Annotated in this window: 53 protein-coding genes and 2 tRNA genes (2 of these 55 cut by a window edge); 31 read left to right on the top strand and 24 right to left on the bottom strand. The window is 35.7% G+C overall.

What is annotated here, in order from left to right; translation table 11 throughout:
* The 12 genes in view from rsmH to ftsZ are tightly spaced (at most 37 nt apart) and all read left to right on the top strand, a layout consistent with a single transcriptional unit that may run on beyond the window.
* On the top strand, window positions 1–533 hold the 3' portion of the coding sequence (gene rsmH, locus PBT89_RS13915; protein ID WP_270060302.1) for a 16S rRNA (cytosine(1402)-N(4))-methyltransferase RsmH. The gene continues 364 nt to the left of window position 1, outside the view; only the last 533 of its 897 coding nucleotides appear in the window; the start codon falls outside the window, past its left edge; it ends in the stop codon at window positions 531–533.
* Between the two features lie 15 nt (window positions 534–548).
* On the top strand, window positions 549–866 hold the full coding sequence (locus PBT89_RS13910; protein ID WP_270061415.1) for an FtsL-like putative cell division protein: 318 nt from the start codon (window positions 549–551) through the stop codon (window positions 864–866).
* A gap of 4 nt (window positions 867–870) precedes the next feature.
* Window positions 871–2,862: a penicillin-binding protein gene (locus tag PBT89_RS13905; RefSeq protein ID WP_270060303.1), complete on the top strand. Its 1,992-nt coding sequence runs from the start codon at window positions 871–873 to the stop codon at window positions 2,860–2,862.
* Entirely contained in the window at window positions 2,859–4,325 is a 1,467-nt protein-coding gene (locus PBT89_RS13900) for a UDP-N-acetylmuramoyl-L-alanyl-D-glutamate--2,6-diaminopimelate ligase (protein WP_270062408.1), read from the top strand. Before PBT89_RS13905 ends, PBT89_RS13900 begins: the two co-directional genes overlap by 4 nt.
* Before the next feature lie 25 nt (window positions 4,326–4,350).
* Complete coding sequence (gene mraY / locus PBT89_RS13895; protein ID WP_270060305.1) at window positions 4,351–5,589, top strand: phospho-N-acetylmuramoyl-pentapeptide-transferase; 1,239 nt, start codon at window positions 4,351–4,353, stop codon at window positions 5,587–5,589.
* Window positions 5,590–5,591: 2 nt separating this feature from the next.
* Window positions 5,592–6,929 (top strand): UDP-N-acetylmuramoyl-L-alanine--D-glutamate ligase, encoded by a 1,338-nt coding sequence (gene murD, locus PBT89_RS13890; protein WP_270062407.1) that lies wholly within the window; start codon window positions 5,592–5,594, stop codon window positions 6,927–6,929.
* A gap of 30 nt (window positions 6,930–6,959) precedes the next feature.
* Window positions 6,960–8,168: an FtsW/RodA/SpoVE family cell cycle protein gene (locus PBT89_RS13885; RefSeq protein ID WP_270060307.1), complete on the top strand. Its 1,209-nt coding sequence runs from the start codon at window positions 6,960–6,962 to the stop codon at window positions 8,166–8,168.
* Complete coding sequence (gene murG, locus PBT89_RS13880; RefSeq protein ID WP_270062406.1) at window positions 8,165–9,259, top strand: undecaprenyldiphospho-muramoylpentapeptide beta-N-acetylglucosaminyltransferase; 1,095 nt, start codon at window positions 8,165–8,167, stop codon at window positions 9,257–9,259. The genes PBT89_RS13885 and murG overlap by 4 nt, the downstream gene beginning before the upstream one ends.
* Window positions 9,260–9,266: 7 nt before the next feature.
* On the top strand, window positions 9,267–10,622 hold the full coding sequence (gene murC / locus PBT89_RS13875; protein ID WP_270062405.1) for a UDP-N-acetylmuramate--L-alanine ligase: 1,356 nt from the start codon (window positions 9,267–9,269) through the stop codon (window positions 10,620–10,622).
* A complete protein-coding gene (locus tag PBT89_RS13870; RefSeq protein WP_270062404.1) occupies window positions 10,612–11,328 on the top strand; it encodes a cell division protein FtsQ/DivIB in 717 nt (238 codons plus the stop codon). The genes murC and PBT89_RS13870 overlap by 11 nt, the downstream gene beginning before the upstream one ends.
* Before the next feature lie 3 nt (window positions 11,329–11,331).
* Window positions 11,332–12,678: a cell division protein FtsA gene (ftsA, locus tag PBT89_RS13865; RefSeq protein WP_270062403.1), complete on the top strand. Its 1,347-nt coding sequence runs from the start codon at window positions 11,332–11,334 to the stop codon at window positions 12,676–12,678.
* Window positions 12,679–12,715: 37 nt separating this feature from the next.
* A complete protein-coding gene (ftsZ, locus tag PBT89_RS13860; RefSeq protein WP_270062402.1) occupies window positions 12,716–14,812 on the top strand; it encodes a cell division protein FtsZ in 2,097 nt (698 codons plus the stop codon).
* 77 nt (window positions 14,813–14,889) lie between these two features.
* On the opposite strand, the gene PBT89_RS13855 is transcribed toward ftsZ, so the two are convergent.
* From PBT89_RS13855 to PBT89_RS13840, 4 genes are all read right to left on the bottom strand, one after another.
* Window positions 14,890–15,447, bottom strand: a complete 558-nt coding sequence (locus PBT89_RS13855; protein ID WP_270062401.1) for an inorganic diphosphatase — start codon at window positions 15,445–15,447, stop codon at window positions 14,890–14,892.
* Window positions 15,448–15,493: 46 nt separating this feature from the next.
* Entirely contained in the window at window positions 15,494–16,054 is a 561-nt protein-coding gene (locus PBT89_RS13850) for a hypothetical protein (RefSeq protein WP_270062400.1), read from the bottom strand.
* A 177-nt stretch (window positions 16,055–16,231) separates the two neighbouring features.
* The gene (locus tag PBT89_RS13845) at window positions 16,232–17,287 is read right to left on the bottom strand and encodes a S66 peptidase family protein (RefSeq protein ID WP_270062399.1); all 1,056 of its coding nucleotides are present in this window, start codon (window positions 17,285–17,287) and stop codon (window positions 16,232–16,234) included.
* Between the two features lie 15 nt (window positions 17,288–17,302).
* On the bottom strand, window positions 17,303–18,616 hold the full coding sequence (locus tag PBT89_RS13840) for a D-alanyl-D-alanine carboxypeptidase/D-alanyl-D-alanine-endopeptidase (protein WP_270062398.1): 1,314 nt from the start codon (window positions 18,614–18,616) through the stop codon (window positions 17,303–17,305).
* An 88-nt stretch (window positions 18,617–18,704) separates the two neighbouring features.
* Here PBT89_RS13840 and PBT89_RS13835 point away from each other — a divergent pair, with 88 nt between their 5' ends.
* A complete protein-coding gene (locus tag PBT89_RS13835) occupies window positions 18,705–19,337 on the top strand; it encodes a 7-carboxy-7-deazaguanine synthase QueE (protein WP_270062397.1) in 633 nt (210 codons plus the stop codon).
* A 50-nt stretch (window positions 19,338–19,387) separates the two neighbouring features.
* Here PBT89_RS13835 and PBT89_RS13830 read toward each other — a convergent pair whose 3' ends face one another.
* The gene (locus PBT89_RS13830) at window positions 19,388–19,948 is read right to left on the bottom strand and encodes a DUF2911 domain-containing protein (protein WP_270060318.1); all 561 of its coding nucleotides are present in this window, start codon (window positions 19,946–19,948) and stop codon (window positions 19,388–19,390) included.
* 427 nt (window positions 19,949–20,375) lie between these two features.
* Here PBT89_RS13830 and gyrB point away from each other — a divergent pair, with 427 nt between their 5' ends.
* From gyrB to secDF, 3 genes are all read left to right on the top strand, one after another.
* Window positions 20,376–22,316 carry a DNA topoisomerase (ATP-hydrolyzing) subunit B gene (gene gyrB, locus PBT89_RS13825; protein WP_270060319.1) on the top strand — a complete coding sequence of 647 codons (1,941 nt, stop codon included), beginning with the start codon at window positions 20,376–20,378 and terminating at the stop codon, window positions 22,314–22,316.
* A gap of 220 nt (window positions 22,317–22,536) precedes the next feature.
* Entirely contained in the window at window positions 22,537–23,463 is a 927-nt protein-coding gene (mdh, locus tag PBT89_RS13820; RefSeq protein ID WP_270060320.1) for a malate dehydrogenase, read from the top strand.
* A 161-nt stretch (window positions 23,464–23,624) separates the two neighbouring features.
* Window positions 23,625–26,612 carry a protein translocase subunit SecDF gene (secDF, locus tag PBT89_RS13815; protein ID WP_270062396.1) on the top strand — a complete coding sequence of 996 codons (2,988 nt, stop codon included), beginning with the start codon at window positions 23,625–23,627 and terminating at the stop codon, window positions 26,610–26,612.
* Window positions 26,613–26,969: 357 nt separating this feature from the next.
* Here the strand turns inward: secDF and PBT89_RS13810 are convergent, their stop codons facing one another.
* The 5 genes from PBT89_RS13810 to folE form a co-directional block, all read right to left on the bottom strand.
* Window positions 26,970–27,455, bottom strand: a complete 486-nt coding sequence (locus tag PBT89_RS13810) for a DUF192 domain-containing protein (RefSeq protein ID WP_333474136.1) — start codon at window positions 27,453–27,455, stop codon at window positions 26,970–26,972.
* A gap of 2 nt (window positions 27,456–27,457) precedes the next feature.
* Entirely contained in the window at window positions 27,458–28,282 is an 825-nt protein-coding gene (lgt, locus tag PBT89_RS13805; protein ID WP_270060322.1) for a prolipoprotein diacylglyceryl transferase, read from the bottom strand.
* A 94-nt stretch (window positions 28,283–28,376) separates the two neighbouring features.
* The gene (gene yidD / locus PBT89_RS13800) at window positions 28,377–28,601 is read right to left on the bottom strand and encodes a membrane protein insertion efficiency factor YidD (RefSeq protein WP_270062395.1); all 225 of its coding nucleotides are present in this window, start codon (window positions 28,599–28,601) and stop codon (window positions 28,377–28,379) included.
* Between the two features lie 24 nt (window positions 28,602–28,625).
* Complete coding sequence (cysS, locus tag PBT89_RS13795) at window positions 28,626–30,110, bottom strand: cysteine--tRNA ligase (RefSeq protein WP_270062394.1); 1,485 nt, start codon at window positions 30,108–30,110, stop codon at window positions 28,626–28,628.
* A gap of 31 nt (window positions 30,111–30,141) precedes the next feature.
* Window positions 30,142–30,819: a GTP cyclohydrolase I FolE gene (folE, locus tag PBT89_RS13790; RefSeq protein WP_270062393.1), complete on the bottom strand. Its 678-nt coding sequence runs from the start codon at window positions 30,817–30,819 to the stop codon at window positions 30,142–30,144.
* A gap of 125 nt (window positions 30,820–30,944) precedes the next feature.
* On the opposite strand from folE, the gene PBT89_RS13785 reads away from it, so the two are divergent.
* Window positions 30,945–32,786, top strand: coding sequence for a T9SS type B sorting domain-containing protein (locus PBT89_RS13785; RefSeq protein WP_270062392.1), 1,842 nt, complete (start codon window positions 30,945–30,947; stop codon window positions 32,784–32,786).
* A gap of 89 nt (window positions 32,787–32,875) precedes the next feature.
* Here PBT89_RS13785 and PBT89_RS13780 read toward each other — a convergent pair whose 3' ends face one another.
* Together PBT89_RS13780 and PBT89_RS13775 are read right to left on the bottom strand one after the other, a co-directional pair.
* Window positions 32,876–34,390: an OmpP1/FadL family transporter gene (locus PBT89_RS13780; protein WP_270062391.1), complete on the bottom strand. Its 1,515-nt coding sequence runs from the start codon at window positions 34,388–34,390 to the stop codon at window positions 32,876–32,878.
* 84 nt (window positions 34,391–34,474) lie between these two features.
* The gene (locus PBT89_RS13775; protein ID WP_270062390.1) at window positions 34,475–35,665 is read right to left on the bottom strand and encodes a hypothetical protein; all 1,191 of its coding nucleotides are present in this window, start codon (window positions 35,663–35,665) and stop codon (window positions 34,475–34,477) included.
* Between the two features lie 108 nt (window positions 35,666–35,773).
* On the opposite strand from PBT89_RS13775, the gene proS reads away from it, so the two are divergent.
* From proS to rpsT, 4 genes are all read left to right on the top strand, one after another.
* Complete coding sequence (gene proS, locus PBT89_RS13770; RefSeq protein ID WP_270062389.1) at window positions 35,774–37,252, top strand: proline--tRNA ligase; 1,479 nt, start codon at window positions 35,774–35,776, stop codon at window positions 37,250–37,252.
* An 84-nt stretch (window positions 37,253–37,336) separates the two neighbouring features.
* Window positions 37,337–37,408: transfer RNA gene (locus tag PBT89_RS13765), tRNA-Glu, on the top strand.
* A gap of 64 nt (window positions 37,409–37,472) precedes the next feature.
* Window positions 37,473–37,544 (top strand) — tRNA-Glu (locus PBT89_RS13760).
* 29 nt (window positions 37,545–37,573) lie between these two features.
* Complete coding sequence (gene rpsT / locus PBT89_RS13755) at window positions 37,574–37,825, top strand: 30S ribosomal protein S20 (protein ID WP_270060330.1); 252 nt, start codon at window positions 37,574–37,576, stop codon at window positions 37,823–37,825.
* Window positions 37,826–37,967: 142 nt separating this feature from the next.
* Here rpsT and PBT89_RS13750 read toward each other — a convergent pair whose 3' ends face one another.
* Together PBT89_RS13750 and pepE are read right to left on the bottom strand one after the other, a co-directional pair.
* The gene (locus PBT89_RS13750; protein ID WP_270061417.1) at window positions 37,968–38,882 is read right to left on the bottom strand and encodes a glutaminase; all 915 of its coding nucleotides are present in this window, start codon (window positions 38,880–38,882) and stop codon (window positions 37,968–37,970) included.
* 2 nt (window positions 38,883–38,884) lie between these two features.
* A complete protein-coding gene (gene pepE / locus PBT89_RS13745) occupies window positions 38,885–39,592 on the bottom strand; it encodes a dipeptidase PepE (protein WP_270062388.1) in 708 nt (235 codons plus the stop codon).
* 112 nt (window positions 39,593–39,704) lie between these two features.
* Between pepE and PBT89_RS13740 the strand changes: the two genes are divergently transcribed.
* The 8 genes from PBT89_RS13740 to PBT89_RS13705 all read left to right on the top strand — a co-directional run bounded on the left by PBT89_RS13740 (window position 39,705) and on the right by PBT89_RS13705 (window position 46,901).
* Window positions 39,705–40,514 (top strand): hypothetical protein, encoded by an 810-nt coding sequence (locus PBT89_RS13740; protein WP_270062387.1) that lies wholly within the window; start codon window positions 39,705–39,707, stop codon window positions 40,512–40,514.
* A gap of 125 nt (window positions 40,515–40,639) precedes the next feature.
* Window positions 40,640–41,455, top strand: coding sequence for a hypothetical protein (locus tag PBT89_RS13735; RefSeq protein WP_270062386.1), 816 nt, complete (start codon window positions 40,640–40,642; stop codon window positions 41,453–41,455).
* Between the two features lie 15 nt (window positions 41,456–41,470).
* Window positions 41,471–42,220, top strand: a complete 750-nt coding sequence (locus tag PBT89_RS13730) for a hypothetical protein (RefSeq protein WP_270062385.1) — start codon at window positions 41,471–41,473, stop codon at window positions 42,218–42,220.
* A complete protein-coding gene (locus PBT89_RS13725; protein WP_270062384.1) occupies window positions 42,210–43,001 on the top strand; it encodes a hypothetical protein in 792 nt (263 codons plus the stop codon). Before PBT89_RS13730 ends, PBT89_RS13725 begins: the two co-directional genes overlap by 11 nt.
* 88 nt (window positions 43,002–43,089) lie before the next feature.
* A complete protein-coding gene (locus tag PBT89_RS13720; RefSeq protein WP_270062383.1) occupies window positions 43,090–43,596 on the top strand; it encodes a DUF6702 family protein in 507 nt (168 codons plus the stop codon).
* A 57-nt stretch (window positions 43,597–43,653) separates the two neighbouring features.
* A complete protein-coding gene (locus tag PBT89_RS13715) occupies window positions 43,654–45,957 on the top strand; it encodes a M1 family metallopeptidase (RefSeq protein ID WP_270062382.1) in 2,304 nt (767 codons plus the stop codon).
* 88 nt (window positions 45,958–46,045) lie between these two features.
* Window positions 46,046–46,330 (top strand): Sec-independent protein translocase subunit TatA/TatB, encoded by a 285-nt coding sequence (locus tag PBT89_RS13710; protein ID WP_270061418.1) that lies wholly within the window; start codon window positions 46,046–46,048, stop codon window positions 46,328–46,330.
* Window positions 46,331–46,343: 13 nt separating this feature from the next.
* Window positions 46,344–46,901 (top strand): phosphatase PAP2 family protein, encoded by a 558-nt coding sequence (locus PBT89_RS13705; protein ID WP_270062381.1) that lies wholly within the window; start codon window positions 46,344–46,346, stop codon window positions 46,899–46,901.
* Here the strand turns inward: PBT89_RS13705 and PBT89_RS13700 are convergent.
* A complete protein-coding gene (locus tag PBT89_RS13700) occupies window positions 46,898–47,542 on the bottom strand; it encodes an O-methyltransferase (protein ID WP_270062380.1) in 645 nt (214 codons plus the stop codon). The genes PBT89_RS13705 and PBT89_RS13700 overlap by 4 nt on opposite strands.
* A 140-nt stretch (window positions 47,543–47,682) precedes the next feature.
* Here PBT89_RS13700 and kynU point away from each other — a divergent pair, with 140 nt between their 5' ends.
* Complete coding sequence (kynU, locus tag PBT89_RS13695; protein ID WP_270062379.1) at window positions 47,683–48,960, top strand: kynureninase; 1,278 nt, start codon at window positions 47,683–47,685, stop codon at window positions 48,958–48,960.
* A 10-nt stretch (window positions 48,961–48,970) separates the two neighbouring features.
* Here the strand turns inward: kynU and PBT89_RS13690 are convergent, their stop codons facing one another.
* The 8 genes from PBT89_RS13690 to PBT89_RS13655 all read right to left on the bottom strand — a co-directional run bounded on the left by PBT89_RS13690 (window position 48,971) and on the right by PBT89_RS13655 (window position 54,875).
* Window positions 48,971–49,513 (bottom strand): hypothetical protein, encoded by a 543-nt coding sequence (locus PBT89_RS13690; RefSeq protein ID WP_270062378.1) that lies wholly within the window; start codon window positions 49,511–49,513, stop codon window positions 48,971–48,973.
* Window positions 49,514–49,750: 237 nt separating this feature from the next.
* On the bottom strand, window positions 49,751–50,452 hold the full coding sequence (locus PBT89_RS13685) for a hypothetical protein (protein ID WP_270062377.1): 702 nt from the start codon (window positions 50,450–50,452) through the stop codon (window positions 49,751–49,753).
* A 126-nt stretch (window positions 50,453–50,578) separates the two neighbouring features.
* A complete protein-coding gene (locus PBT89_RS13680; protein WP_270060343.1) occupies window positions 50,579–50,734 on the bottom strand; it encodes a lmo0937 family membrane protein in 156 nt (51 codons plus the stop codon).
* 163 nt (window positions 50,735–50,897) lie between these two features.
* Window positions 50,898–52,445, bottom strand: a complete 1,548-nt coding sequence (locus PBT89_RS13675; RefSeq protein WP_270062376.1) for a cryptochrome/photolyase family protein — start codon at window positions 52,443–52,445, stop codon at window positions 50,898–50,900.
* On the bottom strand, window positions 52,430–53,719 hold the full coding sequence (locus PBT89_RS13670) for a DASH family cryptochrome (RefSeq protein WP_270062375.1): 1,290 nt from the start codon (window positions 53,717–53,719) through the stop codon (window positions 52,430–52,432). Before PBT89_RS13670 ends, PBT89_RS13675 begins: the two co-directional genes overlap by 16 nt.
* Before the next feature lies 1 nt (window position 53,720).
* Window positions 53,721–53,864, bottom strand: a complete 144-nt coding sequence (locus tag PBT89_RS13665; protein ID WP_270062374.1) for a DUF2256 domain-containing protein — start codon at window positions 53,862–53,864, stop codon at window positions 53,721–53,723.
* Entirely contained in the window at window positions 53,861–54,517 is a 657-nt protein-coding gene (locus tag PBT89_RS13660) for a flavin reductase family protein (RefSeq protein ID WP_270062373.1), read from the bottom strand. The genes PBT89_RS13665 and PBT89_RS13660 overlap by 4 nt, the downstream gene beginning before the upstream one ends.
* A gap of 112 nt (window positions 54,518–54,629) precedes the next feature.
* Window positions 54,630–54,875, bottom strand: a complete 246-nt coding sequence (locus PBT89_RS13655) for a hypothetical protein (protein ID WP_270060348.1) — start codon at window positions 54,873–54,875, stop codon at window positions 54,630–54,632.
* Window positions 54,876–55,129: 254 nt separating this feature from the next.
* Between PBT89_RS13655 and PBT89_RS13650 the strand changes: the two genes are divergently transcribed.
* Window positions 55,130–56,485 carry an FAD-dependent oxidoreductase gene (locus tag PBT89_RS13650; RefSeq protein ID WP_270062372.1) on the top strand — a complete coding sequence of 452 codons (1,356 nt, stop codon included), beginning with the start codon at window positions 55,130–55,132 and terminating at the stop codon, window positions 56,483–56,485.
* A 10-nt stretch (window positions 56,486–56,495) separates the two neighbouring features.
* Here PBT89_RS13650 and PBT89_RS13645 read toward each other — a convergent pair whose 3' ends face one another.
* Window positions 56,496–57,671: the 3' portion of a potassium/proton antiporter gene (locus PBT89_RS13645; protein WP_270062371.1), read on the bottom strand. The gene runs 309 nt beyond the window's last position; 1,176 of the gene's 1,485 nt are visible here — the last part of the coding sequence; its start codon lies off the right edge, out of view; it ends in the stop codon at window positions 56,496–56,498.

Here is a 57,671-nt window from a genome sequence, read left to right as displayed (position 1 = left end):
TGGATCAAAAAAGCGCTCTAAGTGCCTATCAAGTAATAAATGAATATGAAGAGGAGCAGCTTAAAAGCTTGTTTTATCAATATGCCGATTTAAAGAATGCGCCAAAGCTGGCAAGGATTATTGCTGAAGAGCGTAAAAATGGCCCTATAGAAAATAGCGAGAACTTAAATGAACTCTTAAAACCTCATTTATTTAAAGGGAAAGAAAATAAAATTCTAGCACAAATTTACCAGGCAATTCGCATAGAGGTAAACCAAGAATTAGAAGTTTTAAAAGAATTTTTGCTTCAAACAGAAGATATGTTAGAGAAGAATGGGAGAATTAGTTTAATCTCTTATCACTCTCTAGAAGATCGTTTGGTGAAACGATATATACGAAGCGGACTTTTTGAAGGCGAGCCTGAAAAAGATTTCTACGGAAATATTTCAGTGCCTTTTAAAAAGGTAGGGCGTCTTATAGTGCCCACACAAAAAGAAATAAGTGAAAACAATAGGGCTAGAAGCGCAAAATTACGAATAGCGAAGAAGCTTTAAAAGCGGTGTTTGGAGATGAAGAAGGGTTTTTACAACATTCTTAAGGCAAATTTTCTAATTAACGATGATGCTTTTAAAAACTGGCGTTTTATCGTGTTTTGTACTGTTTTGGCTATCATCATGATTGCAAGTTCGCACAGTGCAGAGCGTAAAGTGCACGAGATAGCACGCTTGCATGAAGACGTATTAGAATTAAGAAGTGAATTTTTAGAAGGACGTTCTAATTTGATGAAAATCAAAATGGAATCTACCGTAACCAACGAAATGAAGAAAATTGGTGTGGGGCCTTCTGATAATCCTCCATATAAATTAAAAGTGAAAATTAGCGAGTAGTTGTATGGCAACCACTGATAAAGGCATATTAAACAGGTTATATTTTATTGCAGGGTGCATGTTCATCTTTGCAGTGGCTGTTGGTGTGAAGCTAATGGATATTCAATTTGTAGAAGGAGAACATTATAAGCAACTTTCTGAAGAACGAGTTTATCGCAATTTCAAAATCCCGGCAAACCGGGGGAACCTTTACGATTCTAATGGAAGCCTTTTAGCAGCTTCGGTACCAAAATATGATATTAGGTTTGATGCAGTAACTGTTTCAGATGAAGTTTTTGAAAGTAATGTATTAAATCTCTCCAAAGAGCTTTCTAAAATGTTAGGGAATACGCCTTCCTATTATGTTCATAAACTAAGAACTGCTCGTGCCCACAATCAACGTTACGTTTTGATAACTCGAGGCCTTGGATATTCAGAATATATGAAAATTAAAAGCTTTCCGATTTTTAATTTGGGAGCTTATAAAGGTGGCCTTATTGTAGAGCAACGCACGGTAAGAGAGCATCCACTAGGTAAAATGGCAGAGCGTACGGTTGGTTACGAGCGTAAGGATGATGAAGGGTATTTTACCAGAGTTGGATTAGAAGGAGCATTTGGTCCTTATTTAAGAGGAACCGACGGGCATCGATTAAAACAAAAAATTGCCAAGGGACAATGGAAACCTATTAGTGACAATAATGAAGTTGAACCTAAAGATGGTTATGATGTAATTTCTACGATCGATGTAAATATTCAGGATATAGCGCATCACGCCTTACTGAAGCAACTCGAAGATTTTGAAGCTGAACATGGGACGGTGATCGTGATGGAAACCGAAACTGGCGAGATTAAAGCAATGTCTAACCTTGGTCGAACCGATCAGGGAACTTATTTCGAAAAGCGAAATTATGCGGTTTACGAGGCGCATGAACCTGGTTCAACTTTTAAGTTAATGGCAATGGTTGCCGGTTTAGAAGACGGAGTGATAGATACAAGCCAGGTGGTAGATACAGAGAATGGTGTTGTGCGTTTTTACGGAAGGGCAGTTCGTGATTCTCATCACGGCGGCTATGGAAAAATTACCGCAGCAAGAGCTTTTGAGCTTTCTTCGAACACCGCTTTCACAAAAATGATCACTCAGGGCTACAAAAGCAATCCGGGAAAGTTTGTGGATAGACTTGATGATATGGGAATATCTCGAAAAATCGGATTAGAAATTAAAGGAGAAGGAAGTCCTAAAATACCACACCCAGATGATAAAGGATGGAATGGTTTAAGTCTTCCCTGGATGGCGTTTGGTTATGGGGTTTCAATCACTCCTTTACAAACACTAAATTTTTATAATGCTATCGCGAACGATGGCAAAATGGTAAAACCACGGTTTATTAAGGAAGTAAAAGAGTGGGATAAGACCATCGTAAAAATGGAAAAAGAAGTAATTAATCCATCTATCTGTTCTCCCGAAACTGCGAAAAAAGTCCGGGAAATGATGAAAAATACCGTGAAACGTGGTACGGCAGCAAATATATATACGCCTAATTTTTCAATGGCCGGTAAAACAGGAACCTGTCAAACCGAATATTGGATAGAGCCGGGAAGATATATAGCTTCTTTTGCCGGATATTTTCCTGCAGATAATCCTAAATATTCCTGCATCGTGGTTGTTCATAAACCAAAAAGGAGCAAAGGGTATTATGGTAATATTGTAGCCGCTCCGGTTTTTAAAAGAATAGCACAAAAAATTTATACCGATACACCAATAATGGATACACTTCCATCTTTGGATGTCGAAAACGAAATTATAGAAAAAGATTTTGAAAAATATTATTCTGAAGTTGGAAATCAAAAATTAGTTATGCCCAATGTAAAAGGCATGCCGGCTATGGATGCTATTCCGATTTTGGAGAATCTAGGATTAAAAGTTCAGGTAAATGGTGATGGGATTGTAAAAAGTCAGTCGATTATTGCCGGACAGAAAATAAAAACTAATCAAAAAGTAAATCTGAAGTTAAGTTGAAAATACTTAAGGACATATTATATAAAGTAAGCATGGAATCTGTAGTAGGGAATACTGCAGTAGCTATAAATAATATTCATTTCGATTCTAGAAAAGTTGAAATGAATGATGTTTTTGTAGCCATTACCGGCACGGTTTCCAACGGTCATGATTTTATAGAAAAAGCGATTAATCAAGGCGCTTTGGTGATTATCTGTGAAGAACTCCCAACAAATATTGTAAACGGAGTGACTTATGTGCAGGTAGCAAACTCTAAAGAGGCATTGGCTTTTATGGCTTCAAATTTCTACGGAAATCCTTCAGACAAATTAAAACTGGTGGGGGTTACCGGTACCAATGGTAAAACCACTATTGCTACTTTATTGTATGATCTATTTACCAAAGCCGGCTTTAAGGTTGGTTTACTTTCAACAGTAAAAGTAATGGTTGGCGATACACTTTATGAGGCAGTTCGCACAACTCCAGATTCGCTAACAATCAATCATTATTTGGCGGAAATGAACGAAGAAGGTGTAGAATATTGCTTTATGGAAGTGAGTTCTCACGGGATCGATCAACACCGTACAACGGGATTAGAATTTGCAGGCGGAATTTTCACCAATCTTAGTCATGATCATTTAGATTACCATTCTAGTTTCGCAGAATATAGAGATGTGAAAAAACGCTTTTTTGATGAATTGCCGGCTTCAGCTTTTGCATTAACCAACGTTGATGATAAGAATGGAGAGGTAATGCTTCAAAATACCAATGCGAAACAATATACGTACGGTTTAAAAAATTACGCTGATTATAAAGCACAAATTCTGGAAAATCAATTCACAGGATTATTGCTGAAAATAAATGATCAGGAAGTTTGGTCGCGCTTAATCGGAAACTTCAACGCTTATAATATTCTTGCTATTTATTCCGCTGCGGAATTATTAGGCTTAGAACCTTTAGAAAACCTGAAGTTTATAAGTGAACTCCATTCAGTAAATGGGCGTTTTCAATACGTGATTTCTTCCGAAGAAAAAATTACTGCGATTGTCGATTATGCGCACACGCCAGATGCTTTAAAAAATGTGCTGGAAACCATCAATGCGATTCGTACTAAAAATGAGGAATTAATCACAGTTGTTGGTTGCGGTGGTGATAGAGATCGAACTAAAAGACCAAAAATGGGACATATTGCTTCAGCATTAAGTTCTAAAGTGATCTTTACTAGTGATAATCCAAGAACGGAAGATCCCGATGCTATTATCGAAGAAATAGAAAAAGGGGTAGAGCCTCAAAATTTCAATAAAACACTTTCAGTAACCAATAGAAAACAAGCCATTAAAACCGCTTGTCAGATGGCCAAAGCCAACGATATTATTTTGATCGCTGGAAAGGGGCATGAGACCTATCAAGAAATACATGGCGAAAAGCATGATTTTGATGATCTCAAAATTGTAAATGAGTTTTTAAAACAGCTAAAAAAGTAAACGCCAAAAGGCAGAAAATTAGAATATGCTTTATTATTTATTTCAATTTTTAGAAGAGCAATATCAGTTTCCGGGAGCTCAGCTGTTTGAATATATTTCATTCCGGTCTGCTATGGCTATTCTTTTGTCGTTGTTGATTTCTACAATTTACGGGAAGCGAATTATCATTTACTTACAGACCAAGCAAATTGGTGAAAGTGTACGCGAGCTTGGTTTGCAAGGACAAACTGAAAAAGCCGGCACGCCAACAATGGGAGGCTTAATTATTATTATTGCTACGCTAATCCCGGTATTGCTTTTGGCCAAATTGGAGAATATTTATGTGATTTTACTAATCATCACCACCATCTGGATGGGAGCTATCGGCTTTTTGGATGATTATATTAAAACATTTAAAAAAGATAAAGAGGGATTGCCCGGTAAGTTTAAAATCTTAGGGCAGGTAGGTCTTGGTTTGATCGTAGGTTGCGTAATGTATTTTCACGACGGAATTACGGTAAAGGAAAAAACAAATTCTGAAGATGTTATCACTCAGGAAATGATGCTTGGTGATAAAAAGTTACCAGAAATGGGGCCTAGCCAAAAAAATCTTACTACGACGATTCCTTTTGTAAAAAATAATGAGTTCGATTACTCCAAAATAATCTCATGGATTAACCCAGATTTGGCAAAATACGCCTGGATTATTTTTATACCAATTGTAATTATTATCGTTACAGCAGTATCTAATGGAGCAAATCTTACCGATGGCGTAGATGGTCTTGCTGCAGGTTCTTCAGCAATTATAGTGTTAACACTAGGCATTTTCGCGTGGGTTTCGGGGAACATTATTTTCTCAGATTACCTAAATATCATGTATATCCCAGATTCTGGTGAAATGACTATTTATATCACTGCTTTTACTGGTGCCTTGGTAGGATTTTTATGGTATAACACATTTCCCGCTCAGGTGTTTATGGGGGATACAGGTAGTTTAACCATTGGCGGAATCATTGCTGTTTTGGCAATAGCATCCAGAAAAGAACTATTGATACCTATTTTATGCGGAATTTTTCTTGTTGAAAATCTTTCTGTAATACTACAGGTTTCATGGTTTAAATACACTAAGAAAAGATTTGGCGAAGGAAGAAGGATATTTTTAATGTCGCCATTACATCACCACTATCAAAAGAAGGGGCATCATGAAAGTAAAATTGTTGTTCGTTTTTGGATTGTGGGAATATTTTTGGCCATTCTAACTGTGGTGACACTTAAACTTCGATAAAATTGAATAAAAAGATCGTCATACTTGGTGGAGGAGAAAGTGGTATAGGAACAGCAATTTTGGCTAAAAAAGAAGGCTATAAAATATGGCTTTCAGACAAAGGAAAAATAAAAGAAAAATATAAAAAAGTTCTTGAACATCTTGATATAGATTGGGAGGAAGAAATGCATACGGAAGCTCAAATTTTTGATGCTGATGTGGTGATGAAAAGTCCCGGTATTCCAGATACAGTGCCGATGATTAAAGCACTTCGGGAAAAAGGAATTCCTGTGATTTCTGAAATAGAATTTGCTGCGGAATATACCAATGCGATTATAATAGGAATCACCGGAAGTAACGGTAAAACCACTACTACAAAATTTGCAAATCATCTTTTAAAAGATGGCGGTTTAAAAGTAGGAATGGCTGGTAATGTTGGGGATAGTTTTGCGAAACAAGTGGCTGAAACCAATCCCGATTATTATGTTTTGGAGCTTAGTAGTTTTCAGTTAGATGGAATCGAAAATTTTAGACCGCATATTGCGATTTTGACCAATATAACACCCGATCATTTAGATCGATATGATTATAAGTTTGAGAATTATATCAATTCTAAATTCAGGATCACAAAGAACCAAACAGAGGAAGATTATTTTATTTATGACGCAGATGACGAGGTAATTACAAACTGGCTAAAAAACAACAAAGTTAACGCACAGTTACTGCCATTTTCGCTGGAGAAAAAGCTGGAGAATGGTGCTTATATAGAAAAAGACAAAATTATCATAAAGACACAAAATACAGAGTTTACTATGAGTACTTCAGATTTAACATTAGAGGGTAAACATAATGCAAAGAATGCAATGGCAGCGGCTACGGTAGCAAAGCTTCTTAAAATAAGAAAGAATACGATTCGTGAGAGTATGGAGAGTTTTCAGGGAGTAGAGCATCGTTTGGAAAAAGTACTTAAAATTAATAACGTTCAATATATCAACGATTCTAAGGCAACAAACGTAAATGCAACATACTACGCTTTAGAAAGTATGGAAGGCCAGACGGTTTGGATCTTAGGTGGCGTTGATAAAGGCAATGTTTACGATGAACTTTTACCACTGGTAAATGAAAAAGTAAAAGCGATTATATGCCTTGGTGTAGATAATACCAAGATCATTAATTCTTTCGGGAATTGTGTCGAGACTTTGGTAGAAACTGAAAGTATGAGTGAAGCTGTGAAAATGGCTTACCGACTTACTGAAAAAGGTGATACCGTATTGCTTTCACCAGCTTGTGCAAGTTTCGATTTGTTTGAGAATTACGAGGATCGCGGTAGACAGTTTAAAGAAGCGGTTAGAAATTTATAGAAGATCATTCAGTTTAACTGAAACAGCGAAATGGGAAACATTTTTGCAAATATTAAAGGAGATAAGGTAATCTGGGCTACGGCTGGTTTGCTGGCAATTTTTTCATTTTTGCCGGTATATAGCGCCAGTAGTAATATAGCTTACCTGTATGGTGATGGTAGTACATTTAAATATTTGATTGTTCATTTTTTCCATTTGTTGCTAGGCTTTTGTGTATTGTTTGCAGCGCATAAAGTACCCTATCATTATTATCGAGGCTTATCGATTTTAATGTTACCGGTAGTTGTTGTGTTGCTTGTTTATACAATGGCTCAGGGAACGGTGATCGATGGTGCAAATGCTAGTAGATGGATACGTATTCCGGTATTGGGAGTTACATTTCAATCTTCCACATTTGCAGCGGTGGTTTTAATGATTTATGTCGCCAGATATATGTCTAAAATCACCGAAAAAAAAATCACTTTTAAAGAGACAATTTTACCGCTTTGGGTGCCTGTAGGTTCAGTATTAATGTTAATTTTGCCGGCCAATTTTTCCACAACTGCAATTATTTTTGTTATGGTTTTGGTACTCATGTTTTTAGGAGGATATCCTATAAAATATTTGTCGGCAGTTGTATTGGCAGGAGTCGTTTTATTCGGAATTTTTGTACTTGCAGCGAAAGCTTTTCCCGGTGTTTTGCCAAATAGGATAGATACTTGGACTAGTAGATTAGAAAATTTTACGAACGACGAAGATACCGAGGCCGATTATCAAATTGAAAAAGCAAAAATAGCAATTGCAAGAGGAGGAATTACCGGTACTGGAATAGGGAAAAGTGTACAACGAAATTTTTTACCACAGTCTTCTTCAGATTTTATATACGCGATAATTGTTGAAGAAATGGGGCTCATTGGCGCTTTTGGAGTAATGTTAGCATATTTGATGATTTTGTTTAGGATTATTATTGTGGCTACAAAAGCCAATTCTGTTTTTGGAAAACTGCTGGTGATGGGGGTTGGTTTACCAATTATCTTTCAGGCTCTGGTGAATATGGCTGTTGCGGTAGAATTATTTCCGGTAACGGGACAAACACTGCCATTAATAAGTAGTGGTGGAACTTCAATCTGGATGACTTGTTTATCACTTGGTATTATTCTTAGTGTAAGCGCAAAGAGAGAAGAAGAAAAAGAATCTGAAGAAGCAGAAAGAAAAGCAGAGGACGAAAATCCTCTAGATATTTTAAGTGAAGCTATATGAGTAAAGATTTACGCATCATATTATCTGGTGGAGGTACGGGAGGCCATATCTATCCGGCCATTGCTATTGCCGATGAGGTAAAGCGCCGCTATCCCGATGCGAAAATCAAGTTTGTGGGAGCGCAGGATAAAATGGAGATGGAGAAAGTACCGCAAGCGGGTTATGAGATCGAAGGTCTTTGGATTAGTGGTTTGCAACGAAAGTTAACGTTTAAAAATCTAATGTTTCCATTCAAATTGCTGAATAGTATTAGTAAATCCAAAAAGATCATTAAGGATTTTAAACCGAATATAGTTATAGGAACCGGCGGATTTGCAAGCGGACCTTTATTGCATGTGGCGAATAAGCAGGAGATACCAACCTTGCTTCAGGAACAAAACTCATTTCCAGGAATCACTAATAAGATCCTTGCGAAAAGAGCAAATGTAATTTGTGCAGCTTATGATGAAGTGAAACGATTTTTTCCGCAGGAAAAAGTAAAGAAAACAGGAAATCCGGTACGCCAGGATTTATTGAATATAGATACCAAGAGAGAAGAAGCACAAAAGTTTTTCAATCTTGATACAAATAAAAAAACAGTTCTTGTGCTTGGCGGAAGTTTAGGCGCAAGAAGAGTGAATCAGTTAATCGCTCAATATTCAGATAAGTTGAAGAAGAATGATATTCAGCTTATCTGGCAGTGTGGGAAATTGTATTTCGAAGAATACAAATCGTATTCTGAAGGTACTGTTCAGGTTCATCAGTTTTTAAACCGAATGGATTTGGCCTATGCTGCGGCAGATGTGATTATTTCTAGAGCGGGAGCAGGAAGTGTTTCTGAATTGTGTATCGTTGGGAAACCGGTGATTTTTATTCCGTCTCCTAATGTTGCTGAAGATCACCAGACTAAAAATGCTATGGCAGTGACTAAAAATGATGCTGCTATAACCATTGGTGAAACCGAGCTGGAGGAGAAATTTGAAAATACATTTTTCGATTTGCTGAATAACGAAATTCAGCAGAAAGAATTAGGTGAGAATATAAAGAAAATGGCCCTGCCTAATGCAACGGCCGATATTGTAGACGAAATTGAAAAACTAATTATTAGATAAACCAAGATTGAGTAATTTTAGTCACATACAAAACTTTTATTTTATCGGTATTGGCGGTATTGGGATGAGCGCTTTAGCGCGTTTCTTTAAATACCAAGGCAAGAATGTCGCCGGTTATGATAAAACAGCTTCAGTGCTTACCAAAGAGCTGGAAGCTGAAGGTATTCTTGTGACTTTTAAAGATGATATTAGTGAAATTCCGCAGCAATTTAAACGTTCAGAAAACACTATTGTAGTCTATACTCCTGCGGTTCCTAAAGAGAATTTACAATATCAATATTTTATTCAGGAGCAATATATTTTAAAGAAGAGAGCTGAGATTCTTGGATTAATAAGTCGTGATCGTTTTACGCTTGCCGTTGCAGGTACGCATGGGAAAACTACCACAACAGCTATTTTAGGACATTTACTAAAAGAAACAAATGCTCCGGTAACGGCATTTTTGGGCGGTGTTAGTGAAGACATTCAGAGTAATTTAATTCTGAAGGGTGATGAAGTTATTGTTGCTGAAGCAGATGAATTTGATCGTTCTTTTCTTCATCTTTCGCCAAATATAGCGGCCATTAATTCTATGGACGCCGATCATTTGGATATTTACGGAGTAAATGAACATTTGCAGGCTTCATTTAAAGCCTTTGCAGATTTACTACCAGAGGATGGAACGCTTTTTATTAAAAACGGACTTCCGCTGAAAGGAAAAAGTATAGGAATTGAAGATGATGCCGATTTTTCAGCAATAAACATAAAAATTATAGACGGAAGTTATCATTTCGATCTAAAAACTCCGTCTGAAATTATAGAAGGTTTTATTCTCAATTTGCCTGGTAGACATAATGTAATGAATGCGGTTACTGCGTTAGCTATGGCGCTGGAATATGGAACTCCTTCAAATGTATTAGGTGAAGCGTTAAGAAGTTTTGCCGGTGTTCGTAGACGTTTTTCATATAAGTTAAAATCCAAAGGGTTTACGCTTATCGACGATTATGCGCATCATCCGGCAGAGATTGATGCAGTATTTAATGCGGTGGAAGAAATGTATCCTGAAATGCCCAATTTGGTCATTTTTCAGCCTCATTTATTCAGCAGAACAAGAGATTTTGCAGATGATTTTGCTGAAAAATTATCGCAATTTGATGAAGTCTTGCTGATGGATATTTATCCGGCAAGAGAAAAACCGATCGAAGGAGTAAATTCAGAATGGTTATTGAGCAAAATTGATAACCCGAATAAGCATTTGGTGAAAAGAAAAGACCTAGTAGCCGAAATTAAAAAAAGTAAAGCCAAAGTTGTTTTAATGCTTGGCGCTGGTGATATAGGGAATGAAGTAGAACAGGTTAAAAAAGCATTTGAAGATGAAATCTAGGTTAGGTTACATAAAATTTGTGCTTTTAATAGGATTGGTAGCTTTTCTATTTGGTTTTGCAGAGAAGCGTCATGATAATCGCAAAATGAGCGGTACAGAAGTTCATTTTACAGATAGTGAGAACTTGTATATAACGGTAGATTCAGTTAATAACTTGTTGATACAAAATGAAGAAGCAAATGCTAACCTGGGCGAAGAAACTTTAGATTTGAATAAGGTAGAAGCGTTGCTTAATAGCAACGAGATGATTGAAAATGCAGAGGTTTATCTTGATCTTGATGGAAAGCTTTCAGCAATCGTTAGTCAGCGTAAACCTATTGGAAGAGCTGTGGGGAATACTTCATTTTACCTAGATAAAAACGGTAAGGTTATGCCGCTTTCAGAAAATTTTTCTGCTCGCGTGCCATTAATGTCGGGATTTGATGAAGTTAATATTTTAGAAGCATATCCGTTGGTAAGTTATATTAAAAATGATAGTTTTCTTAGTAAGCATATAACTACAATTAATCGTCTTAACAACGGACGATATGAATTGAACATGCGGAAGCTTGATTTTGTAGTTTACTTTGGAGCAATTAAAAATGTAGAATTGAAGTTTAACAATTTTAAAGCATTTTATAAAAAGGCTTTAAAAGATGAAAAGTTAGATACCTATAAGAGAGTGAATTTACAATTTGGGAACCAGGTTGTATGCACTAAAAAGTAAGATATGGAGCAAAATGATATTGCAGTAGGACTGGATATAGGGACCACCAAGATTGTTGCCATGATTGGCAAGAAGAATGAGTATGGAAAGGTAGAAATTGTTGGGATTGGTAAATCTAAAAGTCTTGGCGTACATCGTGGTGTGGTAAATAATATTACGCAGACCATACAATCGATACAGCAAGCGATTCAGGAAGCTGAAGCAGATTCTGGCTTAAAAATTAGTGATGTTGTTGTGGGAATTGCCGGGCAGCATATAAGAAGTTTACAGCATAGTGATTATATCACCAGGCCAAATCCTGAAGAAGTTATAGATGCTGAAGATATTCACAGTTTATGCAATCAGGTACATAAATTAGTAATGTTACCTGGGGAAGAAATTATTCATGTGCTTCCGCAGGAATTTAAAGTAGATGGTCAAGCTGAAATTAAAGAGCCAATCGGGATGTACGGCGGCCGTCTTGAAGCTAATTTTCATGTAGTTGTAGGGCAGGTTTCTTCAATAAGAAATATCGGGCGTTGCGTTAAAAGTGCAGGATTAGATCTTTCCGCAGTAACATTAGAGCCTTTAGCTTCGGCAAATGCGGTGTTGAGTCAGGAAGAAAAAGAAGCGGGTGTAGCATTAATCGACATAGGTGGTGGTACAACAGATCTTGCAATCTTTAAAGACGGAATTATAAGACATACTGCAGTGATTCCATTTGGAGGTAATGTAATTACTGAAGATATTAAAGAAGGCTGCTCTATCATAGAAAAGCAGGCTGAATTGCTGAAGATTAAATTTGGATCTGCATGGCCGGGCGAAAATAAGGATAACGAGATCGTTTCTATTCCTGGACTTCGCGGTAGAGAACCTAAAGAGATTACCTTAAAAAACCTTTCTAAAATAATTCATGCTCGTGTAGTAGAAATTATAGAGCAGGTTTATCTAGAAATAAAGAACTACGGTCACGAAGATCAAAAGAAAAAATTGATCGGTGGATTAGTATTAACTGGCGGCGGTGCACAATTAAAGCATCTTAAGCAGTTGGTAGAGTATATAACTGGAATGGATACCAGAATAGGATTTCCTAACGAGCATCTGGCAGGTAATAATGAAAGTGAAACTACAAGTCCTATGTATGCAACAGCTGTAGGATTAGTGATGAATAGTCTGGAAGCCAGTAAAAGTAGTTTTCAGGAAGAAGCTGTGTTGAAGGAAAAAGAGCCTGAGCCGGTAGAAATAGAAAAAGAGGTTCCCGCGCCAGAATGTGAAGAACCGCAAGTACAGGTAGAACAACCTAAGCCCCGTAAAAGTATTTTTGATAAGTGGGCAGAAAAGTTTAAAGATTTTTTAGATAACGCAGAGTAACGAAATAGCACAATAGAGAACCAGTAAAATTGAATTTATGAGCAATACAGAATTCGGAGACATATCATTCGATTTACCTAAAAATCAATCGAACGTCATCAAAGTTATTGGTGTAGGTGGTGGAGGTAGTAACGCTATTAACCACATGTACCAATTAGGGATTAAAGGAGTAGATTTTGTAATCTGTAATACAGATTCGCAAGCTCTGGAAAATAGTACCGTCCCAAATAAAATCCAACTAGGGGTAAGCCTTACAGAGGGATTAGGAGCGGGTGCTAATCCACAAATCGGGGAGCAGGCAGCAGTAGAAAGTTTTGACGAGATTAAAAACATGCTTGATGTAAATACCAAAATGGTATTTATTACTGCAGGTATGGGAGGAGGTACCGGTACAGGTGCTGCTCCTGTAATCGCAAAACAGGCAAAAGAAATGGATATTCTTACTGTTGGGATTGTAACTATTCCTTTTCAGTTTGAAGGTAGAATGAGAAATGAACAGGCACAGCGAGGTGTAGAAAAACTGCGCAGCCACGTAGATTCTCTTATTGTTATAAATAATAATAAACTGCGTGAAGTTTACGGTAACCTTGGTTTTAAAGCTGGTTTCTCTAAAGCCGATGAAGTATTAGCTACAGCTTCCAGAGGTATTGCAGAAGTTATAACCCATCACTATACACAGAATATTGACCTTAGAGATGCTAAAACAGTATTAAGTAATAGTGGTACCGCAATAATGGGATCTGCAAATGCTTCAGGTGCAAGTCGTGCCCAGGATGCTATTGCTAAAGCTCTGGATTCTCCATTATTAAATGATAATAAAATTACCGGTGCTCAAAATGTATTGCTATTAATTGTTTCCGGTTCCGAAGAAATTACTATTGATGAAATTGGTGAAATTAACGATCATATTCAGGCAGAAGCCGGCCACAGTGCTAACATAATTATGGGTGTTGGTGAAGATGAATCGCTTGAAGGTGCTATATCTGTTACTATTATTGCTACTGGTTTCAATGTAGAACAGCAAGACGAAATCACTAATACTGAAACTAAAAAGATCATCCACACTTTAGAGGATGAACAAAAGGCTGAACATGAATTTCCTTCAAATAAAAAAAATGCCGGTTCTTTTACAGAATTGCCATTAGCTGAAGAAAAAAGAGAAGCCGAAGCTCCAAAAAAGATCGTTCATACTTTAGATGAAAATTTAGAGGAAGTGGAAAATGCTCGGCCACAACCAAAAAATGAAATTCTACAGCCAGAACCGCAGCCGCAGCCGCAAACAAGGCCACAGCAAAAGGAAGTGGTGCGTGGTGAATCTTCTCCTGCACCTGCTAAAGATCCAGATCTTTATACTCCACCTTCAGCGTACAATATGGATGTGTTTTACGATGATGTAAATCCTGATGATTTTGTAATTAACGATACTAATGCTGAATCAGAAAATTTGGGAAATCAGGAAGATGAGAATGATGATCAATTTATGTTTACATTCGATTTTCCAATAAACAAAGAGCAATCAAAGGAATCAACTTCAAGAGAAGAAGTTGAGGCTCCAAAGCATCAACCGCAACAGGAAGTAAAGCCGCAGTCGGTAATTAGACACACGCTAAATCCTGATGAGCCTACCAATGAGGTGAAGAATATTGAGGTAAATGAGCCTGTTGAAGTTGTTTCGGCAGCAGAAAACTCAATTGACGGTACTGTAAAAAGGTATAGCTTAGATGATTATATGGAATTTGAGCAGCAATTAGAGAACTCAAAACCAGCAAGCAAACCTAAAAAAGAAGAGCCAAAAGAAGAAAGTATCGCTTTTGAAAAGCGTACGGTACAGCCAGCTCCTCAAAAGGAAGATTCTCAGGATGCAAATCCTTTCAATAATCCAATTCCCGAGCATGTTGTAGAGCGTGCAGCTGAGCGTAGAGCAAAAATGAAAGAATTCAATTACAAGTTTAGGAGCAATGCTTCACAAATTGAAGAAATTGAAAAGCAACCTGCCTATAAAAGAGCTGGTATAAATTTGGATAGTTCTAATCCAGGAGAGAATAAAATGTCGCGTACCACATTGGGACAAGATGAAAATAATGATCTTCAGTTTAGAAGAAATAATTCGTTTTTACACGATAATGTAGACTAGTTCAAAGAAATTTGACTGGAAAAATAAAAAAGAGGCTCAAAGGCCTCTTTTTTATTTTTTGAAAATAAGGGAAATAATTATTTACGCCATTTTTTAATTCTCTGTTCAGCTTCTTTTTCACTACCCCAGCCTTTTAGTTGGATGCTATTATCTTTATCGTAGCTTAGAAACCAAAGTTCTATAATATCTTTAGCTTCAGGATAATTTTCTAGAAAATCTTTATAGGTTTCTGCTTTAAATATTTGATCTTTTTTAAGTGCTGGCACAGCTATAATTTTATCATCTTCTTCATTTTCATCGAGCAATTTAAGAATCGCTATCGGTTTAATGGGAATTATAGTGCCAGATTGTAAAGATTCACCTAAAATTAAAACATCCAGGGCATCACCATCACCTCCTTTTTCAGGATCAGAAAAAGTAGAAGGAATAAAACCATAATTTCCGGGGTAAGGTAGAAATTCTATAAGCCTGTCTATTCCTTCCCGCTGATCGGGTAAAAATTTTTGCTGTTCGTGATTGTACTCTATTTTTGAATTTGTACCTGCCGGAATTTCAACTACAGCTTGATAATAGCCATCTTCATTTCTTGCTGAAAGATTATAATAATCTTTGTTTTTGCAGCTAAAACAAAGCAATTAAAATGGGCAATATTAGAATCTTTAAATGCTTCATTAATTTGGGTTAATCCCAGTAGATCATAAAGTATTTAAATTTTGCATCATCGGGAATTTGTGAGGATCTAATTTTTGTATCTGTATCGTAACGCAAACTAGAAGGTAATTCTTTCTTATCGATCGTTATATAAGCATTAATTTCATCGATAAACACTACTGCCGAGCTAATGGTGTTTTCTATTCTCGAAATTTTATAATTTTCGACAATGTCTTTAAATGTACTTGCAGAATTTAAGCCTGCTTTGGTTTTAAATCTGGGATCTAAAACTCTTATGTAACCAATAGTGCTGGTGCTGTCAAATTCTTGTGCAGGTTCTAAATTTAGTAATTCTACTCCTCCTTTTTCAAAAACCTTTATTTCATCTGTAGCTCTTAGTTGCATAGGGCCACTTATTTGTTTTACAAGCGAATCTTCTTTATACAGAGAGTCTAGTTGATTGATCTTGATATCTTTCTTCAATTTCCCCACCTGTGCTGCAGTAATTAAGAACGGATTGTTTTCGTCTTTCTGGCAGGAAGTTATTAGTAAACAAGCTAAAATGAAGAATGAAAGGATATTTTTTTTCATGTTTGGTAGTAATTGCTGTTGTTTTAATTTGGCGTAAATTAGTTAACGCTTGTAAATAAGATTTGTTATTAAACTAAATCACTTTTCAGTAAGATTTAATCGATTTAGAATTCTTAAATTTTTTATAAAAGTAAGCAATACCTGCTTATTGCAGAAAGGGATTTTTTTAGTATGAGGTTATAAAACTGCAGCTTCTAATAACTGTATAGTGCCCAATTCACCGTCAATTTCAGCTTCAATTCCGTTAGGAATGGTACTGTTATGGTCAATATGGCCAATCATTGCGCCACTAAAGGCAGGAATGTCTAAGGGCTTTATATAATGATCTAAAACTTCCTCTAAAGTTAGGCTGCCGTAACCGCTTCCACCGGGATCACATTCGGTACATTTTCCAAAAACGAAACCTTTAATTTGCTTTAAAACGCCTCCCAATTGAAGTTGGGTCATCATTCGGTCTATTGCATAGACTTTTTCGCCCACATCTTCAATATATAAAATTTTGTCACTCCAATCTGAAGGGAAATATTCACTCCCCATAATTCCGGTTAATACAGAAAGATTCCCTCCTAATAGGCGTCCTTTTGCACTTCCGTTTGCTATTGTGCGAATACGGTTTGAAGTTTGGGTGAGATTATCGCCAATTGATTTTGGATTTTCTAGAAGCGGATTTTCTTTATTGAATAAAATAGCTTTTAGGTGAGAAACACTAAAGCTATTCCATGTAGAAACCGCTACAGGAGCATGAAATGTAACTAATCCTGTTTTCTCGAAAATAGCCGAATGTAAGGCCGTAATATCGCTATATCCAATGAAGATTTTAGGGTTGGCTTCTATTGCGTCGTAATCTAAAAGTGTTAAAATTCTTGCTGAACCAGAACCACCACGCAATGCAATTATTGCCTCTATAGATGGATCTTTAAACATTGCGTTTAATTCACCGGCACGTTCTTCGTCTGTACCGGCTAAGTGGCCGTATCTATTTTTTACAAATTTGCCAAACTTCACTTTTAGCCCCATCGCTTCAAAAGATTCTTTGGCGATTTGGTATGGTTCAGTTTCAAAAATTGCGCTTGCAGGACTTATAATTCCAATAGTATCCCCTTCTTTTAAAGCTTTTGGTTTAATGATTTTTTTCGTGCTTTTATTTCCGTAGAAAGTATTACTCGCATAAGTGGTTAAAGGTAATGCCAGGCTGGTTAGTCCAATATTTTGTAGAAATTTTCGTCTTTCCATGGTAGTTGTTAGGGTTTAGTAGTGATCGCGAACAGTTTTTAGAATTTTTTCCATTGCTTTTGTAAGTTGCGAATAAGGAACAATGTAATTACTATTCATAAAACTAAAATATAAAGTCTTTCCGCTTCTGGTAATTAATAATCCGCTTAAGGAATGATTATTTCTCAGCGATCCAGATTTAGCGTAAATATAAGGTTTGTTGGCCTTATAGCTATTTTTAAGGGTGCCTGACTCTCCACCTACAGGTAAGAGCAATTTGAATTTTTTATCACCTATTTCAGCAGTAATTTTACTAATAAGAGCTACAATACTTCTTGGAGTAAATAAGTTATATCGGGTAAGACCAGAGCCGTCGTGCCAATTTACTTTATCCGGCAGGTCATTCAGTAAACTTTTTTGTGCATAATTTATGGCAATAGAAGTTTTAAGGGTGTCAGACAATTTATCTGCGGAAAGTAATAAAAGCTGCTCGGCTATAAAATTGTCACTTTTCTGAAGCATTTTTTTATAAAGACTATCAGCCTTATTGCTATAAATTATTTTGTCTAATTGGAGATTTTCAGGGAGCTTCTTTAATATCATCACCTCTTTTCTAATGGTGTCGCTCAAAAGTTTTGCTGAGGTGATTTCTGAAGTTATAAAAGGAACATTCTGAGTTGATTTTTTCGATCTTTTATATTTTTCAAACTGAAATTTGTTGCTTTTCTCGTTGCGATAGATGTTTTTTCCTAATTCTTTATTTTTTTCAGAATAAACAGAATCGACGAAAATATCAGGATGAATATTAGGCGAATTTTGGCCCTCTTTAAATTCAAACTCAACGGTATTTCCGTAGATAGGGAAAGCATTTCTCTCGGCTGAGTAGCTACCGTTAAAATCGTCCCATGCCCAACCCGGGCCAAAATGTTCTTCCTTAAAATTGGATTTCAGGAGGAACAATTTTTTATCAGTTTTCGCAAAAAATCGAAGTATATTTTCATTGCTTAAGTTATCGTAGAATAAACTTGGGTCGCCAGTTCCTTTAAAGATTAGACTGTCGCCATACATAGCGCATTTTGCAGCCGGTATGGAATCACCAAGTATTTTTAAAGCCGTGTAAAATGTAAAGAGTTTGGTGTTAGAAGCCGGGGTGAAATATTTGTCCTCATTTTTATTGAAAATTGTCTCTTTAGTCTCTGGGTTATAAATTACAAGACCGGTGAAGCCTTGTTTGAACTCCGGAGAGCTTTCAAATATGGCTTCTAAATTTTTGGTTACTTTTTTAGAAGAAGCGCAACTTGTAATTGCTATAGTTATCAGGAAAAGTATGAAAAGGCTAGTATTTTTCAAGTTAGATAAATTTGTCCTGAAAGTAAGAAAGTTTTTTGATAGATCACTTTTGCAGCAAATAATATTTGATTCCCTATCTTTGCAAGCTATGATTACAGAAGAAACACAGGAGCTGGTAGACAGAGGGATAATGCTTCCGTTAATGGAAGAATTTTATACCATACAAGGTGAAGGATTTCATAAGGGAACAGCTGCTTATTTTATTAGGATTGGTGGTTGTGATGTTGGTTGCCATTGGTGTGATGTAAAAGAAAGCTGGGATGCAGGTTTGCATCCACCAACACATGTAGGGGAAATTGTAGAAAAAGCTACTAAATTTAGTAAGACAATCGTTATTACAGGAGGAGAGCCGTTAACTTGGGATATGACGACTTTAACTTCTACTCTTAAGAAGCAAGATTGCCAGATTCATATTGAAACTTCAGGGGCTTATCCGCTTACAGGAATTTGGGATTGGATTTGTCTTTCACCAAAAAAGATAAAATTGCCTGAGCCTGAAATTTATCCTTTAGTTCACGAGCTTAAAGTAATTATTTTTAATAAGCATGATTTTAAGTTTGCTGAAGAGCAGGCAGCCCAAGTAGGTGAGAATTGCATATTATATTTGCAACCAGAATGGAGTAATCGCGATAAGGTTATCCCAATGATTGTAGAATATGTAATGAAAAATCCAAAATGGAAGGTGTCTTTACAAACTCATAAATATTTGAATATACCGTAATAAAAAAAGCCTCCAATTGGAGGCTTTTTTTATTTCAAACTTGTTGTTGTTTACTTGGCAACCTTCATTGGAACTTTTACATAACTCTTATCCCATCCAATTAATAGGTTTGCACCTTTGGTATCTTCGTCTTTCTCAAAACTTATGGATAGCGCATCTACAGAATTTTGCATTTGTCTTACTGGGACATTGATTCTTGCAAGGTCCATCTCAGAACTGTATTCGTAAGCTCCCCAGGTTAAGGTTTTTTTATTCAGAATAATAGTCCATTCTTTTTCCTCAGGTATAGAGTACAGTGTGTAGGTTCCTGCATCTATTTTAGCACCTGCTATCATTACATCCTTGTAAAAGGTAACCTCGGTAGCTTCATTTGCTCCCGTTCTCCAAACTTCACCGTATGGGACAAGTTTTCCAAAAACCTCTCTATCTCTTCGTTGTGGCCTGCTGTATATTACTCTTGCAATTGGCTCATTATTGTCGTTACGGTATAAAGCTATATCCATAGGACTAACATCCATTTTTGCAAAGTTGGGGCCTTGCGATTGTGCAGAAAGAGTTGCTGTACCGCTAAGGCCTATAGCTAAAACGGCCATCATCATTAATTTCTTCATAATTCTTTTGTCAATTTTGTTTTAAGTAAATATAATAGGTACCTATAATTAGGCTGTTTATATGTTGTTAAAATTTTTATAAGTTACATTTTTAAAATGATTTAAGAATAATATCGAAAATTGATTGAAATAAAATTTGAATTCAGTAAAATCGATTTTAATATGTAATACAACTGATCTTTAAAGTTTAATAATTGTAAGTTATAATTCATATTTGTTTTCAAAATAGATACCTCTAAAGATTTTACAATAAACGTGTGGTTTGTTATGCCCGTGATGCAAGAGAATTTCTCGTGTTGTCATGGGCTTTTTTTGCACAAATTGTTGATAACTTAAAAGGTTTAGAGTCAGGTATTGGCTATAAAGAAATTAACGTTTTGTTATATTTGTTCGTTATTCAAATAGAGACGAATTTAATAAGCAAAATATGAGCGAAGAAGCCAAGGTAAAAAAGTATTCGGCTGATAGTATACAGGCGCTTGAAGGTATGGAGCATGTGCGCATGCGACCTTCAATGTATATAGGAGATACCGGTGTGAGAGGTTTGCATCATTTGGTTTACGAAGTAGTTGACAACTCTATTGATGAGGCGTTAGCAGGGCATTGTGACTCTATAAAAGTTGATATTAACGAAGATAATTCTATTACCGTAGAAGATAACGGTCGTGGTATTCCTATAGATCTGCATAAGAAAGAAGGTGTTTCGGCATTAGAGGTTGTAATGACCAAGATTGGTGCAGGGGGTAAGTTTGATAAAGATTCTTATAAAGTCTCCGGAGGTCTTCATGGTGTAGGTGTAAGTTGTGTTAATGCATTATCTACACATTTAAAAGCAACAGTTTATAGGGATGGACAGATTTGGGAGCAGGAATATGAGTTGGGTAAACCAGTTTATCCTGTAAAACCCGTTGGTGAAACAGAGCTTAGTGGTACTTTGGTGACTTTTAAACCAGATCCTTCTATCTTTCAGCAGACTTTAGAATACAGCTACGAAACGCTTGCAAAACGTATGCGGGAACTTGCGTATTTAAATAAAGGAATTAAAATCGTTCTTACTGATAAAAGAGAAAAAGATGAGAATGGAGAATTTCTTGGAGAAGTTTTTCATTCTGAAGAAGGTTTAAAGGAATTTATACGTTTTCTTGATGGTACCAGGGATCCTATTATTGCCGATGTGGTAAGTATGGAAGGGGAGAAGAACGGTATTCCTGTAGAGGTTGCTATGGTGTATAACGATACATTTAACGAAAATCTTCACTCTTACGTAAATAATATTAATACCCACGAAGGAGGAACGCATCTTTCTGGTTTCAGAAGAGGTTTAACAACTACTTTGAAGAAATACGCAGATGCTTCAGGTTTGCTTGAAAAGGTTAAATTTGAAGTTACTGGGGATGATTTCCGTGAAGGGCTTACTGCAATTATATCGGTAAAAGTTGCCGAACCTCAATTTGAAGGGCAAACTAAGACTAAGCTTGGGAATAGGGAGGTGACTTCCGCAGTTTCACAAGCAGTTTCAGAAATGCTTGAGAATTATTTGGAGGAAAATCCAAATGATGCTAAAACAATCGTTCAAAAAGTTATTCTTGCTGCTCAGGCACGTAACGCTGCCAAGAAAGCCCGTGAAATGGTGCAGCGTAAAACAGCTATGAGTATTGGCGGTTTACCTGGGAAATTATCAGATTGCTCTGAGGTAGATCCAACGCAATGTGAAGTTTTTCTTGTAGAGGGAGACTCGGCAGGTGGAACTGCGAAACAAGGGCGTGATCGAAATTTTCAGGCAATTTTGCCACTTAGAGGTAAAATTTTGAACGTAGAGAAAGCAATGTCTCACCGTGTGTTTGATAATGAAGAGATTAAAAATATCTACACGGCTCTGGGAGTTACCATAGGAACAGAGGAGGATACTAAGGCACTTAACCTTTCTAAATTACGTTATCATAAGATTGTGATTATGTGTGATGCCGATGTGGATGGTAGCCATATCGAAACACTTATTCTTACTTTCTTCTTTAGATATATGAAAGAGCTTATAGAGCAAGGACACATATATATTGCTACGCCGCCACTATATTTAGTGAAAAAAGGTCAGAAAAAGCGATATGCTTGGAATGAAGAAGAGCGTGATGCGATTGCCGAAAGTTATAGCGGAGGGGTGCAAATCCAACGATATAAAGGTCTTGGGGAGATGAATGCAGAGCAACTTTGGGATACTACAATGGATCCTCAGCATAGAAAGCTAAGACAGGTGACTATAGATAATACCGGAGAAGCAGATCGTATTTTTTCTATGTTAATGGGAGACGAAGTTCCACCACGAAGAGAATTTATAGAGAAGAATGCTAAATATGCAAATATTGATGCATAGTATAAAGAGGTATGATTTTAATAAGCCCGGGAGAAATCCCGGGCTTATTACTTTTATATAATATGAGCATTTTTTTTGAATGCTAAAATATTAAAATTCGTTTTTTTAAGTAGATGTAGTTTGTCGAGATATAGTCTTAAGCTATTTAACCTGTCTTTATTAGTATTCCAATATCATAATTTGTATTTTTGGGATAGATATTAACCGATAAATTCACAAAATGAAAGTTACAGTAGTAGGAGCTGGTTCTGTAGGTGCTAGCTGCGCTGAATATGTTGCCATAAAAAACTTCGCTTCAGAAGTTGTATTATTAGATATTAAAGAAGGATATGCTGAAGGTAAGGCAATGGACCTTATGCAAACTGCTTCTTTAAACAGTTTTGATACTAAAATAACAGGAAGTACCAACGATTATTCTAAAACCGCCGGGAGTGATGTAGCTGTTATTACCAGTGGTATTCCTAGAAAACCGGGGATGACTCGTGAGGAGCTTATTGGTATTAATGCAGGTATTGTTAAAGAAGTATCAAGCAATCTTATTAAGCATTCTCCAAATGTGACGCTAATAGTTGTTAGTAATCCAATGGATACAATGACTTATTTGGTGCATAAAACTACAGGCCTTCCTAAAAATAAAATTATTGGAATGGGCGGTGCTTTAGATAGCGCACGTTTTAAATATAGATTGGCTGAAGCTTTAGAAGCTCCAATTTCAGATGTAGACGGGATGGTAATTGGTGGTCACAGTGATACCGGAATGGTGCCACTTACAAGATTAGCAACACGTAACAGTATTCCAGTAACTGCATTTCTTTCAGATGATCGTTTAACTCAGGTTGCTGAAGATACCAAAGTTGGTGGTGCTACGCTAACTAAATTATTAGGAACTAGTGCATGGTACGCTCCAGGTGCTGCGGTTTCTGCTTTAGTACAGGCTATTGCTTGCGATCAAAAGAAAATTTTCCCATGTTCAGCTTACCTTGAAGGAGAATACGGACTGGAAGATATCGCAATTGGTGTTCCTGCAGTAATCGGTAAAGACGGTTTAGAAAAAATCGTTGAAATCGAATTAAACGATGCAGAAAAAACAAAAATAAAAGAAAGTGCAGAAGGTGTGAAAAAAACAAATGGATTATTAGAACTATAGTTTTATCCCCTTTAAATACAGCTAAAAAGCCACATTTTATGTGGCTTTTTTTTATGTTTAAAAGTTAAAATTTTCAAAAAGAAATTATTGGGATTTCAGTATTGAAACGCTATATTTGTCCGTTTTTAAAAAACAGCTATATAATTATAATTTGAAGAATAATGCAGAATAAAGGACTTATTAAAGTTTTTGCAATTTTATTTGGTTTAGTATGTATCTACCAATTATCATTTACATACTTAACTAATAGTGTTGAAAGTGAAGCAGAAGAATTTGCTGCACGAAAAATTGACGAGAGCAGAGAGAATTATTCAGATTTAAGAGATCAGGCAGAACAAGATTATCTAGATTCCATTGGGAATAATGAAATCATTGCCGGGATAACTTATAATGCTGCTAAGGATAAAGAATTAAACAAAGGTTTAGATCTTAAAGGAGGAATTAATGTTATTCTTCAAATCTCTGTTGAAGATATTATTAGAGGTTTAGCAAATGATTCTGACGATCCTGCTTTTAATAAAGCACTTGTCGAAGCTAGAGAAGCTTCTGTAACTAGTCAGGATGATTATATTGATATTTTCTTCGAAAAATTTGATGCTATTCCTGATGCTCAATTAGCTTCTCCAGATATTTTTGCTAATAAGACTTTAAGTGACGACGTTACTTACGATATGTCTAACGATGAGGTTAAGCCGATCGTAAGACAAAAAGTAGATGAGTCTATTACTTCAGCTTTTGAAGTATTGCGTAAGCGTATCGATAAATTTGGTGTTACTCAACCAAACATTCAACGTTTAGGGAATTCAGGAAGAATTTTAGTAGAACTTCCAGGAGCTAAAGATGTAAACCGAATTCAGAATTTATTGCAAAGTACTGCTCAGTTAGAGTTCTGGCACGTATTTAAAAATAACGAATTTGGTCCTTTCCTTACTCAAGCGAATCAAGTTTTAAAAGGTATTGTTTCAGAAGAAGAGGAAGCAGCTAATGTTACTGATTCAACTTCTCAGGAAAATAGTGATATAGATGATTTATTAGCAGATGCTGAAGATAGTACTGCTGTACAATCTAATAATCCATTATTCGATTTAATTATTGGGCCAGGAGCACAGGGAGGTCCTGTATTAGCATACTTTAATGTACAGGATACAGCTAAAGTAAACACTTACTTAAGTATGCCTCAAGTAAGAAATCTTCTTCCTGCTGAGCAACGTTATGCGAGATTTGTTTGGGGTGTTGCAGACGATGATACTAACGCGACAGGCTTATATGCGTTAAAATCAAATAGAGATAACCAACCGCCGTTAAGTGGTAGTGTAATTACAGATGCACAGCAAACCTACGATCAGGTTGGTCGTGTAGCAGTTTCTATGCAAATGGATGGAACTGGAGCGAAGATCTGGGAAGAAATGACAGGTTATGCTTCAAACAACCAAACACAAATCGCTATTGTTTTAGATGATATAGTATATTCTGCACCGGGAGTTTCTACCGGAGCAATTTCTGGAGGACGAAGTGAAATCACCGGAGATTTTGGTATTGAAGAAGGAAAAGATTTAGCGAATGTTCTTAGAGCTGGTAAACTACCTGCTTCTGCAGATATTATTCAAAGTGAAATTGTTGGGCCATCTTTAGGTCAGGAAGCTATTGATAGTGGTATGCTTTCTTTCGCAATTGCTTTGGTATTAGTATTAGTTTGGATGATTTTCTATTACGGAAAAGCTGGAGTTTTTGCTGATATCGCCCTTATCGTAAACATCTTGTTTATTTTCGGAATATTAGCTGGATTAGGTGCTGTTCTTACATTGCCTGGTATTGCTGGTATTGTTCTTACAATAGGTATGTCGGTTGATGCCAACGTGCTGATCTTTGAACGTATCAAAGAAGAATTAGCGAAAGGAAAATCTCAAGCGGAATCTATTAAAGATGGATTTAGTAATGCATTATCTTCAATCTTAGATGCAAACATTACAACTGGTCTTACAGGATTTATATTATTGATTTTAGGTACCGGTCCAATTAAAGGATTTGCTACAACTTTATTAATTGGTATTGCAACATCATTATTTACGGCAATATTCATTACTCGTTTGTTTATTGATGGTTACGGCAAGAATGGTAAATCATTAGAATTTGCTACCGGAATTACTAAAAACTTATTTAAAGGAATGAATAGTGACTTCTTAGGGAAAAGGAAGATTGCTTATATCATTTCAGGAATATTAATTGTAATAAGTCTTGGATCATTACTTACACAAGGTTTAAATTATGGAGTAGATTTTGTTGGAGGTCGTACATATACAGTAAGGTTCGATCAAGATGTGAGTCCTACTGAAGTGCAAAATGTGCTAGTTGAAAAATTTGGTAATGCAGAAGCAAAAACTTTTGGACCAAATAATCAATTGAAGATAACAACAAATTACAAAGTTGAAAATGAAGGTACTGAAGTAGACCTGGAAATTCAAGAAGGTCTTTTTGAAAGTCTTAAACCATATTTGCCAGCTGATACTACTGAGGAGGAATTTATCAATGGTTCTTCAGATAAAACAGTTGGTATTATGGAATCTATGAAAGTAGGTCCTACAATCGCCGATGATATTAAGACGGCTTCTTTCTGGGCTGTTCTAGGTTCGTTAATAGTAGTATTCCTTTATATTCTATTAAGGTTTAGAAAATGGCAATTTAGTTTAGGAGCTGTTGCAGCGGTTTTCCATGATGTTTTGATCGTTCTTGGTGTATTCTCATTGTTATACAAGTTTATGCCTTTCAGCATGGAAATCAATCAGGCCTTTATCGCGGCAATTTTAACTGTAATTGGTTATTCGCTGAACGATACCGTGGTTGTTTTCGATAGAATTAGAGAATTTGTGAACGAGCATAATACTTGGAAGCTTGGTAAAACGGTAAATGCAGCTTTAAACAGTACATTAAGCCGTACATTAAATACCTCTTTAACAACATTAGTAGTATTGCTTGCAATATTTATTTTTGGAGGAGAAAGTATTAGAGGATTTATGTTTGCACTTATCGTTGGTGTTGTAGTTGGTACATATTCTTCATTATTTATAGCTACACCGGTAATGTTTGATAGTGTAAAAAAGAAATCTTCTATACAAGATAAGAAAGAAGTAGAAGAAGAGACCGTGGCTTAAGCAGATAAGTTTCTTTTGTAAGAATAAAAAAAATCCCCACATCTGTGGGGATTTTTTTTGTTATTGAAATCAATATCGATAGTCTTCTGGTGTTAAGACGTGTCTCTAATAATCCGAATATTTAGTTAGATAATTCTGAATTGTTTTTAATCTGAAGTGAGGACAAGCAATCAAATCAAGAATCCGATTTCTAGAAGTTTATTTTATAATAGATGGAGGTAATTATCCTTTAATGAATTCTGCGTTTTTAAATCAATAGAGAACTTTTGGAGGGATGCAAATATGGCTTCTTTTGATGGTTCAGAAATTTAAAGAAGTACTGTTTTATTTCAAATTAAGGAGTAAATAGAAGTATTCTTAATCTTGCTGAACGCTAAATCTATCCCCTTTATTGAGATCCCATCTTTCAGAAGATCCTGCGTTTATTTCAAGGATAAACTGAGCTGGTTCTTGGGATGGTAGAGAAGTTTCATCTAAAGGTTTTGCGTCTTTCTGGAAGCTTACTATAGTGCTGTCTGAATTAAAGAAAACCAAATCCAATGGAATATAGGTGTTTTTCATATAAAAGCTTCTAGGAGCAGCGCTGGGGTAGATAAAAAGCATCCCATGGTTCTCCTTCAAGGATTCTCTATACATTAAACCTGTAGCTCTAGTATAATCATCGTTTGCTATTTCTATATCTAGCGTCTTTAGCGTATCACCTGAAGTCTTTATTAGATATAATTCTGCATCTTTTCGAAATTCAATTTCTTCGGTTTCTACTGTCTTTCCTTCATCATTTTTACAGGATGTAAAAATAATTGCGAAACCTATAATGCTTATATTAAAGAATTTTTTAATCACAATTAAATGCTTTCAGGTTTGTTTTGCGGGCGATACATAAAATATAAACCAGCGATAATAAATGGGATACTAAGCCATTGTCCTGTATTTAAAAGCCATGTGGCTCTTTCTTCTACTTGTGGTTCTTTAACGAATTCTACAAAAAATCTAACTGTCCAAAGTAAGACTAAGAAAAGTCCGAAAATATAACCAATCTTAAATCTTTTATTGGTCTTCCAATAAAGAAAATACAATAAAAGAAAGACAAGTAAATAACAAAAACTTTCATAAAGCTGTGCGGGATGGCGCGGAAATGTTTCTCCTAAGTTCTGGAAGATTATGCCGTAATCGCTGTTAGTTGGTTTACCGATGATTTCAGAATTCATGAAATTCCCGATTCTAACAAATATACCGCCACATGCAACAGGGATAACTATTCTGTCTAGAATCCACAATACCGGCTTATTTAATACTCTTTTGCGGTATAAATACATCGCTGTAATGATTCCTATTGCGGCACCATGGCTTGCCAATCCTCTAAAGCCAGTAAATTGAAATTCAGGTTCAAATTTTACCGGTAAGAAAATTTCTAGAAGGTGATGCTGAAAATAATCCCAATCATAAAATAAAACATGCCCAAGTCTCGCGCCTATTAATGTAGCAAGTACAGTATAGATAAATAGAGAGTCTAATTTCTCTATTTCTATGCCCTCTCTGGTGTATATCGCCTTCATAATATACCAGCCTAAACCAAAGGCAATAAGAAACATTAAGCTGTAGTAGTGTATAGTGAGAATTCCTAAATCTATCCCTTCAGAAGGGCTCCATCTAATTGCGTTGACGAGCATTATTCTTATTTATCGAATTAGCTGTAAATATACATATTTGATAAAACTTCGCCTATAAAAAGCAGTTTAATCAATAATCTGAAAGGTTTTCAAATCAAGGAACAGGATCGTAGCCGCTACCTCCCCAAGGGTTACAACTTATGATACGTTTTATTGCTAGCCATCCTCCTTTAAATAAACCATGTTTTTTTAAAGCCTCTATAGTATAGGTAGAGCATGTAGGAGAATACCTGCAGGTTGCAGGAGTTAAAGGAGAAATAAAATTTTGGTAGCATTTAACCAAAATAATAAATGGATAAATAAGCAATTTTCTAAGCATAGTTATCCATTTATTATTTCGGTTTTACTGAATAGAAAATGTAGTACCGTCTTTTCCATCTTTTAGCTGAATCCCAAGTTCCTGTAATTCATCGCGAATTTTATCGCTTGTTGCAAAATCTCTGTTATTTCTTGCTTCAGCTCTTAGTTTGATAAGTAATTCAACGGTTCCTGAAAGCTTATCAGAATCGTCATCTAAATTTGTGTCACCATCACGTAATCCTAGAATGTTAAACAAGAAGTCGTGTAAGGCTTGCTTAAGTTCTAATTTATCTTCAGAAGAAATTTTTAAGGTTTCCTCTTTGATGGCGTTGATAGATTTTACAGCATCAAATAATCTGGCAATTAAAATTGGGCTGTTAAAATCATCGTTCATGGCATCATAACAGGACTGCTTCCATTCTGATAAATTGAAAGTGCTTTCTTTAGCTTCCGGAAGTTCATCTATAGAAGCATAGGCATCCATTAATCTATTAAAGCCTTTTTCACTGGCGCTCAAAGCTTCTTTTGAAAAATCCAGAATACTTCTGTAATGTGCTTGAAGCATAAAAAACCTAGCAACATTAGGAGAAAAGGCTTTGCCAATTACTTCATTTTGGCCGCTAAAAAGCTCTTCAGGAAGAATGTTGTTTCCTGTGCTTTTAGCCATTTTTTTACCGTTTAAAGTAAGCATGTTAGCGTGCATCCAGTAATTTACCGGGTCTTTACCGCATGCAGCTTCTCCTTGGGCGATTTCACACTCGTGATGCGGGAATTTAAGATCCATTCCGCCACCATGAATATCAAATTTTTCTCCAAGATATTTGGTGCTCATTACAGTACACTCTAAATGCCATCCAGGAAAACCATCGCTCCAAGGCGAAGGCCATCTCATGATATGTTGTGGTTCTGCTTTTTTCCAAAGTGCAAAATCCTGCGGACTTTTTTTATCACTCTGTGCAGCAAGTTCACGTGTGTTGGCAATCATATCTTCAATTGCTCTACCACTTAATTTGCCGTAATGTTTCTCTTCATTATATTTTAAAACATCAAAGTAAACCGATCCATTTGCTTCGTAAGCATAGCCATTATCGATAATGGTTTTAATAATCTCGATCTGCTCCACGATGTGGCCCGTAGCAGTTGGTTCTATGCTTGGAGGTAAATTGTTGAATTTTTCAAGAATATTATGGAAATCTACGGTATATTTCTGTACCACTTCCATAGGTTCTATTTGCTCTAATCTTGCTTTTTTAGCGATACGATCTTCACCAGTTTCGGCATCATTTTCTAAATGACCAGCATCGGTAATGTTACGAACATATCTAACTTTATATCCTAAATGTTTTAGATATCTAAAAACCAGATCAAAAGATATAAAAGTACGGCAATTCCCAAGGTGAACATTGCTATAGACGGTAGGCCCGCATACATACATGCCTACGTGACTATCGTTTATGGGGTTAAATACTTCTTTTTCTCCAGAAATTGTGTTGTAAATTCGTAATTGTTGATCTTCGAAAAGCGCCATATTAAAGCGTTGTTTAAAAAAAGCAAATTAATTAAAATGTAGTATCTAGCTTAATGTAATCAAGAAATTCTCTACGAACTTCTTTTTTCTTAAAAGCTCCGCCAAATTCACTGGTAACGGTACTACTTTCAATATCTCTAATTCCTCTGCTGTTTACACAAAGGTGTTTTGCATCTATAACACAAGCAACATCATCTGTTTCCAAAACCTTTTGTAGTTCTTGTACGATCTGCATTGTTAAACGTTCTTGTACCTGTGGTCTTTTAGCAAAATAATCTACAATTCGATTCATTTTGGATAGTCCTACTACAGTTCCGTTAGAAATATAAGCAACATGGGCTTTACCTACGATTGGTAGAAGGTGGTGTTCGCAGGTTGAGTAAACGGTGATGTTTTTCTCAACAAGCATTTCTCCGTATTTGTATTTGTTATCGAAGACAGAGGCTTTAGGTTTTCTTTTTGGATCCAATCCAGAAAAAATCTCATTCACAAACATCTTCGCTACTCGTTGTGGAGTTCCTTTAAGGCTGTCGTCACTAAGATCTAATCCCAAAGTGTACATTATATGCTCTACATCTTCTCTTATTAGTGCAATTTTATCGGTGTCACTAACTTCAAAAGCATCTTTTCTTATTGGAGTATCTGCACTACTTCCGGCGTGTGCATCACCCATTTCTTCAATTTCATTCAAAACTTTGTCTATTTTCATGCCGTTTTACGCTATGAGTCGTAAAGTATTCATTTAGCTTGCAAAGATACACATTTAATAGTCTTTTTAGTCCAACTTGTCTATTTATGCATTTCGCATCGTAAAATTTTATAATTTGCTCGCTAATGTTTTTAGGTACTTTCCAAATAGGTTTTTTGTGTAGCTTGATGCTGTTAAGTTTAGGGCTTTCTGCTCAGGGTACCAGATGTGATGATATTAAGCCTTTCTGTGCAGGTGAAGATCAACTAGTTTTTCCAAATTCTAATACAGGTGTTACAAATGTAATAGTAGCCGAAGAAGGTCCCGACTATGGTTGCCTGGAACTTAAAAGATATCCTGCCTGGTTTTATTTACAAATAGAAGATAGCGGTGATCTAGAATTTCTAATTACACAGACAGAGAATGCTGATGGTAGTGGAGAGCTACTAGATGTAGATTTTGTGATATGGGGACCCTTCAATAAAAGAGATAATTATTGTAGTGCGTCTATTCTTTCTGAAGAAAATTTAATCGATTGCTCTTACGCTAAAGATGCCATAGAAATAGCTAATATTAATAATGCTAAGGCAGATGAAATCTATGTTTTTGCGTTGCTTAATTATAGTACGTTGCCAGGATATATTAGCCTTGAGCAAATTGAAATGGATGAAAATTCAGGCTCTACAGATTGTACCGTTTTAGATGGTGTTTTAGGACATGATCAGGTTCTATGTAGTAATACGGAAACTATTTTGGATGCAGAAATCGAGGGCGCTTCTGGTTATCAATGGTTTGTTTTTGATGAAACTATTGATGATTTTACTGAAATTTCAGGTGAAGCATCATCGAAGTTAAATGTTGCTAAAGACGGCACTTATAAAGTCTTAGTGGAAGATGGGGATGGTAATCATGATATTGAGGATGTAGTAAATATCCACTTTTATGATCGACCAAAAATTCAAAAGCCGGCTGAATCTATCGCTGTTTGCCAAAAAGGAAATATTGTTGATCTTACGCAAAAAGAGCAAGAACTTTTAGGGGACACTGATTTTACTGAAGGATATGAAATAGAATATTTCGAAACGCAGCAGGATATTGATGATGATGAAATGATAGCAAAGCCTTCTCTATACAAAGCCGAAGTTTCAGAAACAATATTTGTAAGAATAAGAGATCTTTTTACCGGTTGTTATTCTGAGATTAGTGAAATTCAGCTAAAAATACTTCAACTTCCACAAATGAAATTTCCGGAAGAAATAGAAATGTGTGTTAATGCCTCTGGGGAATTTCAGGAAGAATTAGTCTTAGGTTTTGACTATGGTAAAAATTATAATTACACCTGGTTGAATGGAAATGAAGTAATTTCCAATGATTTTGAAATTTCTCTAAATCAACAATCAATAAATCCAGAATATAATTTAGTAATCACAGAGGCGACAACGGGGTGCGAAGTTTCCTATTCTACAAAATTAAGATACGTTTCAGAACCTGAATCCATAGAAATTGAAATATTGAAAGCGAATTTTGGACAAAATTGGAATGTAGAAGTTCAAGTAGAACCATTTTTAGGGCATTCCTCTGAGTTCGAATACCGTCTGGACAATGGGGTGTATACTTCACAAAATGTATTTAATAATATAGAAAAGGGAGTTCATGAAGTTAGCGTAAGAGAAATTGGTGGTTGTGGGAATGTTTTGAAAGATGAATTTACTGTGATTGGTTTCGATTTTTTCTTTACGCCTAATGGAGATGGAATCAATGATTTTTGGACGATCACTTCAGATAAGGATTATCGAATATTAAATATTAAATTGTTTGATCGCTATGGTAATTTTATTCGTGAAATTGACCCAGAAGGAGAAGGCTGGGATGGATCTTTTAATGGCGAATTATTAGTGCAGGATGATTATTGGTTTCGGTTAGAATATACAACTCCGTCATCCACTAGCACTAAACATTTTAGTGGTCACTTTACTTTAAAAAGATAGTATTAAAAAAGCCTAATAATATAAAAATAATTATTAGGCTTTTTTATAAATCGCAAGATTTACTGTGTTATTAAGATTTTTATATTGACCTACAATCCAAAACTTAGGGAAAATATTAAACTAGAAAATTCTCTATCTATATTAGCTCTGTTTGCTAGTCCTGTTTGATATAGAAAACTGCTTTCTGAAAACTGCGTATTGGTATAAGCAGCGTCAATTTTGAAGGCGCCAAAGCTATATCCTATCCCTGCAGAATAGCTATCCAAGTCGCTCATTGTAATCCCATCTTTGTATGGACTTTCTTCATATCTATAACCACCTCTTAAACTCCAATTGTTAATTCGATATTCACCACCAATTTTAATTGTAGAAACTGCTGTTAGTTCATCTGAGATAATATCGTTTTGGGTGATAAAATCGCCATCATTTTCAGGCCTAAATTCAGTGTTAGAGTAATCTTTGTAACTATAATCAACACTTAATAATCCTTGGCTACCAAGCACAACTGCCCCGCTAGCCGTTAGCTTTCCTGGTGTCTTTAAAGTATATTCCGGATAAATATTAACAACATCAGGATTTACAATAGTATTTTCGTTGAAAACGTCGCTATAAGAACTTAAGGATTGCGCGGTTTCTTCTCTAATATTATACCAGGTAGGGGTATCATAAGTAGCGCCAATTCTAATGTTATCAGTAATCTTATAAATACCACCTAGTTGTGCAGAAAAACCATCTCCATCAGTACTAAGCGTATTTACAAAAGCTATTTCGTTTGTTTCACTACCATTGTTATTATTTGTTTCGAAATACCTAGTTGTTCTATCATAATTGATAAAATGACTGTTCAGATTTACACCTAAATATAATTTCTTCTGAAACTCTGCAGCGAAGTTGAAAGAAATTTTACCATTAATACCAGTAGAAACATAATTGTAATTATTCTGAAATTGCCCCGGTGCAACAGAAGAATTATACGCGGTATTCTCTAAATCCTCACTTTCTGGATTGATAATGAATGCCTGGTATGCTAAAAGCGCTTGCTGTGCTCCAAAGCCTTCATTTTCTCCTAAATAGGAATATAGATCTTCTACCGATTCATCATCATAAGGTATAAGAAGATCTAAAGGGATACCCTGTGCGTAATCTAAAAAATATTGATCTATAGAACCGTTACTAGATCCAGAAGCTAAAAAAGCATCGTCATAATTATTTTCTTCAGCAAAGTTTACACCGAAGCTAAATTTTGTAAAATCATTGTTGGTGCTGTTGGAATCAAAAACAAGAACGAAACCAGCCTGACTTGCATTAAAATCGCTGTTATCACTGTTGTTGAAACTATTGTTAAAGCCTGTCGTGTTTTCTTTAGAAACATCAGAAAGTGTTAACGTTACAGCGCTATTTAAAAAAACTGCTGAACTGGCTGGATTAATTGCAATAGCAGATATATCTCCACCAAGTGCTCCAAAAGCCCCGCTCATCGCTTGAAATCTAGCTGTACCTTTAAGATTGGTGTGGGAATATCTTAATGCATCGGTAATATCCTGCGCTTTCATTTGGCTGAAAGTCATTAGGGATAATACTGCAAAGGCTAAAATTTTTTTCATAATCTAGGTGTTATATTCAAAATTAGGCAATAAAATACCTTACAACTTTGAAGTTGTAAGGATATTTTAATATATAAGTTGGGTTTAACCTCTTCCGCCACGGCTACTACGGGAACTTCCTCCTCTGGAAGAACCGCTAGAAGATCTACTTGAAGAAGAGCGGCTGCTTGAAGAACTGCTTCGTCCTACAGAGCTTGAACTTCTAGTTGGAGTAGAGGTTCTAACAGATCGTGTTCTAGTAGGGGTAGAAGATCTGGTGTTGGTTTGATAAGATCTACTAGATCTTGTATTACTATCACTACTTCTACTGTAAGAATTCGATGATCTTCTGCTAGATCTTGTATAAACGTTATTATCGTTACGATCTGCAACTCGACTTCTTACGGAAGATGAGTTATCTCTTCTGGAGCTACGATCAGAACTTCTAATCTCACGAATTCTTCTAGAATATGAAGAATTACTTCTTGATCTTGTATTTGAGCTTTCTCTTCTATTTACTGCAGTGCTATAAGAACTTCTAGAGCCTCTACGAGAATTCATGTAAGAATAGCGGTTATTGTTGTGATATCTTTGGTAGGTGTTGTAATAACCACCTCCGTAATAGCGTCCATTCCATCTTCCGCCACCATAATACCATGGTGAATAGAAACCAGCGCCATATCCGTAAGCCCATCCGGCTCCATAATAAGGTGATCCCCATCCCCATCCGATATTCCAATAAGGTCTGTTGTAGAAGCCTCCGTAGCCGTTCCAGCCCCAACCGAAACCAGCACCGTAATAAGGATCATAAAAACCGCCACCCCATGGGCCGTAAAATCCTCTGTTCCAAAAACCTCCCACATTGTTGTTATAAATGTTTACCGTGATATCATCAGCATCACCTTGTCCCCATGGAGCGTAAGATCCATTGTAGGCCATTTCCCCATTTTCATTATACATCTCTTCATCTTCAGCATAACCTGAGTTGGAGGAATACGTGTCTATATCAGTAAAAACAGCATCTTCCTGCATAGCGTCATCTAGCATTGCAGATTGCTGAGCAAACATGTTTTTATAATAGGAATTCGCTTCATTAAGTTTTTCCTCTCGTTGCTCATTAGCACTTTGAGGTCTTTCATAGCCAGTACGTGGACGATCTACAGTTCTCGAAGATTCTCCATAAATACCATCGTTGTAACCTGAGTATTGGTAAGAACCACATGATGCTAACAACAGCAACAACACAGGTGTAATGAAAACAGATGTTCTTTTGTGTAATTTAGTATTGCTTATCATTAGCGAGTTATTTAATTGTTGAACATTACAAATTTAGTTAGTTTTGCGCTAACAAAATAAGTTTATATTGTATACTTTAAAATACAATATTTATGCCAAAAAAAGATAATGGGTAAGAATTTAACTAGCAGAGCGCAAGACTATTCGAAGTGGTACAACGAACTTGTTGTAAAAGCAGATTTAGCTGAGAATTCAGCAGTTAGAGGTTGTATGGTAATAAAACCATATGGCTATGCAATTTGGGAAAAAATGCAGGCTGAATTAGATAGAATGTTTAAAGAAACAGGACATCAAAATGCCTATTTTCCTCTTTTTGTCCCCAAAAGCCTATTTGAAGCCGAGGAGAAAAATGCTGAAGGATTCGCCAAAGAATGTGCGGTGGTAACTCATTATCGGCTTAAGAACGATGAGGAAAACAAAGGAAAATTAATCGTAGATCCTGAAGCTAAGCTGGAAGAAGAGCTTGTGGTTAGACCAACTTCAGAAGCGGTTATCTGGAATACATATAAAAATTGGGTACAGTCCTATAGAGATTTACCTATTCTTATAAACCAATGGGCTAATGTCGTTCGTTGGGAAATGAGGACGCGTTTGTTTCTTAGAACATCAGAGTTTTTGTGGCAAGAAGGACATACAGCTCATGCTACTAAACAGGAAGCGCTGGTAGAGACAAAGCAGATGAATGATATTTATGCTGAGTTTGCCGAAAATTTTATGGCTACTCCTGTAATTAAAGGAGCTAAAACAGCTAACGAGCGTTTCGCTGGGGCGGTAGAAACATATTGTATAGAAGCTTTAATGCAAGATGGTAAAGCATTACAAGCTGGTACATCTCATTTTTTAGGTCAGAACTTCGCTAAGGCTTTTGATGTGAAGTTTGCAACTAAAGAAGGAGGTTTGGAACATGTTTGGGCAACTTCCTGGGGAGTTTCAACTCGTTTGATGGGTGCCTTGATCATGACACATAGCGATGATAAAGGTTTAGTGCTGCCTCCAAAATTGGCGCCAATACAGGTGGTGATCGTTCCTATTTATAAGAATGAAGAGCAATTAGATCAAATTTCAGAAGTAGCTAATCAATTAGTAAAAGATTTACGCGCTAAAGGAGTGTCGGTTAAATTTGATAATCGTGATACGCAGAAGCCGGGATGGAAGTTTGCACAATACGAATTACAAGGCGTTCCAGTACGTTTAGCTATTGGGCCTAAGGATTTGGAGAAAGGAACCGTGGAGCTTGCAAGAAGAGATACGCTTACTAAAGAGTTTGTGCAGATGGATGGTGTTGTAGATAAAGTATCAGACTTAATGGAAGAAATTCAGGATGCTTTATTTGATAAGGCAAGAAACTTCCGAGATGAGCATGTTACGAAAGTAGATAGCTTTGATGAGTTTAAAAAAGTGTTGAAAGACAAGGGAGGTTTTATATCTGCGCACTGGGATGGTACTTCAGAAACCGAAAATAAGATCAAAAGCTTAACAAAAGCAACAATTAGATGTGTGCCTTTTGAAAGGGAAGAAGAAGCCGGAGCCTGCGTTTTAACTGGAGAACCTTCTAAAGGAAGAGTGCTCTTTGCAAAGGCTTATTAATTTTTTTTAATTTTTTTTGCGGAAGATTTGCGGCATTTAAAAAAAGTTGTATTTTTGCATCCGCATTGAAACAAAAAGAATGTTGGTCCGTTCGTCTAGGGGTTAGGACGCCAGGTTTTCATCCTGGTAACAGGGGTTCGATTCCCCTACGGACTACAAAATAGCACAAGTGATTGTGTTGTAGTGAAGCCTTAAATGGCATAAATTATTGAGAATATTTGGTCCGTTCGTCTAGGGGTTAGGACGCCAGGTTTTCATCCTGGTAACAGGGGTTCGATTCCCCTACGGACTACTTTTAAAGAATTAATTAAATTATTTGTAATGGCAAATCATAAGTCAGCGTTAAAGAGAATCCGTAGCAACGAGGCTAAAAGGCTTAGGAATCGCTATCAGCATAAAACTACAAGAAACGCAATCAAGAAATTGCGTGAAACTGAGGATAAGAAAGAGGCAGAAACGCTTTATCCTTCTGTAGCTTCTATGATTGATAAGTTAGCTAAGAAAAACGTAATACACACAAATAAAGCTTCTAACTTAAAGTCTAAGCTAGCTAAACACGTAGCTGCACTTTAATTTAGAATTATTTATAAGTGTTCAATTTATAGAGGAATGCTCTCTTTATCGGGGAGCATTTTTTTATTCTTAAGCTTTAAGGAAAAATTAAAGCTCCTTCGTTAATTGCGAAGGAGCTTTTGTTGTTTTCAGTATTTAAAAATTAGAATACCGATAAGCCTGTTAAAGTAGTAAGTCTTTCTAAAGCCTTCATTCCTAATTCAGAGTTTCCTTTTTTGTTAAGAACAGGGCTCCATACAGCAACCGAATACTGTTGCGGATGGATTGCTGCTATACCACCACCAACTCCACTCTTACCGGGTAAGCCTACTTCAAAACTAAATTCGCCAGATTCATCGTAGAATCCGCAAGTCTGCATCAAGGCGTTTAATCGTTTTACTGTACTTGGGTTTAAGACTTGCTCGCCGGTTCGTAAAATCTCGCCTTTATTAGCATATAGCATAAATGCCTTGGCTAGAGATTTACAAGACATGCTTAGAGAACAGGAGTAGAAATAAAAATCTATAATCTTATCAACGTCACACTTTATGTTTCCCAAAGCCTTCATGTAATTTACCAGAGCTATATTTCGATACCCCGATGATAACTCAGATTGCGCAACTTTTTCATCATATTCGATGTCGTCTTCTCCTGTAATCTTTCGTACAAAATCCAATAATTCTTGTTTAGGATCTTCTAAAATATCAACTAAAATGTCGCAAATTACCAAAGCACCTGAATTGATAAATGGATTTCTAGGAATACCTCTATCTTGCTCCAGTTGCATTAATGAGTTAAAAGGGTTTCCGGAAGGTTCTACATGAACACGTTCCCAAACTTTACTTCCTAAATTGCGAATTGCAAGTGATAAGGTAAATACTTTACTGATAGACTGGATAGAAAATTTCTCTTCGTGATCTCCAAAACCATAAATTTCGTTTTCACTTCTATAAAGGTGCATGCCAAACTTTTTAGGGTCAACTTTGGCAAGTTCGGGAATGTAGGCAGCTACCTTTCCTTTAACATCCCTATAGCTCATTTCTTCCTGAATGGTATTTAAAATTTGCTGATAATCTATCATTAATTGAGATTTGTTAAGGTGGTTTCCGGTTCTATTTCGTAAGGTTCTTTATTACATTCAAAAACTCTTGCAGAAAGTTTCCCTTTAAGAGTGATCTCTTTACCATTTAATTCTAGCCAGCTTCCTTCGCGTAGACCAACTACAGGTTGCGTATTTATATGATGAAATTCTTTAATTCTTGTTTCTCTTGTTTCTCCTTTATGTGTTGAATTAGTATCTGGATCTAGATAATGCGGATTTATATTGAAAGGAACAAGACCTAGCGTTTTAAATGATTTTGGCTGAATTATAGGCATATCGTTTGTCGTGCCCATAGTTAAACCGGTAATATTGGTTCCTGCACTTGTGCCCATATACGGTGTGCCCGATAAAACAACTTGGCGCAAGGTTTCCATTATTCCATACCGATACAATTCGCTAACAAGTAAAAAAGTATTACCACCACCAGTAAATATTCCATCAGCATTTTTTAAAGCGTCCAATGGATTTTCAAATTCATGAATTCCTTTTAAGTCAAGATTTGCCTTTTTGAATGCCTCTTTTGCTTTATTTGTATAAGCATCATGGCTTATTCCACCAGGTCTTGCGAAGGGTATAAATAAGACCTCTTTATCCTTTCCGTAGAGATTATTTAAATGTGCAGTCAAATAGGCTAGGTATTCTTCTCCGTGTAACGTTGAGGTACTGGCAAGTATCGCTTTTTTCATTTTCATAGTTTTAGCAAAAGTAGATAGAAAAGAGTCTTTTAACAAAAGTTTACGTGGGGCATATTACGAATATTAATAAAGGAATTCTTAATTTAGAGAAAGCCTTCAAACCATGATCCGAAAACTTTCTATTCTAATTTTATTTATTTCAGCAAGCATTTTTGCACAGGACAATCGTGTTCAAATTACCGGAGGTATTAACGTTCCGGAAACAGACGAGCCTGATGGAATTACCATTTTTAATGAATCTACCAGTAAAGGAACTATTTCTAACAAAATTGGACAATTTAAAATTAATGCAGGTTTGAATGATCGTTTGGTATTTTCTTCCCTTCAGTTTGAGCAATTTTCAGTTAAAGTTACTGAAGAAATGTTAGAATCTGGAATGTTGAATGTCGCTGTGAATGTCGCGGTAAATGAACTTCCTGAAGTAAATGTCGTAAAAGGGAGTCTAACAGGATCGGTGCGTGTAGATCTTAATCGAATAAAGGTAACGCCGGCTAAGTTACCAGATACAGAAACTACCACGCTCGAAACCCCTAAAATAGTAACGCCTTACAGTTATCCCGTTCGTAATCAAGCCGAATTATCCAGTAGAACCTATATGGTAAACGGGCTAAATCTTATTAATGTTTTTAAAGTTATAGCTGGTACCTACGGCGAAAAAGATACCGATTATAGAGTAATTCCATACGACCAGTTAGACGAAGAAATTAAAGAAATGTATAGTAATGATTTTTTTAAAGAAACACTCAATCTAGAGGCCAATCAAGTAAATGACTTTGTGTTTTTTGCAGCCGATAATGGTTTAGATGGGCAAATGCTTTCTGAGGAAAATGACTTGGATATTATTCAGTTTTTAGTAGAACAGCGACAAGCCTATCAATCTTATCTTAATGCTAAAGTGGATACGCTTGATTGATTTTCTTTAATTTAATTGTACTTTTTTAATGCGATGTTAGTTATATAAATTAGAAGTCTATTCTAATTGGTGTAAAAAACCTATGGAATTGATTTAATATTTAGTAATCATCAATCAAAAATTAATTGCGTTTTCTTAGTTTATTTAGCGTTTTACTTGCTATATGTCCTTCGGTTTTTTCACAATCTAAAGTTATCGAGGGAAGGATTGTTGCAGATTCTTTGGATTCCAGTTTAATCAATATCGTAAATCTTACTTCTGGGCGAGGGACTTCTAGTGAAGCAACTGGAAAGTTCACGATTAAAGCTTCAGTAAATGATAGCATCTTATTTTCTTCTGTTCAGTTTAAAAAGAAAATAGTTGTGGTAAATTCGAAAGTCTACAAAAATGCATTTTTAGAAGTGTATTTAGAAGCTGCTATAAATCTTTTGGATGAAGTTAAACTTCCTAATCTTTCCGGTAATTTAGCTTCAGATTTAAAAAACATGCCAATAAATGACAAATACGCACTTAATGCACCAATGTCATTAAAAATGCCGATTAGTCACGAAGAGAAATTACTTTATACTGCAACAACTGGTCCCGGGGGTAAACGATTTAAATGGTACGCAATTTTTTTGGGTAGTGTGCCTTTGGACCCAATAATTAATGGTTTGAGTGGCAGAACAAAAATGCTTAAAAAACTGAACAAAAATATTAAAGAGCAAAACACGCTAGAAACTCAATTAGACTTGCATAGAACATTTCTTATTGAATCCTGTAATCTAGATGAAAAGAATTTATTTCTATTTTTAAATCATTGCTTTTCTCAGCCAGAATATTTAGAATTGCTTACTGCCGATAATAAATTAAAGTTATTAGAGTTTTATAAAAAGGAATCTAAGATTTTTCTTAAAAATTTGGATAAGAAAGCTGAAGATGATGTTTTAATATCGAATTAATTTAAAACGTTTTTAGTGCGAAAGATTATCATCTGTTTTATTTTATTTTTTACACAAGCGGTACTTACCGCCCAACAACCTGTGTCATTGGAGGGAAAAGTTATTGCCGATAGTTTAGAGTATTCTTTTATCAATATTATAAATATTTCTGCCCATAAAGGAACGACTAATGACCGTGAAGGCCGCTTTGTTGTTGAGGTTAGTGAAAATGATACCTTACAATTTTCTTCTGTTCAATTTCAAAAAAAAGAAGTAATCATTACAAAATCAATTATTGCTTCTAAATTTTTAGAAGTTATTTTAGTGCCGGGCGTTAATCAACTTGAAGAGGTATATATTTCTAACTCTAATCTAGTGGGGGATTTAGGTAAAGACTTTAGTAAAATTCAGTTTTATGATAAATACGAACTTCATGCTCCCCAGCTTAGACAAGATATCCCTTCTTTAATCGATCGGAAAATTGCCGCCACAGGAGGTGATCCTTCAAATCTGTTACTAAATACAATTTCAGGAGATCGCCAAAAATTAAAAAAGATAAAGGCAAATATGGATTACGATTCGAGGATTGAAAAAGCCTTATTGATGCTGCCTTCAGATTTTTTTAAAACGATTAATATCAAAGAAACCGAACAAATGCTTTTTCTTTATTTCTGTGCTGAAGATTCTTATTTTGATACCCTTGTTAATTTTGACAGGAAGGGGGATCTAGTAGTTTTTATGAAAGAGAAAAGTTTGGAGTGCCAAAAACAAACTGATGGGAAATAATAGAATCTTACTTTTTTTATTACTACTATTTTGCTTTTGTAGTGCTGTATTTTCACAGCAGCGACAGGATTTAACAGGGCAGATTGTAAACGACTCGATAGGAGAAGCTTTTGTGAATATCGTAAATATTACTGCTGAAACGGGAACCGTTAGCGAGTCTGATGGCAGGTTTGGTTTAACCGTAAAAGAAAATGATAGTATCTTGTTTTCTTCCGTACAGTTTGAAAATAAATATGTGGTGATTACCAAAGAAATTATAGCGAAAGGATTTTTGGAGATCGAGCTAACAGAAGAAGTAAATCGGTTAGAAACAGTTCATCTTAATAACATAAAACTTACCGGCAATTTAGAAGGTGATATCCAGAATATTAAGGTGAAGCCACTTATATTTCTTCCACCTCCTAGGAAAAACCTAACCATGGCACAACGAAAAATGGGATCTTACGGTGGCGGTTTAGGAATGCTGATAGGTGCGCTAAATGGGGATTTAAAGTATTTGAAAAAAGCGCAGAAAAATTATGAATTACAAGGTGAAGCCTACCAACTATTAGAAAGTATACCAAAAGGTATTTTTGTTGAAGACTTTGGCTTAGAGGAATGGGAAGTAATAAACTTTATGTTTTATTGTGCGCGGAATAATAATAGCAATCTTCAAAAATTAATTGCTGAAGATGACACCTTAGCGTTGATTGCATATTTTGAAAAACAGGCAGAAGACTTTAAAGAAATTAGCAGGAAAGGCGATGTTCCAAAGCTTGAAAGCAGTAATGAAAATCGATAAATTTCAGCATAAATCTTAAAAAGTCCCCGGAAATAGTGACCTTCGTACTTTGGACTAAAATTTGTTATTCTGAAGTAAAATTATCGAAATGAAAAAATACAGATTTTTAATAGCACTTATTTTGGCATGCCTTTGTTTAAGCGCGACCTCACATAAATTCTATTTAAGTGTCACTGAAATTGAATATAAAGAAGACAAAAAGGATCTGCAGATAATTTCAAAAGTGTTTATAGATGATTTTCAAGATGTTTTAGAACAACGATATGAAGAAACTATCACTTTATCTGTAGAAGCAGAAAAAGGTCCTGTAGAAAAATTGATTCAGAAATATCTAAAATCAAAACTTCAAATTTCAGCAGATGGGAAACCCATTGCACTGCATTATCTAGGAAAAAAATACGATAAGGATCAACTAATATTATTTATTGAGGGTGAAAACGTCGAGACATTTAATTCAATAAAAATTACGAATGCAATTCTAACCGATCTGTTTGATGAGCAAAAGAACGTGGTTAATGTGAAGGTAAAAGATGATATTAAAAGCCTGATGTTAATGAGAAATGCAGATACCGATGTGTTAAATTTCGACGATTAGTCTTCTATCCCTGAAGAAATTATTTATTTTTAGCAATATTTAACAAATTAATCATACATGAAAACAATCAAACTGATATGTTCAGCGTTTTTATTGTTTGCAATTACAGGAGTGAACGCCCAGGAAGAGCAACAAGAAACCCCCAAACCGCAGGGACATACTAACCAAAACAAATTTAGACAATTATACCAGGAGTTTAGAGATCCTAGTATGTATCGTACGGCCTCTGGAGCGCCTGGTGAAGCCTATTATCAAAACGAAGCCGACTATCAAATGGATATCGTTTTAGATGATGAAAATACAAAGCTAAGCGGCGAAGAAACCATAACCTACCACAACAATTCAAAAAATAAACTAGAGTATCTATGGATGCAATTAGATCAAAACATCCGTAAAAAAGATGCTCCAGCTTTAGAAAAAGGATCTAGCGGTATGGCTCCCGTTGCTCAAACTGGTCGTTTTGCAGACCAATATTTAAAACAACCTTTTGATGGTGGTTTTAATATCGAGGAAGTAAAAACAGATGGTGATAAATTATCGTACACCATCAATAATACAATGATGCGTATCGATCTTCCAGAGCCTTTAGAGGCAGGGGAGAGCTTTACATTTAGCGTAAAATGGTGGTATAATGTAAACAATCACGTGACCAATAGAGCACGTTCTGGTTATGAGCAATTTGAGGATGGAAACAGAGCTTACGAAATTGCCCAGTTTTTCCCAAGAATGGCTGTTTACAACGATGTTGAAGGATGGCAAAACATGCAATTTTGGGGTAGTGGAGAATTTGCCCTTCCATTTGGAGATTACGAAGTTAATATTACCGTGCCTGCAGACCATGTAATGGAAGCAACAGGAGAACTTCAAAATCGTGATGATGTCTATACTAAAGACATGATGAAACGTTTTAAGAAAGCAAAGAAATCTTACGATGAGCCTGTAATTATTAGAACACAAGAAGAAGCGGTAGAAGCTTCTAAAGGTTTTGATAAGAAAACAAAAACCTGGACATACAAGGCTGATATGGTTAGAGATTTCGCTTTTGCGACATCAAGAAGATTTATCTTAGATATGATGGCTGTTAAAATGAATGACGACAGCGATGTAATGGCAGTATCAATTTACCCAAAAGAAGGTAATCCACTTTGGGAAAAATGGTCTACCAGAGTAGTAGCTTCTACATTAGAGAGCTATTCAGATCATACTTTTATTTATCCTTATCACAAAGCAGTTTCAGTACATGCTAAAAATCAAGGAATGGAGTATCCTATGATTTGTTGGAACTATGGTCGTCCAGACGAAAATGGAGAATATAGCGACCGCGTTAAATTTGGGATGATGGGTGTTATTATTCACGAAGTAGGACATAATTTCTTTCCAATGATCGTGAATAGTGATGAGCGCCAATGGGGTTGGATGGACGAAGGTATTAATACCTTTGTGCAATATTTAGCTGAGCAGGAATTTGGAGAAAGATATCCTGAAGCTATAGAAGGTTACGATAAATACCCATCTCGTCGTGGTATCCCAGCTAATATTGTTCCTTACATGAAAGGAAACCAGGATTTTATTGCACCAATTATGGCAAATCCAGAAGAGGTTTACCAACTAGGGAATAATGCCTATGGTAAGCCGGCAACAGCGCTGAATATTTTAAGAGAAACTGTTATGGGGCGTGAGTTGTTTGATCATGCTTTCCATACCTATTCTCAAAGATGGATGTTTAAACACCCAACGCCAGAAGATTTCTTTAGAACTATGGAAGATGCTTCAGCAGTAGATTTAGACTGGTTCTGGAGAGGATGGTTTTACAGCACAGATTATACAGATATTGGTGTAGAAGATGTTAAGAAATACTACGTTACCGATAAGCAAACAAAAGAAGGGCTTGAACTTTTAGAGCGTTATGGTGCTAATCCAGATGAAATTGATGCCATTTATGTAGTAGAAGAAGGAAACGAAGAGTTTGAGAAAAGTATGGAAGGTAAAAGCATTTTAGAAAATTCTGAAAAACTTAATGCTTATGTAATGGATAATTTTTCTGCTGAAGAGCGTAATAATTTAGAAGTGCCAAAATATTTCTATCAGGTTACCTTCAATAAGCCAGGTGGTTTAGTGATGCCTTTAATTGTGGAACTTACATATGCCGATGGTTCTACTGAGATGAAAAGATATCCTGTACAGGTTTGGATGAAAAATGATAGCGAGGTCGTAAAAACTATCGCTTCTAATAAAGAAATTACCAAGGTAGTGGTAGATCCAGATTTAGAAACAGCAGATGTTGATTTAAGCAATAATAGCTGGCCAAAAGAAGAAACTCCTAACGAGTTTGAAGAGTTTAAAAATAAATCTGACGGATAGTCAAAAAAAGTTGATAAATTTTTAAGCCGACTTTAACGAGTCGGCTTTTTTTATGCTGATATTTGTATATATATTTGTTTTTGATATGATGACAACACTTCCGTTATTTATTAGTGGCGCAGAGATTGGATTTATCATCTTTATTCTAGTGATGGTATTTGGTGCAGATAAGATTCCTGAAATTGCTCGAGGAATGGGTAAAGGAATGCGGATGTTGCGAAATGCATCAGATGATATTAAAACTGAAATTACCAAAAGCGCAGATAAACAGGGAATAGATACTAAAAGCATCACTAAAGATGTAAAAGGTGAAATCGATAAGGTTAAGGAAGATATCGATGAGATTACCGGCTCTGTAAGACGCAAATTCTAATTTATTTTATTCAATGTTAGATCAACTAAAACAGTGGGATAGAGAATTATTTGTATATCTCAATGGTTTAGGAATTGAAGAATACGACAATTTCTGGATTTGGTTTACGCAAATTAGGCATTGGATTCCTTTATATATCCTATTTTTCTTTTTATTCTTCTTGGCATTTCATAAAAAGAAAGCTATTTATTCTTCTGTATTTCTATTATTATCCTGGGTTGCTACTTTTGGTCTTACCTCTTTGACTAAACATTTGGTAAGTAGAATGCGTCCTAATAATAATCCTGATATTAATCAAATTATAAGAATACTTCAGGAGCCTACTAATTTTAGCTTTTTTTCAGGACATACTTCTTCAGCATTTGTATTGGCAACCTTCGTAATACTGGTGCTGCGAAAAACATATAAATGGATTTGGTTGCTCTATATCTGGGCAATTATGCTTTCACTTAGCCGAATTTTTGTAGGTGTGCATTATCCTGGAGACCTTTTTGTAGGAGGATTGGTAGGAGTAATTATGGCTTGGATTTTCTATAAAATCTACCTGAAATACGAATATCGATTTTATTAATTTTTAACCCGACTTAAGGTAAGCCCGTCGCGAAGCGGTAAAACTACAGTTTCAACGCGCTCGTCTTCAGCAAGCATTTTATTATATTTTAATAATGCTTCAGTAGAAGTATCATTCTTTTTCACTTCCTCTAAAACTTTACCACTCCACAATACATTATCAGATAGGATCAATCCGCCCCGATTCATTTTCTCCATAATTATTTCAAAATATTTTGGATAATTTGGCTTGTCTGCATCAATAAAAACCAGGTCGAAGCTGAGGTCTAATTGTGGTATTATAGCAGTCGCATCTCCCAAATGCTGAATAATCTGATCTTTAAATTCTGATTTTTGAAAATATTTCTGCTGAAAGTCAAAAAGTTCTTCATTTATATCGATCGTGTGTAATTTACCTTCTGGCTGCAGTCCTTCTGCCAAGCAAAGTGCAGAATAGCCTGTATAGGTGCCGATCTCCAAAATGTGCTTAGGATTTACCAACTTGGATATTAAACTTAATAAGCGTCCCTGATAATGCCCGCTAAGCATGCGTGGTTGTAAAACCTTTTGGTGGGTTTCCCGATTCAGTTTTGCTAAATATTCAGGTTCTTTTTCAGAATGATTTTCGCAATATTCAATAATGCTTTCAGACAAAAACTCCATAAAAAAATTTTCAGCAAAAATACTAAAATAAACGGCTTAGCTATTTAACAATTTTCAACTCTAAATATTCACAAAAGCTTCAATATTGTTTTACGAAGATTGTAAAGCTAAATTGTATTTTAGCCAAAATTACTATTCACATGCAATTTGAAAATTCCCGCACATTTGCTCAGCAATTAGACGCCAAAGATCCTTTAGCAAAATATCGTAAAGAATTTATTTTTCCGCAGATAAATGGAAAAGATGCTATTTATTTTACCGGAAATTCTTTGGGATTACAGCCAAAATCAGCACAAAATTATGTAAATGAGATCATGACCGATTGGGGGAATTTGGCAGTTGAAGGTCATTTTCAAGCAGAAAAACCATGGTGGGATTATCACGAGCGTTTTGCTGAAAAACTCTCTAAAGTTGTCGGAGCAAAGCCAAAAGAAATTTCTGTGATGAATACGCTAACGGTAAATTTGCATTTAATGATGGTGTCGTTTTATCGGCCTACAGAGAAGCGATATAAGATTATTTGTGAAGAAAAAGCTTTTCCAAGCGATCAATATATGATTTCCAGTCAGGTTCGTTTTCATGGTTATGATCCGTCTGATGCTATAGTTGAATTAAAAAAACGAGACGGCGAGCATAATTTTAGAACCGAAGATATCCTTGCAAAGATTGAAGAGGTAGGCGAGGAGTGCGCCTTAGTATTAATTGGCGGGGTGAATTATTATACCGGGCAGGTTTTCGATATGAAAACTATTACAGAAGCAGGACATAAAATTGGCGCTTTTGTAGGATGGGATTTGGCTCATGCAGCCGGAAATATTGAATTGAAATTGCACGAATGGGAAGTAGATTTTGCCGCATGGTGTAGTTATAAATACATGAATAGCGGTCCCGGCAATGCATCGGGTTGTTTTGTAAATGAGAAATATCATAACCAAAAAGATATTCCAAGATTTGAAGGTTGGTGGGGGCACAACAAAGAGCGTCGCTTTTTAATGGAACCTGAATTTCAGCCGGAAGATGGTGCAGATGCCTGGCAAATTAGTAATGCTCCCGTGCTTGCTTTAGCTCCTTATCTAGCATCTTTAGAAATGTTTGATGAGGTGGGGATGGATGCGCTTATCGAGAAGAGAAATAAAATCGTTGCTTACTTAGAGTTTATTTTACATGAAATCGATAAAGAGGTCGATAGTTCTTTTGAAGTAATTACCCCTGCAAATCAGGAAGAACGAGGCACACAACTATCTGTATTTTTGCACGGAGAAGGTAAAGAACTTTTCAACTACTTAATGAAAAATGGCGTAATCCCAGACTGGCGAGAGCCCAATGTAATTCGGCTAGCACCGGCACCTTTCTACTGTTCTTATGAAGATATGTACGAATTTGGACAGATCTTAAAAAGAGGGATTTTGGAGAAGTGATCTAAACAGCTTATTCCAACTCTGGTAACACTGGAGGCGGAGGAGGTGGAGCAGGAATATTTAAATCAAATATCATCCAATTTATTAGTGGTTTTTGAATTTTAGATTCTAATTCTTCACCGGCTTCAAATAGTTTCTTTAATGTGATTTTTACTTCAGAAATTCTAGCTGAATCTGGATAGTCGATAAAGAATAGATTTTTTCTTGTACGGCATATATTATAGGAAAGTTGAGAGTCTTTAACGAGCTCATCAATTTTTAGGTCTAAATGATCGACGGAAAACTTAGTTTTATAATCTTCAAAAATAGAATCGTTATAGATGCTAATAAAGTTAGATCTAAAATAACAGGATACCCCTCGAAAATCTGGGCAGGTATGATAAGCTACAAGGTGATATTGTTTGTTTTCAACCTTAAATTTTATGGCAGAAAGACGATCATCACAGCTATTTGCATCAAGGATTGATCGTAGATCACAATAATTATCTAAAATATCCAGATCGATAATTGGCAAATTTTGATCCTGCATTTCTAAAAATCGCTTAGAATACAATTTTTTAGTGGGCTCGAGATTTTGAAGATTTTCATGCTCAAATTCAGAACAGGAAGTGAAAATGAAAAGTAGTTATAGCGTGATGAAGAAAAGTTTTTTCATAGGAAACTGATTGACAAGAAGGTAAAAACAACAATCAGTCCGAAAATTCAACTAAGATCAATTTCAATAAAAAAGCCAGCGATTTATATGAAAAATTATAAATCTCTGGCTTTAATATTCTATAAAAATTGAAGTTTATTTTATAGAAACATCAGTAAAGTATAGCTGAAAACTTCCATCTTCAGATTTATGCATTTTGGCAATTGGGATACTCATAAACTCTTCGTAATCTTCCCAGGTTGTAGCCATTTGGCGATCGCCAGCAGCAGCTTTGTAAACCCATTCTTTGATCATATTATCATTTCCGTAATAAATATCATACGTGTCCCCCGGAGTGTATCCGCCGTCATCGCTGTAAGCAACTTCTAATTTGCTAAGGGTGTCACCGCTAATAGGTGCAGCGACTTCTTTTTCTTCAGTAAGTTGTGCATCGCTCCATACTAATTGATAAGGAAATAATAGCCAATACGAGTCATTTATAAATTTTTGATCAATCTCTTTTTTATCTTGAGGGATAGAGTCGTTTTTAGTGTAGCTAAGAGTTGTGTCGCCCTCGGTTAAACTAATCTCGTTTGTTTTTCTATTCCATTTCCAGTGTCGAGAGCTTCGAAGGGAATCCTGAATTTTAACGTTGAAGGTAAACTCAATTTCTTCAGCTTTTTCAAATTTATCTAAACCATTAGCCATTGCTATGGTTTTGCCGATACCTTCTTTTTCATTTGATGCGGTTACTTCAGTAGTTTCAGTATCCATTTCCGAAGAAGTATTTTCATTTTCGGTATTTTTACATGCAACGATACTTAGTACAAATAGAAAGGGTAGAATAATTTTTTTCATCTCTTAATGTTTAGCGTAGCCAATAAAGATACAAAACAATCAATTAGATTTTTAATTAAATAGCGCGATAAAAAAAGAAACCTCTTGAAGATCAAGAGGTTTGTGGATTTTATAAATGTAGTTGAATTATAACCTACGTCCTGTGAGTAATTTATACAATATCAAGATTACAGCAATAACAATAAGGATATGTATGATGCTTCCTAAATCTGGAAATGCAAAATAACCTACAAGCCATCCTATAACTAGTAACACAATAATTAGCCAAATTAAATCTCTCATTTCAGTTGGTTTTTTGGTGGCTTAGCAACCACGTTAGTTAATTGTTTGTTTAATTTTTTTGGTTAGTTAGCAAGCATTAAATGCTTTCTTAACAGTTAGTTGAAGCTAATTTAGATAAAAGCACAATCCACTAAAACTATTTAACTCGTAATTAACTCGTTTGTTAAAAATCTGATGGGTTTTTAATAATTTGGGCCGCACGCTCTTTAATTTTAGTAATTTCTTGAGCATCTTTCTTTTCTAACAAACTCATCATCATATTCATCCGTTGGTTGTTTTTGAAGTATTCTTTCTTGTCATCTAGAAAATTCCAATACAAACTATTAAATGGGCAGGCATCTTCTTCTGTTTTTTTGCTTACTTTATAATGGCAATTTTTACAATAATTACTCATTTTATTAATGTAGCTACCGCTAGAAACATAGGGTTTGGTGGCAACTATTCCACCATCGGCAAACTGACTCATTCCGCGGGTATTGGTGATTTCTACCCATTCAATCGCATCGATATAAATCCCTAAGTACCAAGCATCAACTTCATCAGGATGGCACTGCGTAAGCAACGCATAATTACCGGTAATCATTAAGCGCTGGATGTGATGCGCATACGCATTATCTAAACTTTGGGTAATAGCGTGATGCAAGCAATTCATTTTAGTATTCCCATTCCAATAAAAAGGAGGCAATTCATTTTGGTTATCGAGTTTGTTACTTCTGCGATATCCCGGCATTTTTAACCAATAAATACCACGCATATATTCTCGCCAACCTAAAATTTGCCGCACAAAACCTTCCACCTGAGAAATATCAATTTCATCTATATGATCATAATAATATCCAACAACCGAATCAATAACCTCCTTTGGGCTTAGCATTTTCGTATTCATGCAGAAGGAAAGTCGGGAGTGAAAAAGATAAGCTTTATCGGTATGCAACGCATCCTGAAAATCCCCAAAATGAATTAAAAGGTTTTTACAGAAGTAGTTTAGAACAGAAAGACCATCTTCTCTAGACGTTGGCCAATTAAAACTTTTCTCGTCAATGTTGCCTATGGTTTTGATTCCGGCTTCTTCAATCTCTTTAACTAAAGCTGAAACATTTTTTCTAAAACCACGCTCATGCGGAATCTCAGGTTTTCCTGTCCATTTTTTGCGGTTCGATTTGTCGAAGTTCCATTTTCCACCTTCAGGATCGTTTTTGGTAGCCATCATAATATCGTATTTCTTTCGCATATCGCGGTAGAAATACTCCATAGTCATTTGCTTCTTGCCCTTGAAAAATACTTCAAGATCATCACGTTTAGTCAAAAAATGCTCGGTATCGTAGGCTTCAGAATCTATAGAAAGTGAGTTGCAGATTTCCTTTAACTGCTCGTCTAAGCGATATTCGTCGGGTAATTGATATTCGAACTTTTCAATATCATTTTCAGCAATCAATTGTTTTATATTTTTGGCTAGCTCTTGCTGATTGTTCTTATCGTTAGTACGATAATAAATAACTTCATGACCACGCTCTTTTAAATGATCAGCAAAATTGCGCATTGCTAAAAAGAAACCTACCACTTTTTGAATATGATGCACCGTATAATCGGTTTCCTGGCGCATTTCCATCAGAATATACACAATATTATCCTGTTCTTCATTAAACCAACTGTGTTGATGATTTAACTGATCGCCTAAAATTAGCCGGAGTCTTTTTAATGTTGAAGCCATGTATTTTGGTATTCGTTATTTGGATCGTAACGATCTGCTTGAGATTTGATATTGAATTTTCTATCACGCGGATCATTCCCGACACCGCTATTGTACATCCAATTTCCCCAATTGCTATGCACATCGTAATCGATCAAAACACTTTCAAAATATGCAGCACCGGCTCGCCAATCCTGCTTTAGTTCTTTTGCCCAGTAGCTATTTACATTTTGGCGACCACGATTACTCATAAATCCGGTGGCGGCAATTTCTTTCATATTCGCGTTTACAAAATCTTCTTTGGTTTCGCTATTAATCCAATTTTTTAAATTGGTTTTATCGAAATTCCAATCTAATTCTTTATTCAGAATTCCGCCGAGCTTAAAGATTGAATTACCATGTTTTAAAGAAATATATTTGAAAAAATCTCGCCAGATAAGTTCGAAAATCAACCAATACGTATCTTCATTTTTGGTAATTTCCTTTTCAAATTTTTTGATTTCGTGATAGATACTTACTGCAGAAATGCTTCCGTTTGCCAACCAGGCAGAAAGCTTAGAACTATAGTCTTTACCCAGTAGTCCATTCCGAGTTTGTTTATATTCTGAAAGCTTTTTAGTGTCCCAAAAGTACTGCTGAATTCTTTTCCAGGCTTCGTCTTCACCGCCTTTAAACGGAAAAGCCGTCCTGGAATCCTGCTGAAATTCTTCAAATCCTAATTGATCAAGATTCGGTATTTCTGAAGTATTTTTTAGTAAATTACTGTCTGGTTTTTGCTGCGGAATTTCAATTTCTTTTCGGACTTCCACCTGTTTCTCGCATTTTTTTCGAAATTCTGTATAGACTTTCGGAATTACACTGAAGTCGTTATACGGAATATCATCAGGATGAAATAAAAATTGAGTGTAGAAAGATCGAAATTCGGTATTTGGAAGTTTATTTTTTACCGCTTCAATAACTTTGCTTTCTTCTGAAGTCCATTCTTCCTGAAAATAAATGGCTTCAATTTTATGATTTTCGGCAATTTCAGGAATAATTTCTTCCGGTTTTTTCTGAAAGGTGAGAAGACTTATATTTAGATTCTCTAGATTTTCCTGAAGTTGAATAATACTTTCAATTAGAAATTTTGCTCTAAATTTTCCAGTTTTTGGGAAGCCATATTTAGTGATTTCAAATTTTCTGGGATCAAAACAATAAATAGCAATTGCGCGATCGTGATTTTTGCAAGCTTCAGCTAATGCCTTATTGTCCTTAATTCTTAAATTATTTTCAAACCAGATTAGTCCTGTGCCCATGTTATTTTGTTTTGTTTCGGCGCCATTTTTCACTGCAATACTTAACTTCCTCCCAATTTTCAGCCCATTTTTTACGCCAACTGAATGGCCTATTGCAAACTGGGCAGATCTTTTGCGGAAGATGTTCTTTCTTTAGATTTTTCAATCTCTAGGCTCATTGTTATCAAAAAAGCTTTTAATTTCCTGGCCTGGTCTTGCATAATGAAATCGATCTAAAAGCGCTGGCAGGGCATAACCATCTAAACCATTAATGGCAACTGTACCGGCATCTTCCAATCGTAACCAACCATCTGGTGTTTGGATGCCTTCGTCAAAATAAACATGTTTAATAGCACCGATAACTAGTGCCGTTCCGTTTTCTTCAATTTGGTATTCGTTTACATATTCGCAGCCAATTTTTACCGCACATTGCTTTACATAAGGCGCAAAAAAGTCATCTAAATATTCTTCTTCCAAGCCGGTTTTATGAAATTCAGAAACTTCTTCATCGTATTTAGCAGCGGTTTGATGTGCCTTGGCAATCATGTCTTGATGAATATGATTTACCGTAAAATACTTGTTGTCTTTTATATTTTTATATGTATTACGAGGTACAGTATCGGGGCGAGTAATAAAGCCTAACAGTGCAGGATCGCTTCCAAGATGTGTAACCGAACTAAATACGGCTACATTTACACCTTTATCTTTAGATTTTGTAGCGATTAGATTGGCACTTTTATAGCCGGTAATACTATTTATAAGATTTAATCGAAAGATTTTCTCCATATTTTCGATTTCTTTTGCGCTTACATGTTTCATAAGAAAGCTATTTTGTAGAATGTGATTTTTAAACAAAAAAAGAGGTCAGTTTCTCTAAACTGACCTCAAGTTACTAATCCAATTTTTTATTGGCTGTTAATGGATTTTTAAATTAATCCTGTGTTTCTAGCTGATTGATTTTCATTTCAAAGTCTTCTATAGCTTCTGCAACGGCTTCAACATTGTCAGACGATTTTTGATGCGCACTTTCCATTGCTTTTTCTAGCTCTTTATCTGGATGCTCAAAAAGATCTGTGATCACATGGTTAATTTTATCGATAATGCTTTCTTGGCTATTTTTTATGTCTTCGAGCTTATTTAAAGTCGAACGCATATTATCAATTTTTGCTTGATCCATAATTTTTAATTTTAGATAGATTTTAAAATTATAATTTATAATGTTCTGATATCTGTCTATTAACCAATTTTAGTATCGATTTAATGAAAGATTATGAGTTATTTCATTCAATGGAGTAGTGGAAAAGCAAACGTAAATCTGCTAAGTGTTACGTAAATGCAAAAGCAAAAGGCCTATTAATAAAATATCTGTATTTTTGTAACCTAACCGCGTTTGTTTAGAAATAGAACAATTGCCGTACTTCAAAAAAATCCATGCAACAATCCAAAAATATTGCAATTGTAGGCTCTGGTCTTGTAGGCTCATTACTTGCAATTTATCTAATTAAAGCAGGTCACCAGGTTACCGTTTTTGATCGTCGTCCAGATGTTCGTAAAGTAGAATTCTCAGGTAGATCGATAAATCTGGCTATGTCTAATCGCGGTTGGGATGCCTTGCGGAGGATTGGTTTGGAAGATGAGGTTCGTAAATTGGCCTTGCCTTTAGATAAAAGGGCAATGCACGTAAATGATAAGCCGCTGTATTTCCAGAAATATGGCAAAGATGGCGAAGCTATTTATTCTATTTCCCGCGGAATTTTAAATCGAAAAATGATAGACCTGGCAGAAGAAGCCGGTACTGTTTTTAAGTTTAAAGAAAAAGTTTGGGATATCGATATGAAGCAAACCACACTTTATACCGGTGATGCTGAAACTGAGCCCTGGAAAAAATATGAATTTGATCTAATTTTTGGGGCAGATGGCGCTTTTTCTAGAGTTCGCCATAAAATGCAGCGCCAAAGCAGGTTTAATTATTCGCAACATTTTATAGACGTAGGTTATAAAGAACTTACCATTCCTGCTAATAAAGACGGTTCTCATAAACTTGATAATGCCTCATTCCATATTTGGCCCAGAGGGAAATTTATGCTTATCGCCATGCCTAATTTAAATGGTAGTTTTACCTGTACACTTTTTATGCCTTTTGAAGGAGAAGTGTCTTTTGAGAGTATTGATACCGAAGCAAAGGCCGAGGCTTTTTTTGAACAATATTTTCCTGATATCAAAGAAGATATTTCTAACCTAAAAAAAGATTTCTTTACGCATCCAACCAGTACCATGGTTACGATAAAATGTTTTCCATGGCGATATGGTGATAAAGTTGCACTAATAGGAGATTCAGCTCATGCAATTGTACCGTTTTACGGGCAGGGGATGAATGCCGGATTTGAAGATATTTCTGTGCTTTTTGATAAAATGGAAAAACATGGGAATGATTGGCGAAAAATATTTTCTGAATACGAAATTGCAAGAAAACCGAATGCTGATGCCATTGCCGAATTAAGTTACCGTAATTTTATTGAAATGAGTAGCAAAACGGCCGATCCTAAATTTTTGCTTCAGAAAAAAATTGAAAAGAAATTTGCTGAAAATCACCCGGAATCCTGGGTTCCGTTATACTCCAGAGTAACCTTTTCTAATCACTCTTATGCTGAAGCTTTAAGAACGGGTGATAAACAGGAAGCAATAATGAAAGAGATAATGAATATTCCTAATATTGAAGGAAAATGGGATACTCTTGAAGTAGAGCATAAAATTTTAGAATTACTAGGCGAAGAACTTCCGGTATAGTATCTAAGAATTACTCTATTTCTTCATGATCATTTTTTAGTTCTAAGGTATTGTAAACCTGAGTCATTGTACGATCGTCTTCACTAAGAACAATCAAAATATCATTGGCCTCAATTTCTGTTGTTCCTTTTGGAGTGATAAATTGTTCTTTCCTCGAAATCATAGCAATAATAGCTTTTTTAGGAAATCCAAGATCAACAATACGTTTGCCTACAGCATGGTTCTTTTCAGGAATAAGAATTTCTCTCAGTACAGATTTAGCGCCTTCAGATAAAAAACTTTCTACCTGGCTTTTAGGTTTTACTTTGTTGGGCAAAGCCACATGTAACCATTTTGCAACTATAGCGAGGCTTGTTCCCTGGATGATCACCGAGCTAAGGGAAACGAAGAAAACAATATTAAAAATAAAATTTGCATTATCTACACCGGCTAAAAGAGGATAAGTGGCGAAAACAATAGGAACAGCACCGCGTAAACCTACCCAGCTTACATACCAACGCCGTCTCATTTTCATCTTAAAAAAACTGAGACTAATAAATACTCCCAGTGGTCGTGCTATAAAAATTAAAAATAGTGAAATTATAATGCCAATACCTACTACAGGAACGATCTGGCTTGGGTAAACTAATAATCCCAAAGTGAGGAAAAGGACGATCTGCATTAGCCATGCAAGACCATCAAACATTTGCATGATTGTTTTCTTACGGATAAGGTTTTGGTTCCCTAAATAAACTCCACTTAAATATACCGCCAAGAAACCGTTACCACCCATAAAGTTGGTAACAGAAAAAACGATAAACATTAGCGCAATGGCTAAGACAGGGTATAATCCGTCAAAATCTAATTTTATCTTATTGATTACAATTTTACACAGTTTGCCAAGTATAAAACCCAATAAACCACCAATTAAAATTTGTTGAATAAAAAGAGGAATTATAGTCCAAATACTTTCTTCAGGATTTAGTACCAGTCCCAAAAATGCTATGGTCAAAAAATAAGCCATAGGATCGTTACTACCACTTTCTAGCTCTAAAGTTGGTCTCAAGTGAGATTTTAACGCAAGATTTTTTGAGCGTAAAATTGAGAAAACTGCTGCAGCATCTGTAGAGGAAACAATAGCTCCTAGTAGCAGACCTTCGTAAATTGAAAAATCGGTTATCGCCCAAACAAAAGTACCAACGCCAAG

The organism is Zunongwangia sp. HRR-M8, assembly GCF_027594405.1.
Classification (GTDB): domain Bacteria; phylum Bacteroidota; class Bacteroidia; order Flavobacteriales; family Flavobacteriaceae; genus Zunongwangia.
Note: the sequence above shows the minus strand (reverse complement) of the source record. Positions and strands in the feature narration are given on the sequence as shown.

Excerpts from the sequence above, each read along its gene's own strand:
- PBT89_RS13835 (WP_270062397.1), top strand. The coding sequence starts at position 18,705 with ATGATTACAGAAGAAACACAGGAGCTGGTAGACAGAGGGATAATGCTT.
- PBT89_RS13870 (WP_270062404.1), top strand. The coding sequence starts at position 10,612 with ATGAAATCTAGGTTAGGTTACATAAAATTTGTGCTTTTAATAGGATTG.
- PBT89_RS13905 (WP_270060303.1), top strand. The coding sequence starts at position 871 with ATGGCAACCACTGATAAAGGCATATTAAACAGGTTATATTTTATTGCA.
- PBT89_RS13845 (WP_270062399.1), bottom strand. The coding sequence starts at position 17,287 with ATGGAAAGACGAAAATTTCTACAAAATATTGGACTAACCAGCCTGGCA.
- ftsZ (WP_270062402.1), top strand. The coding sequence starts at position 12,716 with ATGAGCAATACAGAATTCGGAGACATATCATTCGATTTACCTAAAAAT.
- PBT89_RS13655 (WP_270060348.1), bottom strand. The coding sequence starts at position 54,875 with ATGGATCAAGCAAAAATTGATAATATGCGTTCGACTTTAAATAAGCTC.
- PBT89_RS13775 (WP_270062390.1), bottom strand. The coding sequence starts at position 35,665 with ATGATAAGCAATACTAAATTACACAAAAGAACATCTGTTTTCATTACA.
- PBT89_RS13910 (WP_270061415.1), top strand. The coding sequence starts at position 549 with ATGAAGAAGGGTTTTTACAACATTCTTAAGGCAAATTTTCTAATTAAC.
- PBT89_RS13680 (WP_270060343.1), bottom strand. The coding sequence starts at position 50,734 with ATGAGAGATTTAATTTGGCTAATTATTGTGTTACTAGTTATAGGATGG.
- ftsA (WP_270062403.1), top strand. The coding sequence starts at position 11,332 with ATGGAGCAAAATGATATTGCAGTAGGACTGGATATAGGGACCACCAAG.
- kynU (WP_270062379.1), top strand. The coding sequence starts at position 47,683 with ATGCAATTTGAAAATTCCCGCACATTTGCTCAGCAATTAGACGCCAAA.
- folE (WP_270062393.1), bottom strand. The coding sequence starts at position 30,819 with ATGAAAATAGACAAAGTTTTGAATGAAATTGAAGAAATGGGTGATGCA.
- secDF (WP_270062396.1), top strand. The coding sequence starts at position 23,625 with ATGCAGAATAAAGGACTTATTAAAGTTTTTGCAATTTTATTTGGTTTA.
- mraY (WP_270060305.1), top strand. The coding sequence starts at position 4,351 with ATGCTTTATTATTTATTTCAATTTTTAGAAGAGCAATATCAGTTTCCG.
- PBT89_RS13675 (WP_270062376.1), bottom strand. The coding sequence starts at position 52,445 with ATGGCTTCAACATTAAAAAGACTCCGGCTAATTTTAGGCGATCAGTTA.
- PBT89_RS13650 (WP_270062372.1), top strand. The coding sequence starts at position 55,130 with ATGCAACAATCCAAAAATATTGCAATTGTAGGCTCTGGTCTTGTAGGC.
- PBT89_RS13885 (WP_270060307.1), top strand. The coding sequence starts at position 6,960 with ATGGGAAACATTTTTGCAAATATTAAAGGAGATAAGGTAATCTGGGCT.
- PBT89_RS13780 (WP_270062391.1), bottom strand. The coding sequence starts at position 34,390 with ATGAAAAAAATTTTAGCCTTTGCAGTATTATCCCTAATGACTTTCAGC.
- cysS (WP_270062394.1), bottom strand. The coding sequence starts at position 30,110 with ATGGCGCTTTTCGAAGATCAACAATTACGAATTTACAACACAATTTCT.
- PBT89_RS13700 (WP_270062380.1), bottom strand. The coding sequence starts at position 47,542 with ATGGAGTTTTTGTCTGAAAGCATTATTGAATATTGCGAAAATCATTCT.
- murG (WP_270062406.1), top strand. The coding sequence starts at position 8,165 with ATGAGTAAAGATTTACGCATCATATTATCTGGTGGAGGTACGGGAGGC.
- rpsT (WP_270060330.1), top strand. The coding sequence starts at position 37,574 with ATGGCAAATCATAAGTCAGCGTTAAAGAGAATCCGTAGCAACGAGGCT.
- proS (WP_270062389.1), top strand. The coding sequence starts at position 35,774 with ATGGGTAAGAATTTAACTAGCAGAGCGCAAGACTATTCGAAGTGGTAC.
- PBT89_RS13830 (WP_270060318.1), bottom strand. The coding sequence starts at position 19,948 with ATGAAGAAATTAATGATGATGGCCGTTTTAGCTATAGGCCTTAGCGGT.
- mdh (WP_270060320.1), top strand. The coding sequence starts at position 22,537 with ATGAAAGTTACAGTAGTAGGAGCTGGTTCTGTAGGTGCTAGCTGCGCT.
- lgt (WP_270060322.1), bottom strand. The coding sequence starts at position 28,282 with ATGCTCGTCAACGCAATTAGATGGAGCCCTTCTGAAGGGATAGATTTA.
- pepE (WP_270062388.1), bottom strand. The coding sequence starts at position 39,592 with ATGAAAAAAGCGATACTTGCCAGTACCTCAACGTTACACGGAGAAGAA.
- PBT89_RS13785 (WP_270062392.1), top strand. The coding sequence starts at position 30,945 with ATGTTTTTAGGTACTTTCCAAATAGGTTTTTTGTGTAGCTTGATGCTG.
- PBT89_RS13685 (WP_270062377.1), bottom strand. The coding sequence starts at position 50,452 with ATGAAAAAAATTATTCTACCCTTTCTATTTGTACTAAGTATCGTTGCA.
- gyrB (WP_270060319.1), top strand. The coding sequence starts at position 20,376 with ATGAGCGAAGAAGCCAAGGTAAAAAAGTATTCGGCTGATAGTATACAG.
- PBT89_RS13660 (WP_270062373.1), bottom strand. The coding sequence starts at position 54,517 with ATGAAACATGTAAGCGCAAAAGAAATCGAAAATATGGAGAAAATCTTT.
- PBT89_RS13715 (WP_270062382.1), top strand. The coding sequence starts at position 43,654 with ATGAAAACAATCAAACTGATATGTTCAGCGTTTTTATTGTTTGCAATT.
- PBT89_RS13740 (WP_270062387.1), top strand. The coding sequence starts at position 39,705 with ATGATCCGAAAACTTTCTATTCTAATTTTATTTATTTCAGCAAGCATT.
- PBT89_RS13720 (WP_270062383.1), top strand. The coding sequence starts at position 43,090 with ATGAAAAAATACAGATTTTTAATAGCACTTATTTTGGCATGCCTTTGT.
- PBT89_RS13850 (WP_270062400.1), bottom strand. The coding sequence starts at position 16,054 with ATGAAAAAAAATATCCTTTCATTCTTCATTTTAGCTTGTTTACTAATA.
- PBT89_RS13725 (WP_270062384.1), top strand. The coding sequence starts at position 42,210 with ATGGGAAATAATAGAATCTTACTTTTTTTATTACTACTATTTTGCTTT.
- yidD (WP_270062395.1), bottom strand. The coding sequence starts at position 28,601 with ATGCTTAGAAAATTGCTTATTTATCCATTTATTATTTTGGTTAAATGC.
- PBT89_RS13705 (WP_270062381.1), top strand. The coding sequence starts at position 46,344 with ATGTTAGATCAACTAAAACAGTGGGATAGAGAATTATTTGTATATCTC.
- PBT89_RS13670 (WP_270062375.1), bottom strand. The coding sequence starts at position 53,719 with ATGGGCACAGGACTAATCTGGTTTGAAAATAATTTAAGAATTAAGGAC.
- PBT89_RS13710 (WP_270061418.1), top strand. The coding sequence starts at position 46,046 with ATGACAACACTTCCGTTATTTATTAGTGGCGCAGAGATTGGATTTATC.